At 67.8% G+C, this 57,671-nt stretch carries 41 protein-coding genes and 2 tRNA genes (2 of these 43 cut by a window edge); 20 read left to right on the plus strand and 23 right to left on the minus strand.

The genetic code is table 11. The features are described 5' to 3' along the window. Positions 1–159 carry the 3' portion of a winged helix-turn-helix transcriptional regulator gene (locus tag ACWD0F_RS06150; RefSeq protein WP_449872824.1) on the plus strand. 147 nt of this gene lie to the left of the window's left edge, so the window shows 159 of its 306 coding nt (coding positions 148–306); its start codon lies off the left edge, out of view; it ends in the stop codon at positions 157–159. A 381-nt stretch (positions 160–540) separates the two neighbouring features. Continuing rightward, positions 541–6,759 carry an NUDIX domain-containing protein gene (locus ACWD0F_RS06155; protein ID WP_449872825.1) on the plus strand — a complete coding sequence of 2,073 codons (6,219 nt, stop codon included), beginning with the start codon at positions 541–543 and terminating at the stop codon, positions 6,757–6,759. 214 nt (positions 6,760–6,973) lie between these two features. Here ACWD0F_RS06155 and ACWD0F_RS06160 read toward each other — a convergent pair whose 3' ends face one another. Beyond that, positions 6,974–7,399 (minus strand): hypothetical protein, encoded by a 426-nt coding sequence (locus tag ACWD0F_RS06160; protein ID WP_449872826.1) that lies wholly within the window; start codon positions 7,397–7,399, stop codon positions 6,974–6,976. Positions 7,400–7,877: 478 nt separating this feature from the next. Between ACWD0F_RS06160 and ACWD0F_RS06165 the strand changes: the two genes are divergently transcribed. From ACWD0F_RS06165 to ACWD0F_RS06190, 6 genes are all read left to right on the plus strand, one after another. Continuing rightward, positions 7,878–10,373 (plus strand): glycoside hydrolase family 97 catalytic domain-containing protein, encoded by a 2,496-nt coding sequence (locus ACWD0F_RS06165; protein ID WP_449872827.1) that lies wholly within the window; start codon positions 7,878–7,880, stop codon positions 10,371–10,373. 44 nt (positions 10,374–10,417) lie between these two features. After that, a complete protein-coding gene (locus ACWD0F_RS06170) occupies positions 10,418–11,371 on the plus strand; it encodes a carbohydrate ABC transporter permease (protein WP_449872828.1) in 954 nt (317 codons plus the stop codon). Further along, a complete protein-coding gene (locus ACWD0F_RS06175) occupies positions 11,368–12,252 on the plus strand; it encodes a carbohydrate ABC transporter permease (protein WP_449872829.1) in 885 nt (294 codons plus the stop codon). Before ACWD0F_RS06170 ends, ACWD0F_RS06175 begins: the two co-directional genes overlap by 4 nt. A gap of 65 nt (positions 12,253–12,317) precedes the next feature. Next, positions 12,318–13,664 carry an ABC transporter substrate-binding protein gene (locus ACWD0F_RS06180; protein ID WP_449872830.1) on the plus strand — a complete coding sequence of 449 codons (1,347 nt, stop codon included), beginning with the start codon at positions 12,318–12,320 and terminating at the stop codon, positions 13,662–13,664. 105 nt (positions 13,665–13,769) lie between these two features. Beyond that, positions 13,770–15,914, plus strand: coding sequence for an alpha-galactosidase (locus ACWD0F_RS06185; RefSeq protein WP_449872831.1), 2,145 nt, complete (start codon positions 13,770–13,772; stop codon positions 15,912–15,914). Positions 15,915–16,000: 86 nt separating this feature from the next. Continuing rightward, positions 16,001–16,972, plus strand: a complete 972-nt coding sequence (locus ACWD0F_RS06190) for an aldose epimerase family protein (RefSeq protein WP_449872832.1) — start codon at positions 16,001–16,003, stop codon at positions 16,970–16,972. Here ACWD0F_RS06190 and ACWD0F_RS06195 read toward each other — a convergent pair. Further along, positions 16,945–17,811, minus strand: a complete 867-nt coding sequence (locus ACWD0F_RS06195) for a helix-turn-helix domain-containing protein (protein ID WP_449872833.1) — start codon at positions 17,809–17,811, stop codon at positions 16,945–16,947. The genes ACWD0F_RS06190 and ACWD0F_RS06195 overlap by 28 nt on opposite strands. A 90-nt stretch (positions 17,812–17,901) precedes the next feature. On the opposite strand from ACWD0F_RS06195, the gene ACWD0F_RS06200 reads away from it, so the two are divergent. Continuing rightward, positions 17,902–20,973, plus strand: coding sequence for a DUF5107 domain-containing protein (locus tag ACWD0F_RS06200; protein WP_449872834.1), 3,072 nt, complete (start codon positions 17,902–17,904; stop codon positions 20,971–20,973). Positions 20,974–21,182: 209 nt separating this feature from the next. On the opposite strand, the gene ACWD0F_RS06205 is transcribed toward ACWD0F_RS06200, so the two are convergent. The 4 genes from ACWD0F_RS06205 to ACWD0F_RS06220 all read right to left on the minus strand — a co-directional run bounded on the left by ACWD0F_RS06205 (position 21,183) and on the right by ACWD0F_RS06220 (position 23,468). Continuing rightward, positions 21,183–21,461, minus strand: a complete 279-nt coding sequence (locus tag ACWD0F_RS06205) for a hypothetical protein (RefSeq protein WP_449872835.1) — start codon at positions 21,459–21,461, stop codon at positions 21,183–21,185. Beyond that, on the minus strand, positions 21,458–22,072 hold the full coding sequence (locus tag ACWD0F_RS06210; RefSeq protein ID WP_449872836.1) for an RNA polymerase sigma factor: 615 nt from the start codon (positions 22,070–22,072) through the stop codon (positions 21,458–21,460). Before ACWD0F_RS06210 ends, ACWD0F_RS06205 begins: the two co-directional genes overlap by 4 nt. Positions 22,073–22,147: 75 nt before the next feature. Next, positions 22,148–22,723 carry a hypothetical protein gene (locus tag ACWD0F_RS06215; protein WP_449872837.1) on the minus strand — a complete coding sequence of 192 codons (576 nt, stop codon included), beginning with the start codon at positions 22,721–22,723 and terminating at the stop codon, positions 22,148–22,150. A gap of 286 nt (positions 22,724–23,009) precedes the next feature. After that, entirely contained in the window at positions 23,010–23,468 is a 459-nt protein-coding gene (locus ACWD0F_RS06220) for an Lrp/AsnC family transcriptional regulator (protein ID WP_449872838.1), read from the minus strand. Here ACWD0F_RS06220 and ACWD0F_RS06225 point away from each other — a divergent pair. From ACWD0F_RS06225 to ACWD0F_RS06235, 3 genes are all read left to right on the plus strand, one after another. Then, the gene (locus ACWD0F_RS06225; RefSeq protein WP_449872839.1) at positions 23,434–24,414 is read left to right on the plus strand and encodes an LLM class flavin-dependent oxidoreductase; all 981 of its coding nucleotides are present in this window, start codon (positions 23,434–23,436) and stop codon (positions 24,412–24,414) included. The two genes, ACWD0F_RS06220 and ACWD0F_RS06225, sit on opposite strands and share 35 nt — an antisense overlap. Next, the gene (locus ACWD0F_RS06230; RefSeq protein ID WP_449872840.1) at positions 24,411–24,836 is read left to right on the plus strand and encodes a nucleoside deaminase; all 426 of its coding nucleotides are present in this window, start codon (positions 24,411–24,413) and stop codon (positions 24,834–24,836) included. Before ACWD0F_RS06225 ends, ACWD0F_RS06230 begins: the two co-directional genes overlap by 4 nt. A 318-nt stretch (positions 24,837–25,154) precedes the next feature. Beyond that, entirely contained in the window at positions 25,155–25,466 is a 312-nt protein-coding gene (locus tag ACWD0F_RS06235) for an antibiotic biosynthesis monooxygenase (protein WP_449872841.1), read from the plus strand. A 1,264-nt stretch (positions 25,467–26,730) separates the two neighbouring features. On the opposite strand, the gene ACWD0F_RS06240 is transcribed toward ACWD0F_RS06235, so the two are convergent. The 13 genes from ACWD0F_RS06240 to ACWD0F_RS06300 form a co-directional block, all read right to left on the minus strand. After that, positions 26,731–27,162, minus strand: a complete 432-nt coding sequence (locus tag ACWD0F_RS06240; RefSeq protein WP_449872842.1) for a hypothetical protein — start codon at positions 27,160–27,162, stop codon at positions 26,731–26,733. A 337-nt stretch (positions 27,163–27,499) separates the two neighbouring features. Beyond that, positions 27,500–27,667 (minus strand): hypothetical protein, encoded by a 168-nt coding sequence (locus ACWD0F_RS06245; protein WP_449872843.1) that lies wholly within the window; start codon positions 27,665–27,667, stop codon positions 27,500–27,502. A 293-nt stretch (positions 27,668–27,960) separates the two neighbouring features. After that, positions 27,961–28,572: a DUF6461 domain-containing protein gene (locus ACWD0F_RS06250; protein ID WP_449872844.1), complete on the minus strand. Its 612-nt coding sequence runs from the start codon at positions 28,570–28,572 to the stop codon at positions 27,961–27,963. A 52-nt stretch (positions 28,573–28,624) separates the two neighbouring features. Beyond that, on the minus strand, positions 28,625–29,071 hold the full coding sequence (locus ACWD0F_RS06255; protein ID WP_449872845.1) for a hypothetical protein: 447 nt from the start codon (positions 29,069–29,071) through the stop codon (positions 28,625–28,627). Between the two features lie 92 nt (positions 29,072–29,163). Next, positions 29,164–34,029 (minus strand): LamG-like jellyroll fold domain-containing protein, encoded by a 4,866-nt coding sequence (locus ACWD0F_RS06260; RefSeq protein WP_449872846.1) that lies wholly within the window; start codon positions 34,027–34,029, stop codon positions 29,164–29,166. Next, positions 33,911–34,813 carry a hypothetical protein gene (locus ACWD0F_RS06265; protein ID WP_449872847.1) on the minus strand — a complete coding sequence of 301 codons (903 nt, stop codon included), beginning with the start codon at positions 34,811–34,813 and terminating at the stop codon, positions 33,911–33,913. The genes ACWD0F_RS06260 and ACWD0F_RS06265 overlap by 119 nt, the downstream gene beginning before the upstream one ends. Further along, positions 34,810–37,752, minus strand: coding sequence for a hypothetical protein (locus ACWD0F_RS06270; protein ID WP_449872848.1), 2,943 nt, complete (start codon positions 37,750–37,752; stop codon positions 34,810–34,812). Before ACWD0F_RS06270 ends, ACWD0F_RS06265 begins: the two co-directional genes overlap by 4 nt. Further along, positions 37,727–39,229 (minus strand): hypothetical protein, encoded by a 1,503-nt coding sequence (locus tag ACWD0F_RS06275; RefSeq protein ID WP_449872849.1) that lies wholly within the window; start codon positions 39,227–39,229, stop codon positions 37,727–37,729. Before ACWD0F_RS06275 ends, ACWD0F_RS06270 begins: the two co-directional genes overlap by 26 nt. A gap of 2 nt (positions 39,230–39,231) precedes the next feature. Further along, positions 39,232–40,023, minus strand: coding sequence for a hypothetical protein (locus ACWD0F_RS06280; protein WP_449872850.1), 792 nt, complete (start codon positions 40,021–40,023; stop codon positions 39,232–39,234). After that, a complete protein-coding gene (locus ACWD0F_RS06285) occupies positions 40,020–40,373 on the minus strand; it encodes a hypothetical protein (RefSeq protein WP_449872851.1) in 354 nt (117 codons plus the stop codon). Before ACWD0F_RS06285 ends, ACWD0F_RS06280 begins: the two co-directional genes overlap by 4 nt. Positions 40,374–40,579: 206 nt before the next feature. Next, positions 40,580–41,455 (minus strand): hypothetical protein, encoded by an 876-nt coding sequence (locus tag ACWD0F_RS06290; RefSeq protein WP_449872852.1) that lies wholly within the window; start codon positions 41,453–41,455, stop codon positions 40,580–40,582. A 27-nt stretch (positions 41,456–41,482) separates the two neighbouring features. After that, positions 41,483–44,611, minus strand: a complete 3,129-nt coding sequence (locus ACWD0F_RS06295) for an AAA family ATPase (RefSeq protein WP_449872853.1) — start codon at positions 44,609–44,611, stop codon at positions 41,483–41,485. Further along, the gene (locus tag ACWD0F_RS06300) at positions 44,608–45,873 is read right to left on the minus strand and encodes a metallophosphoesterase family protein (protein ID WP_449872854.1); all 1,266 of its coding nucleotides are present in this window, start codon (positions 45,871–45,873) and stop codon (positions 44,608–44,610) included. Before ACWD0F_RS06300 ends, ACWD0F_RS06295 begins: the two co-directional genes overlap by 4 nt. Positions 45,874–46,010: 137 nt before the next feature. On the opposite strand from ACWD0F_RS06300, the gene ACWD0F_RS06305 reads away from it, so the two are divergent. From ACWD0F_RS06305 to ACWD0F_RS06325, 5 genes are all read left to right on the plus strand, one after another. Next, positions 46,011–46,844, plus strand: coding sequence for a hypothetical protein (locus ACWD0F_RS06305; RefSeq protein WP_449872855.1), 834 nt, complete (start codon positions 46,011–46,013; stop codon positions 46,842–46,844). Between the two features lie 51 nt (positions 46,845–46,895). Then, positions 46,896–48,041 (plus strand): hypothetical protein, encoded by a 1,146-nt coding sequence (locus ACWD0F_RS06310; RefSeq protein ID WP_449872856.1) that lies wholly within the window; start codon positions 46,896–46,898, stop codon positions 48,039–48,041. Further along, entirely contained in the window at positions 48,038–49,540 is a 1,503-nt protein-coding gene (locus ACWD0F_RS06315) for a hypothetical protein (protein ID WP_449872857.1), read from the plus strand. Before ACWD0F_RS06310 ends, ACWD0F_RS06315 begins: the two co-directional genes overlap by 4 nt. Next, entirely contained in the window at positions 49,449–50,864 is a 1,416-nt protein-coding gene (locus tag ACWD0F_RS06320) for an AAA domain-containing protein (RefSeq protein ID WP_449872858.1), read from the plus strand. Before ACWD0F_RS06315 ends, ACWD0F_RS06320 begins: the two co-directional genes overlap by 92 nt. Before the next feature lie 616 nt (positions 50,865–51,480). Next, positions 51,481–52,560, plus strand: a complete 1,080-nt coding sequence (locus tag ACWD0F_RS06325) for a tyrosine-type recombinase/integrase (RefSeq protein ID WP_449872859.1) — start codon at positions 51,481–51,483, stop codon at positions 52,558–52,560. A 109-nt stretch (positions 52,561–52,669) separates the two neighbouring features. Here the strand turns inward: ACWD0F_RS06325 and ACWD0F_RS06330 are convergent. Both ACWD0F_RS06330 and ACWD0F_RS06335 read right to left on the minus strand, forming a co-directional pair. Continuing rightward, positions 52,670–52,745: transfer RNA gene (locus ACWD0F_RS06330), tRNA-Lys, on the minus strand. A gap of 49 nt (positions 52,746–52,794) precedes the next feature. Continuing rightward, on the minus strand, positions 52,795–53,949 hold the full coding sequence (locus ACWD0F_RS06335; RefSeq protein ID WP_449872860.1) for an acyl-CoA dehydrogenase family protein: 1,155 nt from the start codon (positions 53,947–53,949) through the stop codon (positions 52,795–52,797). Between the two features lie 97 nt (positions 53,950–54,046). Between ACWD0F_RS06335 and ACWD0F_RS06340 the strand changes: the two genes are divergently transcribed. Beyond that, positions 54,047–54,331 carry a PspC domain-containing protein gene (locus ACWD0F_RS06340; protein WP_449872861.1) on the plus strand — a complete coding sequence of 95 codons (285 nt, stop codon included), beginning with the start codon at positions 54,047–54,049 and terminating at the stop codon, positions 54,329–54,331. On the opposite strand, the gene ACWD0F_RS06345 is transcribed toward ACWD0F_RS06340, so the two are convergent. Both ACWD0F_RS06345 and ACWD0F_RS06350 read right to left on the minus strand, forming a co-directional pair. Next, a complete protein-coding gene (locus ACWD0F_RS06345; protein WP_449872862.1) occupies positions 54,332–55,615 on the minus strand; it encodes an MFS transporter in 1,284 nt (427 codons plus the stop codon). A gap of 109 nt (positions 55,616–55,724) precedes the next feature. Further along, positions 55,725–56,075 carry a metallopeptidase family protein gene (locus tag ACWD0F_RS06350; protein ID WP_449872863.1) on the minus strand — a complete coding sequence of 117 codons (351 nt, stop codon included), beginning with the start codon at positions 56,073–56,075 and terminating at the stop codon, positions 55,725–55,727. 180 nt (positions 56,076–56,255) lie between these two features. On the opposite strand from ACWD0F_RS06350, the gene ACWD0F_RS06355 reads away from it, so the two are divergent. Then, positions 56,256–57,668: a metallophosphoesterase family protein gene (locus ACWD0F_RS06355; RefSeq protein ID WP_449872864.1), complete on the plus strand. Its 1,413-nt coding sequence runs from the start codon at positions 56,256–56,258 to the stop codon at positions 57,666–57,668. Continuing rightward, positions 57,669–57,671 (plus strand) — tRNA-Glu (locus ACWD0F_RS06360) (it continues 70 nt past the right edge of the window).

The raw sequence follows: 57,671 nt of genomic DNA on the forward strand, positions 1-57,671 counted from the left end.
CGCCGTACCGTCCACCCCGAAGTTCCGGTCCGTGTCGAGTACACGCTCACCGAGGCGGGCCGCACCCTGCGCGAGCCGCTGCGCGCGCTGGAGGAATGGTCGATCGCGCACCTCGGCGACGTGTCAGCGGCGCAGGAAGCCTACGACCGCGCGGACTGAAGCCACTGCCCCACGGTTCGGGCCGTCTCTGGCCGCACGGGCGCCGATGGCCGACGAGCAACCACCGAGCAACCGGCCGGGCCATGGCGCAGCGGCTGGAGCTGGGTCTCCTCCCGGCCAAGCTCGGCTGCCAGCAGCTCAGGAGATCTTTGAGGCTAGTGTTGCTGATGTGGGTACGCCGATGGCATCGAGCGAGCACTGGCGGCTGCTGGAGCAGCTCGTTCGGGAGGTCGACCAGCGGACCGAGCGGCTCAGGCAGATGCAGGAGAGGGCCACGCCCCCGGAGAGAGGGCGAACTTCGCGTCCTTCCTCCCACAACCCGGGACGATGGCGGGCACGGCCGGTCGACGATGTTCGATCGAGGAAGACGACACCGCCTTGATGGGACTCGATCTCAGCCTGGTGCCCGACGTGGTCAAGCCGGTGGCGCCGGCACTGACGGGCGGGGCGCTGCCCGAGGCCGACGACGGCGGGCTCATCGCCGAAGCGCAGGTGATGGAGGAGCTGGCCGATCTCCTGGCCGAGATCAGGACGGACGACGCCGGTGCGGTCATGCGGCTGCTGCGCGACGGGGCCTGGCAGGGAGCCGCGAAGAAGACGTTCGAGGGGGTGTTCGCCGCTCTCAGCGGGCGGGAGGACGCGACCGGCTCCCCGGAGGCGCTGCTCGACCTGCTGGAGCAGGTGCTGCGCGACGAGGCGCGATCCTTACGGGATCACGGCGTCCGGATGCAGCACACCGAGTGGATGATCTACGCGTCGCTGGCGCTGCTCGGTGCGATGATCGTCCGGCTGCTGGTGTGGATCTACGTGAACGGCCCCGCCGTTCTCAGGCTGATCCACCACCACACGCTGATGACCCAGGTGAACGTCCAGACGCTCAAGAAGCTCGTCCTGCTCAACATGCTGAGATTCGGCGGCATCATGGGCGGCCTGGACTTCGGTGTGCAGCGGGCGCAACAGATCTGGGGTGATCGCGAGGCGGGGGACTTCGATGTCGCGTCGCTGGCCATGTCGGCAGGCAGCGGCGCCCTGACCGGCGTGCTGTTCGCGGGCGCGAACGCGGGACTGTCACGCCTGCTGAGCCGGCCGATGGTGTACGTCGCCTCCAAAGCCGAGCTGGCCATACGCGACAGGATCGTGGCGCTCGGGCAGAGCATGTACGGCCAGGCGCTGCTGGGCGGGGTGGCCGCCACCGCCGGCGCGACACCGGGGCTCGCGCTCAGCGGGCAACTCGATGCCTCACACCTCGCCTACACCTTCGTCTCGGGTGTCACGGGCGGCCTCGACATCCCGGCCGCGGCCCGGGTGAGCTACATCCCCATGCTGGCCGTCGCCGACCTCGGCGGCCGTCCGGCCGGGGCCGGCGCTCCCTTCGCCACGGGCGATCCCCCGCCGGGGGCGGGTCTTCCCGTGGCCCGGCAGCATCAGCCGCCCGCGAGCCCCGACAACCCTGCGGGGGGACGGCATGACGGCCCGTCCGCCGAACGGCATGACCTCGCCACCCTCGCGCAGCACGCGCCGCCCGAGCGTCACGGTGGCAGCGACACCGTGCCTGATCGGCCGCGGCCGTCCGAAGCGGACGGCGGTACGCTTCCGCCGCCCCGTGGCGAGACGATCGCAGGTGAGGTCGTCCGGCGCCGTGACACGCTGCTGCCCGCTACCGCGGACGGATCAGCCAGGCACGACGGAGCCTCTGCCCGCCAGGCGCCCCATCCTCCCGCCGAACGCCCCCCGTCCAGCCCCGCCATCCCCGCCGAACGGCCTGCGTCCAGCCCCGCCATCCCTGCCGAGCGGACCCCGCCGCACAACGTCGCCCCTGCCGAGCGGACCCCGGCGAGCGGAACCGCCACGATGCGGACCGACGCCACGGCTCCGGGCGCCCTTCCCCGTAGCTCGATGCTCCCGGCCACCGTTCCGGCCGCCAACACGATCCCGCACATCACAGAGGCCGGCGAACAGGACAGAACCGGGCGGGACCCGGCGGGGGGCGCCCCGGACGCGGCTCCCCGCCCAGCGCCACACCAGCAGGCGAACCAGGACACCCCACCCCTGACGGACCAGCAGACCTCCACGCTCACCAGAACGTCCCAGGACCGCACAGAACCGCCGGCACCCCCCGGCACGCCTGTGATCACCGCCCGCACAGGCCACGGGGATCGCTCCGCCGACGCGGTGCTCCCCGGTGCCCTGCCACGCAACGACCTGCCACGCAACGACCTGCCACGCAACGACCCAGCTCTGCCGGCCCGCCCCCCGTCCTCAACGGCTGGGGCCCATCCCCCCGCGCAGGGCGAGCACCCGCCGGCCGTTTCGCGGGCGGAGCAACAACACCTCCCGGAGAGCCCGACCACACCGGACGCCCGGTCCAGGGCCCTGCCCGCCGACCTACGCATGCTCGAGTCGCCCCCTGAGCGAGTGGCGAACCTGCTCAGCCGGGACGGCGCGTACGACCCGATCAGCGTCCACGCCTGGGATGCCTCCGACAAGGCGGCCGTGGAGCGGCTGATGGACACGATGAGCTCCGCCACGAAGGACATCCTCGGCGCAGGCGGCGAGCACCAGCTACGGGATGCGCTCGGCGACCCCGGCCACCTCCTGGTCCACGTCGAGTACCACGCGATGGACAGGACCATCCGCTCCTGGCGGGCGATCGAGCAGAGCACCCTCCCGTCCTTCAGCGAGGGCAACGAGATCACCGGCCCACGCCACGTCCTCCTCCAGATGCCGTTCGATTCGCCCGGAGCACTGCAGATGGCCAGGCGGCTGGGCGTCCAGCGCCTGTTCAGGATGTGGGGCTTCGGCGCGGGCGAGCTGCTGCCGCCGCGGCTGGCCATGAACATGGCCGCGGTCGACGAGTTCGGGCTGAAGGGCGTCGTGGACCTGGGGACCTTCGGCGGGCCCAGCCGCGGCGCCACCGCCAGGAGGGACTACGGCAGCAGCGGGGAAGTGCTCCGCGACTTCCTGCGCCAGCAGTACGCGGCGACCCAGCGCGAGCTGGCCCGCCACGGCATCGAGGAGCTGACGCTCTACCGTGGCGTGGGCTTCGAGTGGGGGCATGAGATGCCGAGCCTGGCCGCCGCCGCCACCGGCGACGTGGTGGCGGCGCCGCCGGGACTGCCGCTGCAGGCCTGGAGCGCCCTCCCCGGAGTCGCCAAGCGGTACACCGGCGTGGCGGACGGGGCGGTCATGGCAGGGGTGTTCCCCGCCTCCCGTGTCCTGGCCACCCCGTGGACGGGCATCGGCCAGCTCCCTCTCCACGAGTTCGTCCTGCTCGCCGGGCCCGGCGAGGTCACCGTGCTGCGGCCGCCGCACGTCGGCGAACCCGATCCGTCGTATGCCGACCTCCCCCGGGGCTGGCGGATCAGGACGTCCGGCGAGGACTGGACCCAGTGCGACCAAGGGCACCGGCACTGGGGAACCGAAGGAGCGGCGGGCCTGCTGCCCTTCCACCGAGGTCCCGGCGGCGAGGTCCGCGTCCTCATGCAGCTGCGTTCCCCGGACACCCACCACGGAGGGCTCTGGGGACCGGTCGCGGGCGCCCGCCACCACGGTGAGCAGCCCGTCGAGACCGCGTTCCGCGAAGCGGGCGAGGAGATGAGGCTGGACCTGAGCCAGGTGAGGGTACGCGCGACCCACCACGACGATCACGGCGGCTGGGCGTTCGACACCGTCATCGGTGAGATGCCCTCCTTCGCTGATGTGTGGCCCGCCTCTCCGGAGTCCATCGACGTCGCCTGGATACCGCTGCCGGAGGTGCGGCAGCTCGCCCTGCACCCCGACTTCGCCGCTTCCTGGCCCGAGGTCCACGAGCGACTCGACCGCGTCCTGGCCGACGACGGCACCGGCTCGACCCGTCCGGCCGGCGGCTCGGCCCTCGCGGCCGACGGACCGGGTCTCGCCGCCGCCGGACCGGCGAGGCCCGCAGGCGCGGCGCACCACGTGCCGCAGCCTCCGGTGCCACATCCCTGGAACAGCGCGCTCTCCGACGGGTTCTCCCCGATAGCGGACCCCAGGCCGCGTAACTTCGCCGAGGCCGCGGCCATCGTCCACCGCTGGACGCCCGGCGACGGCGCCGGGCGCGACCACGGCGTGCCCGGCAAGGACGACGCTCCACCGAACCGGATCAAACAGCTGCTCAACCACGACGACGGCGGTCCACCGAACCGGGGACTCGTGGAGCGAGGCCGGCGCCTGATGCAGGAGCTGCCCGTCAACGACCGGAACGACGCGACCGCGGCGGCCCTGGCCACGATCAGCATGTGCCTCGGCCCGGAGAACCCGAGAAAGGCCATCGGCGATCTGGCCATGCGGTTGTTCGGCGACCGCATGGAGGTCGGCGCCCTGGTCGAGCTCCACCAGGCAGCTGAGCGGCAGGGCAGGTCACCCGAGACCGCACGCGACCGCCACGAGCTGACCGACATCCTGGCCAGAAGCATGGGAGAGGATCGCCATCGCTGGCTGGGGCACCAGCACCGATCCCTGCTGCCCTTCTCCACCGCCGCGGAGGCGCGCGCGGCCGGGCTCTTGGTGGAGATGATGGGCTCACCGGCCAGCCAGGACAAGATCAGCGACTTCACCCGGCCGCTGCTCAGCTCCTCCGGCCCCTACAACGTCCGGCAGATGCTCCCGCTCGTGCACGCAGCGCACGCCAACGGCTACCTGCCGCCAGGGACGAGCGGAAGTGACGCCTTCCACCAGGCCATGCAGCGGTTCCGGCAGAACGACCCGGCGCTGTGGAAGGGCCTGCTGGTCGCCGATAGATATCTGCTGGCCGAGATCGGCGAGCAGGGCGCCCGGCGGCTCTCAGCCCTGAACGACATCGTCACCCACCCGGACACGGGCATGGGACGGCGGGTCTACCTCCCGCTGGAGCGCCTGGCCGGCGAGGTCGGGCAGGGGCGTTCGGTCGAGCAGCTCCTCCGCCTCGCCGAAGACGCGCAGACGCACGGTGCCGACCCGACGCGGGCGGGCAGCCACCGAGAGCTCCTCGATCTGCTGACCACCCATCGGGCGCGGGAACAGTACCTGTGGGACGGGTTGAGGCTCGCGACGGAGCACGGCGTCGCGCGGGCGAGCGACGCCGAGGCGCGCGCCTTGGCCCGCCTCACCGAAGTCACGGGTTCCGGGCCGGCGTCGGAGCTATGGGTGTTCCACCCGCTGCGCCGCCTGGCGGACGAGGCCGGGCTCGGCCATTCGGTGGAGCGGCTGGCGCAGCGGGCGGCCGAGGCCGGACAGACCGGCTTCGACCTGTTCGGCCCGGTGGACCGGCGGCAGGTGCTCGACGCGCTGAAGCTCCCCCGGCTCGTGAACGGGAGGCCGGACCCGCGCGGAAACGCCCCGGGCCTGCACGACCTGGCGCCGTCGGCCGTACGGGAGGCCCGGGAGACCGCGAGCCAGGAGCACGCGCGAGCACGGAAGGAGGACCGCCGCGCCCATCCCCACCTGCCCCCGATCACCGGTCAGGACCCTCTGCAGGTGGCTCGGCAGGAACGGCTCGCCTCGCTGGAGTCCCGCGCCGAGGCGTGGCAGCGGTGGCCGGAGCTGTCGGAGGTGTCGTTCACGCGGGACTTCGCGTCGTTCAGGAGGACCTACGATCAGGCGGTGGAACGCGGCCTCAGAGGCGAGGCGGTGCTCCCCTACCTGTACGAGAACGTCACCGGATCCCTGGCTGCCCGGGACGGCGGGCGCGGCTTCGGGCTCGAGATCGAGTACGACGTGGCGGAGGGCGCCGGGTTCGACACCCTGATGGGCATCCCGCGCGCTCTGTACGAAGCCGGTCTGACCGCCGGCCCCGACGTGCACAAGTATCACGCCACGAAGGAGGCGGGTTACCAGACGGGCGAGCACGGCGGGCGCGGCCTGTGGCGGCTCGAAGCGGACTCGAGCGTCGTGGGCGAGCTGGTCTCTCCCATTTTGTACGACGAGCCCGAGACCTGGGAGAACCTGCGCCTCGCCTGCGAGATCATCCGATCCAACGGCGGCACGGCCAGCGTCCGCACCGGCGGGCACATCCACGTGAGCACGCATGACTACGACCACATCGTGGCGAACTACATCAGCGTGCTGAACCACGTAAGCCATCACACCGACACCCTCTATCGGCTCGGGCACAACCCGGCCAGGGAGAGCCACCGGGGCCAGGAGTGGTGCCGGCCCAGCCCGCTGCCGTCCACTGGCTACGAGTCGATCGGCCAGGTCCGCGGCCTCCACGGTCGCACGGCGGCGCTGAACACGTTCGGTGTGGAGGGCAAGCCGACGGACCACGTCGAGTTCCGGATGTGGGACGGCTCACTCGACCCCGCCGTGATCCAGGCGCGCGTGAATCTGTCGCTCGCGCTGGTCGAGGCATCCTTCCGCAACGCGACACTGGACGCCCTGCCGAACGGTGGACGCCACGACACCCTCGGCACCCACATCGGCCTGCGCCCCCTCGGCTCCCAGCTCGACACCACCGAGGAGGGCAGCCTCTCCTTCCGGCTGCTGATGGACGAGATATTCTGGCGAGCCGCCGACAAGGAGCAACTCACCGCCTTGTACGCGGTCACTCGCTGGGCGGACGCCCTCCAGGAACACACGAACGAACATGACGCCGGCCCATAGCCATGATCATCCGTAATGTCGCGGCGGCGGCAGCCGGATTCCAAGCATCCGAAACTGACATGCCGACGACCTCTGAGCCTGTGGTGATGAGAACTCCATCATCCCAGGCCAGAGGCCATCGTCAGGTCACCGGACGGGGCGCCTCACCCGCCGACACGCCGATCTCCCGGTGCACCACACCGGCGAACGTGGCGTCGTGCGGCTCCCCGCCCACTCAGCCGCAGTGCACCTTGTTCAGCTGCAGCACCTTGGTCGCGACCTGCGCCCGAAGGTCGATGCACCTGCCCGGGGCATACACGTACGCCGGACCCGCGTAGGACGCGTACAGATCGTTATCGGCGCCGGCCCAGCCCGACACTCCGGTGAGGCCGATCGCGACCGCCTTGCGGTTCACCTTGTTGGCGTAGGAACCGTAGCCGTAGGTGAGGGCACAGTTCTTGCGCGCGCTGGAGCTGTAGTAGACCTGCAGGGTGCCCGTCCTGGCGCCGCTGGCGGGGATGGCGTAGCTGCCCACGTGGCTGTAGCCGCTGCCGCAGGGACTGGCCGCAGTGGCCGCACTGGCCGAAGTGGCAGTGGCCACCAGCCAGGTGGAGGCCAGCGCCACACTCGCCAGAGTTGCGATCTTGCTCCGAGCTCTCATGGGTTCGTTCCTTCTGTCGATCATTACCGCCCCACGAGACCCGTGAGCCTCGCGGATGCGAGGGGTTGCATGATCATATAGGGGGGATTTATGGCGCATTGGGGAAGCGCCGAAACGGCCTCGCCGGGTGCGGGCGGCTCGCTCGATATCACGCTTGGCCACGAGTCGCTCACGTTTCGGAATCGCTGTTTCGTCCAGGGACGTCGTTGGTTCGCCCATTCCCCGGTCGGTGAGGGCGGCCCCAATATTGACGCATGCTCAACCCGGAGTTCGGTGTGGACCTCCTTCCGATCCCCGCGACTACGACTTCTCTACAAGAACGACATCGCGAAGCCAGCACTCGTCGGCCTTCTTGGGCCGTGGAATAGCGGCGGCGTGGAGTCCAACCGGCCGCAGCACTACCGCCCAACCATCTTCATGAGGTAATGCCGCCTACACTCTGCCGACAGCGCACAACCCATGCGAAGGAACAGTGCCGATGACAACCGACCAGCAACGAGAGCGCGCCACTGCCTTCGCCGTCAGCGTCAAACACGACTCCGGTGCGACCGCCACAGTGTCCTCTGACGGGGTAGATCTTCGCCTGGAAGCCGTGATCGGAAGCACCCCGTATCTGATCGCGAAGCTCGGCATTGAGTGGGGCGGTGAATTGCTCGGCCCGGGCAGCGTCCTTGTGAGCGACAGCCGTACAGCCATCGTCGAGGACTACACCGCCTATGTCGGCAAGTCGACCGGCACCCATACCGTGCGCCACGAAGAGGCGACCCTGGCCCTTCGCACACCATCAGGCCGCCAATGGTTTTTGATCGTCCGTGCCGCCGCCGATGGATTCGCGTTCCGGTACCAACTAATGCCGGAAGGTGTCGTCGAGGTTGAGCTCGGCAACGAACTGACGACGTTCGAATTGTCACCCGCAGGCCGCGTCTGGACCCTCGATTACCACACCTGGTACGAAACCGTGCGGTTCGGCGTGGACACGGCCGACATCGCACCCGGAGAGTATGGTTTCCCGACCCTGGTCGACCAGGGAAACGGGGCATGGATCCTGTTGAGTGAGTCTGACATCGACGGGTGCTCCTCGGGAGCGCACCTCGTGCGTGACTCTCATGCTGCCGCCGGTGCCCTCCGAGTCGCCGCTGCCGACGTGCCCCTGGCCGTGGCGCCCGGGCATCGGACGCCGTGGCGCGTCATCATCGCGGGGTCGCTCGGTGAGATCGTCGCGTCGAATCTCGTCGACGATCTCGCCCCTGCCGCTAATCCGGACATTCCCGTGGTGGCCCGGCCGGGCCGTGCCGCATGGTCCTGGTGGGCGAGCCATCACTCCGGCTCCTCCTTCGAGCACCAGAAGACGCTCGTCGACTATGCCGCCGATCAGGGCTGGGAGTATGTGCTCGTCGACTGCGGCTGGGAAGCCGCGTGGATTCCTGACCTCGTCGCCTACGCGAGCCGCCGTGGGATCCAGGTGCACATCTGGAGCTTGTGGTCCGATCTGAACGGGCACGTCAACCAGCGCAAGCTCGAACACTGGCGATCGTGGGGGGTCGTCGGTGTCAAGACCGACTGCATGGAATCCGAATCGCGCGATCGGTACCGGTGGTACGACTCCATCATGGCCGAAGCCGAGCGGGTCGGCCTCATGCTCAACTTCCACGGTTCGGTCATCCCGCGAGGATGGACGAGGACCCATCCCAACGTGATCTCCTATGAAGCCATCCGCGGGGCCGAAGCCTACATTTACCACGGCGAACCTCTGACGGCAGCGCACAACGTCATCCAGCCCTTCACTCGAAATGTCGTCGGACCGATGGACTTCACCCCGGTCACCTTCTCCGCACCGGGAAGAGAGACCTCCGACGCACATGAGCTGGCCCTGTCCGTCGCATTCGAGTCGGGAATCACCCACTTCGCGGATGCCCTCGATGAGTACCGAGCGCGACCGCTGGCCGCTCGCTTCATGGCGACGCTTCCGCCGTACTGGCATGAGGAACGACTGCTCGACGGACACCCTGACCGCTATGTGGTCATCGCCCGCCGATACAACGACACCTGGTATGTCGCGGCCATCGGGACCGGCGGTCCTCGAACGATCACGCTGGATCCCAGCGTACTCCTGGACGATTACTCCGGCTGGCTGGTCAATGACGCGCCGGGGGGCGGCCTCGGCGAACAGCTCTTCGACGCTTCGGACGGTGCGATCGAGGTCCCGATGGACACGAACGGTGGTTTCGTCGCGGTGCTGGCACCGCGAGCGGAAGCCGTCACGCCGGCCCAGCCTCGCCCCCTCCAGCCTGCGGTTGTGATCGAGCCAAGTCACGCGCTGGCGACTCATGCGGACGGAGCTTTGTTGTCCACCGAGGCCGGTGCCGACCTGCTCCCCACGCCTGGATGGAGCCTCGAACGGCTTGACGAGGGGCTCTGGCGCGCACGACCGATGAAGAACGCGGCCCCCGGCGCCATGGGCATCGTCACCGCTGCTCGCACGGCTGGGCTGGAGGTGCCGGTGATCGGGCACGCCAGGCTGTTCGTCCCCCTGGGCGCGGGTCGTCATCCGTTGGCGGAACTGCCTTTCCTCAGTGCCCACAACGCGTTGGGCCCGGTCGGGCGGAATCGATCCAACGGCGGCGGCGGACCGAATGACAGCCAGGTGATGTCCGTCGCGGGAAGCCACCACACGAACGGACTCGGTGTCAGCGACGACTCGTCGATCAAGTTCTTCATCGGCGGGCAGGGCGGCACCCTGACCACCACGGTCGGAATCGACGACGAGACGGCCGGCGGATCGGCACGTGCTCTCATCGCGCTCGACGACGTCATCGTCGAGCAGTTCATCGTCCATGCCGGTGACGCGCCGCGCACGGTGGTCGTCGATCTCGGCGCCGCTGCGGTGATCGAGCTGCGGACCGAACCCGATCCCGGCTCCAGCGCGCCTGGTCATGTGGACTGGATCGACCCGCACATCGCCTTCGGCGCCTGAACCTCGCAAGTCAGCAAAGAGAAATCCATGATTGGGATACACCAATGAGCCTGCGGTCCGCACCGACGGCCGATGGGGCGGCGGCGGCCGACAGGGTCGCGTTCCCTCCCAGCCGAGTGAAGAACACACGTGGTGTCGTCAACCGCCGGACCATCGCCATCTTCATCGCCCCCTTCGGTATCTTGTTCCTCGTCTTTTTCGCAGCGCCGATCCTCTACGCGACCTGGAAATCGTTGTACGTCGTTCAGCGCACCGGAACATACGGTCCGGCCACGCAGGTATTCGGCGGGCTCAGCCAATACGTCCAGGTGTTCCAGGACGCCACTTTCTGGGAGTCGGTCGGTCGGGTCCTGCTGTTCGGCGTCGTTCAGGTTCCGATCATGATCGGGCTGGCGCTGCTGTTCGCGCTGCTGCTCGACTCGCCGTTGTTGCGCGGCAAGCGATTCTTCCGGCTCGCCTTCTTCGCTCCGTACGCCGTGCCGGGAGTCATCGCCGCGATCATGTGGGGTTATCTCTTCTCTCCCACCGTCTCGCCGTTCAGCGTGCTGACCTCCAAGGTCGACTTCCTCTCCGGCGACCTCGTACTCTGGGCCATCGTCAACGTCGTCACCTGGGTGTTCGTCGGCTACAACATGCTCATCATCTACTCGTCGCTTCTGGCCATCCCGGCCGAGATCTACGAGGCGGCAAGGTTGGACGGCGCGGGTCAGTTGCGGATCGCGTGGTCGGTGAAGATTCCGATGGTGATGCCCGCCCTGGTGCTCACCGTCGTCTTCTCGATCATCGGAACGCTCCAACTGCTCGCGGAACCGCAAGTGTTCACTCAGTTCACATCGACGGTCACCAGCACCTACACGCCCAATCTGGTGGTGTATGCGACCGCGTCGGTTCCCAACTTCAATTTCGCCGCCGCTTTCTCGGTGGTTCTCGCGCTCGCAACCTTCGTGCTGTCCTTCGGCTTCCTTAGGTTCACCCGACGGAAGGCCCTCTCCGCATGAGCAAGACCGCGATCCGGAAAACCGCCGGGGCATCCCAGGAGACAGTGACGTCGCGAGCGGTCGCCATGACCATCATGGGGGTGTTCACCCTCTATTTCTTCGTGCCGATCTGGTGGTTGGTGGCCTCCTCGACGAAGACACTCGACAACTTCAACTCCACCTCCTCGCTCTGGTTCTCCCCAACGTCGCTCAGCGACCTGGTCGCCAATCTCGGCACGCTGTTCACCTACGCCGACGCGCTCTTCCCCCGATGGATGCTCAACAGCATCGTGTACGCGACCGTCGCCGGCGGAATCGGCACGCTGCTCGCCGTGATGTGCGGCTACGCACTGGCCAAGTATCAGTTCCCCGGCCGTGAGGTCATCTTCAACATCGTGATCGGCGGCGTTCTGGTGCCCGCCACGGCGCTCGCGCTTCCGCTGTTCCTCATGTTCACCCAGGTCAACCTGACCAATACGTTCTGGGCGGTGTTCCTGCCCAGCATCGTGAGTCCATTCGGGGTGTATCTGGGCAGAATCTTCGCCGCGTCCGCCGTTCCTGACGAGATCATCGAGGCCGCGCGCATCGACGGAGCCGGAGAACTGCGAACATTCTTCTCGGTGTCCATCCGGCTGATGTCACCGGCGGTGGTGACGGTCTTTCTCTTCCAGTTCGTGGGGATCTGGAACAACTTCTTCCTGCCACTGATCATGCTTCGCAACAGTGACCTGTACCCGGTCACACTCGGGCTCTTCACGTGGAACTCCCAAGTGAGCCAGTTCCCCGAGATGCGCACGCTCGTCATCGTCGGGTCGCTTGTGTCGATCGTCCCACTGCTCATTGGTTTCCTCATTCTCCAGCGGTACTGGAGAAATGGACTCAGCGCCGGAGGAATCAAGTAGACGACCAAGTCGTCGTCGCGGCGGGGGACACTCCGCGTGGCACCCCTCACCAGAAGGAATATGAAATGCCAGTCAAACGCTCACGGTTCGCGGCGGCGGCCACTGTGTCCTTGGCCATCGCTCTGACCGGCTGCTCGTCGACGGGCGGTGGCGACACGAACGCGACGTCCCCGTCGGAGGCATCCGCGTGCCAGCCATCGAACGGCAAGGTCACCCTCAGCTTCGCAACATGGATTCCAGGCATCGCCGATGTGGTCAAACTGTGGAACGCGAAGAACCCCAACATCCAGGTGAAGGTGGAAAGCGTCCCGGGTGGTGCCAACGGCACCTACCAGAACTTCTCGAACGCGATCCAGGCCAAGAACACTCCTGACCTCGGCCAGATCGAGTACTACGCGCTTCCTTCATTCCGGGTTCAGGGTGGGCTGCGCGACATCGCCGGCTGTTCCGGCGTTTCAGCAGCCAAAGCCGACTTCTCCGGCGCGCTGTGGGAGCAGGTCGCTTTGGGGGAGAGCAAGTCGGTGTACGCGATTCCGCACGACACCGGCCCGATGGGACTGTACTACCGCAAGGATCTGTTCAAGAAGGCGGGAATTCCCGTTCCGACGACCTGGGAACAGTACGCCGACGCTGCCGCCAAGATCGCTGCACTGGGCGACAGCATCACGAACTTCTCGGTGAGCTCCGGCGAAATCCCGCCGATCGCGGGTTACGTCGCGCAAGCGGGCGGCCAATGGTTCGGCACCAGCGACGGCAAATGGACGGTCGACCTGACCGGGCCTGAGTCGACGAAGGTGATGGCGTACTGGCAGGACCTCCTTTCGAAGAAGTACGTGTCGACGATTCCCGGCTTCACGGACTCGTGGAACCAGGCCTACAACAAGGGCAAGGTCTGGACCTGGATCTCGGGGCCGTGGGGTGCGAACGGCATCATGGGCGGCGCGCCGGACACGGCCGGCGACTGGGCGGTCGCGCCGTTGCCGCAGTGGAGTGCGGGAGCGAATGTCACTGGGGCCTGGGGCGGATCCTCGACCGCCGTGTTCGAGTACAGCAAACATCCAGCCGAAGCGGCCAAGTTCGCGCAGTGGCTGAACACGAGCCCCGAGGCGCTGAGTGCGCTGGTCAAGCTGGGCAGCTTCCCCGCCGACTCCACGGCGGGCGACAAGGTCCCTGCGCTGTCCGAGGGCGTGCCATTCTTCGGCAACCAGGCGATCTACCAGACCTTCCTGGACGCGGGCCAGAAGAGCGCGCCGTTCACCTGGGGACCGACCATGACGCAGACCTTCGGCGACGTGTCCGACGGATTCGCCGGCGCCATCGCGGGCAATGGAACGCTCCTGCAAGGCTTGCAGACCGGCCAGCAGAAGACCGTGCAGGCGCTGAAGGCTGCCGGCATTCCCGTCAGCGAGTAGTACGACCGGGCGTCGGGCCGAGGGATGTGCAGGCCGGCAGACCCTCGGCCCGACGCCGATCCCGCTGGTCCTGGCGTTCGCCGGCAGCGGCCCGAAAGGATCACCGTGACCTCACCCATCGTTCAGCTGCGACGCGACGGCACCAGCGTCGTCGTCTCCCTGACCGACGACCGCCTGCCCCGCATCCTGCACTGGGGACGCGACCTCGGAGAGCTCTCACCCGAGGAGCTGGGCGCGCTGGAGCTGTCCACGCGCCCCACCATCGGCGACAGCCCGGTGACCTACCCGCAGCCTGTGCCGATCCTCCCGCAGTTGGCGGAGGGATGGCTCGGCGTCCCCGGCATCGCCGGCTCCCGAGCCGGCCGCGCCTGGGCGCCGCTGTTCGTCGTCACCGACACCGCGGTGCACGACGAGGACCCCGATGACGCCGCGTCGCTGACCGTCGAGGCGGCGGACACCGTGTCCGAGCTCGAGCTGACTCTTGAGCTGCGGCTCGAGCCGAGCGGGCTGCTGCGGCTGCGGGCCCGCCTGCGCAACCTGGGTGCGGCGTACCGGGTGGACCGGTTCGAGCTCGCGCTGCCCGTGCCCGACCGGGCCGGCGAGCTGCTCGACCTGACCGGACGCTGGGCGCACGAGCGTGTGCCGCAACGCCACCCGTTCCCGATCGGACGGTGGGAGCGGGACAGCCGCGGCGGCAAGCCGGGGCTCGACGCCCCGACCGTCCTGCTCGCCGGGGAGCACGGCTTCGGCTTCCGCGGCGGCGACGTGTGGGGCGCGCACCTGGGCTGGAGCGGCAACCAGACGCTCGCCGCCGAGCGCACCCCCGCGGGCTCCCGGATGTTGCGCGGCGGTGAGCTGCTGCTCCCCGACGAGCTCGTCCTGGAGGCCGGCGACGAGGTCACCACGCCGTGGTTGTTCGGTTCGTGGGGCGACGGGCTGGACGACCTGTCCGGCCGGTTCCACCGATTCCTCCGCGCCAGGCCCGCGCACCCCTCCACGCCGCGTCCGGTGCTGGTGAACACCTGGGAGGCGGTCTATTTCGACCACGACCTCGACCGGCTGCTCGCCCTCGCCGAGCGCAGCGCCGCACTCGGGGCAGAGCGCTTCGTCGTGGACGACGGCTGGTTCCTCGGGCGGCGCGACGACACCACCTCCCTCGGGGACTGGGTCGTCGACCCCGCCGTGTGGCCGGTCGGCCTTGAGCCGCTGGCCGAGCGGGTCCGCGAGCTCGGTATGGACTTCGGCCTGTGGTTCGAGCCGGAGATGATCAACCTCGACTCCGACCTCGCGCGCGAGCACCCCGAGTGGATCTTCGACGCGGGCCACGGCCCCGGCCTGCCCTCCCGATACCAGCACGTCCTCGACCTCGGCCACGAGGACGCCTACGTGCTCGTCCGCGACCGGATCTCCGAGCTGGTGCGCCGGCTAGGCATCGCCTACATCAAGTGGGACCACAACCGATTCCTCACCGACGCCGGTCACAGCACGGATGGGCGACCCGGGGTGCGGCGGCAGACCCGGCAGGTCTTCCGCATGATGGACGAGCTGCGCGCCGCGCACCCCGGGCTGGAGATCGAGTCCTGCGCGTCCGGCGGCGGCCGCGTCGACCTCGGCGTGATCGAGCACACCGACCGGGTCTGGGACTCGGACTGCAACGACCCGCACGAGCGCATCGACATCCAGCGATGGACGACCCTGCTCCTGCCTCCCGAGCTGCAGGGGACCCACATCGGCGCCGGGGAGTCCCACACCACGCACCGCGTCGCCCCGCTCGCGTTCCGCGCAGCGACCGTGTTGTGGGGCCACCTCGGGGTCGAGCTCGACCTCACCGCGCTCGACGACGACGCGTTCGTGGCGGTCCAGAGCTGGGTTCGCACCCATCGGGAGCTGCGCCCGCTGCTGCACACGGGCACCGTCGTCCACGCCGACACCCCGCCCGAGACCCGGCTCGACGGAGTGGTCTCGCGGGACCGCGCGACGGCCGTGTACCAGTTCGCCGTCCTGCACCGTCCCGCATCCTGGCCGCCGGCCCGCCTGCGCCTGCCCGGGCTCGACCCCGCCCGCCGCTACCGTGTCGAGGAGCTCGCCGTCACCGACGCGGTGCCGGCCGGACAGCGACCGCCGTGGCTCGACCAGGGCGGTGTCGTCCTGCCCGGCGCGGTGCTCGCCGAGCACGGCCTTGAGGCTCCGTCGCTCGACGTCGACCGCTCGGTGCTGCTGAAGGTCACCGCGACCGACGTCACCCCATGACTCCGCCCGAGGCTGAAGGTCACCGCGACCGGCGCCACCCCATGACTCCGCCCGAGGCTGAAGGTCACCGCGACCGGCGCCACCCCATGACACCGCCCGACGACGCGACGGCGTTCGTCCGGTTGTCACTGCGGATCGGAGAACACACCGTCACGGCGGCGGTCTCCCGACGCGCCGCGGCCGTGCGGATGTTGCGGGTCGATGCCATCGACCTGGTTGAGCCCACGATCACCGTGACAGACGCGCCCGGCATGGCAGGCGCGATCCTCGCGCCCTGGCCGAACCGCGTCGAGGGGGCATCCTGGTGGCTCGACGGCCACGAGCAGCGTCTGGTCGTCACCGAACCAGAGCTCGGCCACGCCAACCACGGCCTCCTCGCGGCCACGGACTTCTGTGTTCGTGAACAGCGCCAGGATGCGGTCACGCTCGGCACCACGATCTCGGCGGCGGAAGGGTACCCGTTCGAGCTTGACGTGTCGGTCTCCTACCGGCTGCGCGATGACGGCATCGCGACGACGATCACCGTGCGCAACCTCGGTGCCGCTCGCGCGCCTGTCGCTCTCGGGGCGCACCCGTACCTGCGCGTCGGCGACGTGCCCACCGCGCGGCTGCGCATGCGTCTCCACGCGGACCATGTCTGGCCGCTCGACGAGCGGCATGTGCCGGTCGGACGCGTGCCGCGTACGGTGGCGGACGTGCTCGTCTCCGAGAGCCCGCGCCACGCGACCTACGAGAGCAGCTCGCCCGGGACGACGATCTCGCATGCGCTGACCTCGCCGGACGGCCGCCGCGTGACCCTCACGGCGGACGGCGCCTACCGCTTCACGCAGGTGTGGATCGCCGGCGACCTGGCATCCGACGACGGCCCGCGTGAGGCGATCGCCATCGAGCCGATGACCGCGCCGCCCAACGCGCTGCGCAGCGGCGTCGGGCTGCACTGGGTCGAGGCCGGCACGCAGTGGACGACCGGGTGGGGCATCCGCCTGTCCCAGGCGATCCCGGAAGCCGATGCCGAGGCCCCGGCCGGCCGTCAACCGGCGGAATCGCGGGCCCGATAGTCGGTCGGGCTCGTCCCGTGGTGGCGGCGGAACTGACGCGAGAAGTAGAACGGGTCCGTGTAGCCGATCTCGCGCCCGATCTCGGTGATGGTGGCATCCGTCGTGTCGAGCAGCTGCCGTGCCCGCGCCATGCGCAGCGCGGTGTGGTGGGCGAGCACGCCCCCTCCGGTGGCCCGGCGGAACATCGCTGTCAGATGCGACGGCGACACGCCGACGAGGGCGGCCAGCTCGGGGACCTTGATCGAGCCGTCCAGGCGATCCTCCAGGTAGGCCATCGCGCGCTGCAGCGGGTCGCCCGGTCTGGGCAGCAGCTGATCCACGGCGATCTGGGTGAGCAGCTTCCATGCCGCGCCGGCCGCGGCGAGCATCTTCGCCGGCGACGGCGCCCGTTCCAACGCCGTCACGATCTCGTCGAGGAGGGCGACGACGCGCTCGACCGCACGGACGGCCACCACCGGCCTGCTCTCGGTCACCCCGATGCTCTCGATCAGTTCCGGGGCATCCGTCCCGCCCAGATGCGCCCACCAGATCGTCCAGGGTTGGCCGTCGTCCGCACCGTATTCGTGCGGGACGGCCGCCGGGATCACCAGCGCCTCGCGGGCTTCGACACGGTGCATGTCCTGCCCGAGCCGCACCCAGCCGGCACCGCCGGCACAGACGATCACGATGTACTCGGCGGTGCCGCGCTTGCGGCGCATCCTGTGGTCCGACGCGTGCGGATAGTATCCGGCGTCCGTGACGACGAGTCGCCGGGTGACCGGACGCCGCAGCGCGTGCGCGACCACCGGGCGCGGCACCACGACGAGCCGCTGCCCCCGGAACCCTTCCTCGACAGGCATCCATCCATCCTTGCGATCATCGCTGAATCGTCCAGGTAATGCGTTGACCGGGCCATGGTGCGCACCCGGCGCGGGAGGTTGGCTGGAGACATGCACGATGATGTCTCGCTCACGCTTCCCGACGCCCCTGAACTTCTCGCCGCCCGGCTGGCGAACGGGGACGCCGTGGCGTGGTCGGAACCGGTGACCATCCGCACCTACGCCGTCGGTGACCCGGACCCGTATCCGATGTTCGTGGACCGGCGGGTCTATCAGGGCTCGAGCGGGCGGGTCTACCCGATCCCGTTCATCGACCGCGTCGACCACGAGGCGTCCCCGCGCGCATGGCAGGCGATCCACTTGGAGAACCGGTGGATCCGCCTCATGGTGCTGCCCGAGCTGGGCGGCCGCATCCACATCGGATACGACAAGACCGCCGGCTACGACTTCTTCTACCGCAACAACATTATCAAGCCCGCCCTGGTCGGTCTGGCCGGGCCGTGGGTCTCCGGTGGTGTCGAGTTCAACTGGCCGCAGCACCACCGCCCCGCGACGTTCCTGCCGGTGTGCACCGAGATCGAGGAGCACGACGACGGCAGCGTAACGGTGTGGTGCTCGGACCATGATCCTTTCGCCCGGATGCGCGGCACCCACGGGGTGCGCCTGCACCCGGACCGCGCCGTCGTCACGCTCGTCGTCCGCCTGCACAACCGCACCAGCGAGGTCCAGACATTCCTGTGGTGGGCGAACGTCGCCGCCCGCGTGCACGACGACTACCAGTCGTTCTTCCCGACCGATGTCTCGTACGTCGCCGATCACGCGCGGCGTGCCATCACGGCGTTCCCCGAGGCCGACCGCCCCTACTACGGGTTCGACTACCCGCGCCGGCATGCGTCGGGCGGTGACCGGATCGACTTCTACCGCAACATCCCCGTGCCGACCTCCTACATGGTCACCGGCACCCGGGATGACTTCTTCGGCGGCTACGACCATGCCGCCGGCGCCGGATTCGTGCACGTCGCCGACCGGCACATCGCCCCGGGCAAGAAGCAGTGGACGTGGGGCGACGCGCCCTTCGGGCACGCCTGGGACCGCCTGCTCACCGACTCCGACGGCCCGTACGTCGAGCTCATGGCCGGGGTCTACACCGACAACCAGCCCGACTTCGCCTGGCTGGAACCCGGTGAGACCAAGGCCTTCCACCAGACCTGGTACCCCTACCAGGGCATCGGCGTGGTGCACCAGGCCAACGAGGAGGCGGCCGTCCACCTCGACGTGGGCGACCACCGGCTCAGCGCCGGCATCGCCGTCACGCGCGAACGACCCGCGTCGCGCATCCGGATCACCGTCCGTGACGTCGAGCTCTATGAGGAGCGCGTCGACCTCGCGCCCGGCGAGCCGTGGACCTGGTCGACCCTGCTCACCGACGACGTCGCCGCGTCCGAGGTGCGCGTCGTCCTCGAGCACGACGACACGATCATCATCGGCTGGACCCCGCGCGTCCCTGCCGACGCCGCCGAGCCGGCCGTCGCGGTCGCACCGCTCCAGCCCGGCGAGATCAGAAGCGTCGACGAGCTCTATCTCACCGGTGTCCACCTGACCCAGTACCGTCATCCGACCCGCTCACCGATCCCGTACTGGGAAGAGGGACTGCGACGCGACCCCGGTGACGCGCGCTGCAATCTCGCGCTCGGCACCGACCGGTACCGGCGTGGACTGTACGCCGATGCCGAGGAGCACCTGCGGCGGGCCCTGGACCGGCTCACGGTGCACAACGCCAACCCTCGCGACGGCGAGACCTCCTACCTGCTCGGGCTCACGCTCACGCGCACCGGCCGGCTCGAGGAGGCGTTCGATGCGTTCGCGAAGGCCGCATGGGACGTGCACCGGCTCGCTCCCGCATCCCTTGAGCTCGCGCGCATCGCCGCCCGCGCCGGCGATCGCACACAGGCCCTGGGCAGGGTCGAGGCCGCTCTCGCTGCGGCGCCGGAGGACAGCCGCGGGCACGCGTTGCAGGCCGTCCTGCTGCGCGGCCTGGGCCGGGCGGACGAGGCGGAGCACGTCCTGGACGCGGTCCTGCGCGCCGAACCGCTCGACCACACCTGCCGGTTCCTCCGCCATGGGGCCTGCGCCTTCGACGGTTTGGACGCACGGACCGTCGTCGACGTCGCGCTCGATCTCGCCCGCGCCGGGGAGGCACAGACCGCCCTGGACGTCCTGGCGATCGCCGGCGACATCGAGCGAACACCCGGTGGTGAGGTACGGCCGATGGCGCACTATCACCGTGCCCGGCTCCTGAACGAGCTCGGCCGGGTCGACGAGGCAGCGGCCGCTCGCACGCTCGCCCGGCAGGTCCCCGATGAGCTGTGCTTCCCAGCCGGCCTGGACGACCACGACGCCCTCACCGCGGCCGTCGCCGCCGACCCCGGCGACGCACGGGCCAAGGCTCTCCTCGGGATGTTGCTGTTCGACGGCGGGCGCACCACGGAGGCCCTCGAACTCTGGCGGGCGGCGATCGCCACCGGCCCGGTGAGCACGGTGACGCTGCGCAACGCCGCGATCGCGACCTACACCGTCGACGGCGACATGGACCGCGCACTCGGCCTGTACGACACGGCCCTCGAGAACCGCCCGGACGCACGCCTCGTCTACGAGAGCGACCAGCTGCGCGCCCGCGCGCGCACCAGCACCCTCGAACGGCTCGAGCGACTCGAGCACCATCGCGATCTGGTGCTGCACCGCGACGATGCCACGACCGAGTACTGCGGCCTGCTCATCGACGCCGGACGGCTCGATGAAGCGGCCGCGATCCTCCGCACCCGCGACTTCGCCCCGTGGGAAGGCGGGGAGGGCCGGGTCCTCGCCGCCTGGGAGGACCTCCACCTCGCCCTTGCCGACCGGTTCCAGGACGCCGGCGATCTCACAGGCGCCTTGGCGGCGGTTCAGGAGGCCATCGACGTCCCCGCTCACCTCGGCGAGGCGCGGCACGAACTCGCCGACACGACCCGCGTCTACGGCCGCCTCGCCGAGCTGCTCGACGACCTCGGCCGGCCGCGGGAGGCCGACGATGCCCGACGGCGCATCCAGACCAACGCCGCGGTGGCGCCTGTTCTGGCCGACGGCACGATCGACTACTTCGCCACCTCGCTTCCCGATCTGCTCCTCTTCCCGCCGAAGGACTGACGTGACCGCTCCTGCCTCTCCAGCGACCAGCACCTCGCCGGCGGCCGACTTCACTTGGCGGTCCGACCCAACAACGGCGTCGATCTTGCTGTGACCTGTGTAAGCGCCCCTGAGCGGGCATGACCCGCCCCCCGTTACACATCCTTGGCTCGAGTGCTCGCCAGTACACGCCTTGCGGCAACCCATGACCCGCCAGGCTGCGCCGACCTTCAGACGCTGCTTCGGGGGCGGTCGGCGACCTTCAGCTCGCACACGCCGTCCGAGCACGAACGTCGTAGCCGCCCCCTTGAGATCGTCTGCACCAGCCCGATCGCCCAGCAGGTCGGACATCCACGGAAAGCGAACACCCCGGCGGCGGCGAGCAGCAAACTGACCGGCCCGACCACCGGGATGAACGCGACCGAGCAGATCAGCGCCCCGAAACCGACCGCACCGCGCACCAGGTGCCGGGGCAGCGACGAACTCGCGAAGCTCTGTTCATCAGTCATCGACATCTCCAGGAGCCCGAGTCCGGCAACAACGAGATCTCCCGTGACCGGTCAAACAGGGCATCGAGATCCCCCAGAGCCGGATCGGACAACGTGCGCTGTACCGCCGCGCGAGCACGATGCAACCGCGACTTCATCGCCGCGGCGCTGAGCCCCAGATGGTCGGCGACCATCCGCCCGCTGAGTCCTTGTACGTCCCGCATGATCAGCACCTGCCGCTGGTCGGTGGGCAGCGCGGCGATCGCATCCGCCACGCGCGCGGCCTCCAGACGCTCGAACACCTCGTCCTCGGCCGACGGCACCGCGGTGGCCTCGGTGAACGGTGGCAGAGACCGCTTCATGGAATGCGCCCGCCGGATGCACTCATTGCGAATGATCCGGAACATCCACGAAACGAACGCACCCGTGGCACGCAGGGTGCCGATCTTGCGATAGAGGACGATGAGCGCTTCCTGCGCAGCGTCCTCAGCGTCCTCAGGTGTGGCGCACAACGACCGCGCGAACCGCTGCACGTGCGGGTGAGCATCCGACACCAGCGCTGCGATCGATCGCACGTCGCCGCCGCGTGCGGCGGCGACCAGGTGCGCGTCCGACCATGTCGTCTCAGCCACGTCCACGCCTCCTTCGGCGGAGCACGACGACACTACACGTGCAGATGAGCACGGCACCGACGGCGACGGCGATACCTACGACCACGACGACCTCCATGTCCGTGTCGCCGGCGGGAATGCCGGGACACGTATATGAGGCACTGACGTCGTCAAAGGATTCGCCTCACCGACGAGAAATCCGAACAGGCTGATCATCTTGGTCGGGCGGGACTTCGTCGTTCCTGATCGCTCGTGGCGCAGTGCCTCGCGGTAGGCGGCTACCGCGCCGTCGCGGTCGCCGAGCCAGGCGAGCGCGTGGCCGAGGTGGATCGGCACGAGCGGATCTTCGGGGTCGGCGTTCAGCGCCGCCCGCGCGGCCTCGGCGGCCGGGCGGCTCACGTCGTCCCCATCGTCTTCCTCCACGCCGTTGAGCGGCGGGCCTTCCAGGTCGTAGTCCCAGCCGGAGCTCAACTGGTTCTCCACGTCGGTGCAGAGGCGCAGCTCGAACGACGCGATCAGCGAGCGGCCCATCGCCACCGCCGCAGGATCGGCGTGCTCGGCGGCGTTGTAGCAGGCGCGCGCCTCGGCGAGCAGCGCACCGATCTCGTCGGTGCCATGGTCGTCCCAGAAGCGGTAGGCGCACTGGGCGAGGAGATCGAGGGCGCGTTCCACGGTCATCCGGGAAGCCTGCTACATCCGGAACATGCCTGTATTACTCCACGCCTTGACTCGCCACCTCTCCGCCTGAGCCAAGAACGAAGAAACGCCCTCTACCTGACCTGCCCGCGTTCGTCCCTCCATCGCCCGGGAGAGGAGGCAGGGCTTTCACGGCGAGGGGCTTGCACCGCACCCTGCGGCAGGTCCGGGTTGGCCCGCAGCACCGCCATATCGACATCCGCGCCATGGCTGGCGGCGCCTCTGCGGTCGTTCCCGCGCTGCGGGAGCGTTCATACATCGGTCACGAGCGCGGCGGTGTCAGGCGCGGGCCGCGGTAGGGCAGGGTGGCGCTGTAGACCACGTTGGTGGTGGTGCTGCCGAACGCGGCGAGTTCGTTGACGACCTGTTCGAGGTGCGCCATCGACGTTGCGGCCACTTTCAGTACGTAACAGTCGTCTCCGGTGGTGCGCAGGCACTCCAGGATCTCCGACCGTCGCTCCAGTAGCCGGTGCAGCGGTGCGTGCCGGCTGCCGGGGTACTTCAGCCGGACCACCGAGAGCACGGCGAAGCCCGCCTTGGGCAGGTCGACCTCGGCACGGTACCCGCTGATCACACCGCTCGCCTCCAGTCGCCGCACCCGTTCGCTGGTGGCCGAGGCGCTCAGCTTGACCCGGCGGCTGAGCTCCGTGATGGGCAGGCGGCCGTCACCCTGCAACTCGGTCAGGATGGACCAATCGACAGCGTCAAGATTTTCGGCCATAAGGGTAATCTACCGGTGTATTCACGGCGAAAGCCGGGAAAAGCCGGGAACACGGTCTTCACTGGCCAGATCCGCCGCCGTTAGCATGGAACCCGTGCAAATGGGTGTGAACGTACCGAACTTCGCCCCGGGAACCGACCCCGACGTGCTGCGACGGTGGGCGCAGACGGTCGAGGGCCTCGGCTTCGACCTGCTGATGGTCTCCGATCACATCGCGGTGACCCCGGACGTGGCCGAGAAGTATCCGGCGCCGTTTTACGAGCCGTTCACCACGCTGTCCTGGCTGGCCGGGGTGACCCACCGGGTCCGGCTGGGCACCACGGTGCTCATCGTCCCGTACCGGCACCCGCTGCTCACCGCCCGCATGGCAGCGAACCTCAACCGGCTCAGCGGCGGCCGGCTCATCCTCGGCGTCGGCGTCGGCTGGGCCCGGCAGGAGTTCGAGGCGCTTGGCGTGCCGTTCCGGCGGCGCGGCGCGCTGACCGATGAGTACCTGCACATCATGCGCGATGCCTGGCGAAACACCGATGACTACGACACGGCGGCGATCCCGATCTGGGTCGGCGGCAACAGCGACGCCGGCATGCGTCGGGCGACGCTGCTCGGTGACGCCTGGCACCCACTGCGGACTACGCCCGGATGGCTGGCGGACGCAGCCGGGCGGCTGAAGGTCATCGCCGACGAACTGGGTCGCCCGGTGCCGGCTTTTACGCCGCGCATCAAACTCTGGGAGACCCGAGAACCGGTCACCGCCCCGGACCGGCTCGCCGGTGTCGGCACCATCGACCAGATCCTCGCCGACATCGACCACATCCGTCTGCTCGGCGCGGAGACGGTGGTGCTTGACCCGTTCAACGGGGACCCTGCCGAGATCCGCCGGCCCGAACGCGCCTGGCAGACCCTTGCGGCCGTGGCCGCTTACCACAAATCCCAGGAGGACCGATGACCCCCGACGACGAGAAGTTCCTCCGCCGTGCCGTGGAACTCGCCAGCATGGCCGGGGCGTCCGGCGAACGGCCCTTCGGCTCGTTGCTGGTCGGCGCGGACGGCACTGTCCTGATCGAGGACCACAACACCGTGGTTTCCGACTCGGACATCACCGCCCACCCGGAACTGAAGCTGGCCCGCTGGGCCGCTCGGGAACTCGCCCCCGACGTGGCGGCCGCCACCACCATGTTCACCAGTTGTCAACCGTGCCCGATGTGCGCGATCGCGATCGGCCGGTCAGCCCTCGGCCGGGTGGTGTACGCCCTGTCCGCCGAACAGTTCGAGGAGGTCAAGCCGGTCACCCCGCCGCTGCCCCCGGTACGGTACGAGGGGCCGGCACTGTTCGACGAGGCACGCCAGCCGATCGACGACTATTACTAGGGCGCACCTGACGGATCTCCGACCGTCGTCGCAGTCGCCCCTGACGGATCTCCGACCGTCGTCGCAGTCGCCCCCGACAAGGACGCGGCGGGCAACGTGATGCCGCGCGCGTTCAGCTGGTCGCTCACCACGGGTGAGACAGCGCCCACTCACTCGGCCGGGCCCGCACCAGCCACCGCGCCCGCCTGACTGGAATTGGCCACCAGGGTCAGCCGCTGCTTCGGGTTGGACGTTCGATGCGCTTGGTGTCACGAGGTCACGCAGAAATTTTGCGTAGAACGCTATGCTCCGGACCGTCTTCGGCCGATTATGTGACGTGTGATCGTGCGTACGTGGCGGGGATGGACCCGCTCGTCTCAGGCAGCCGCCTACGAGGAGTACCTGCTGCGGACCGGGTTCCAGGGGTATACCGGCACTCCGGGGAATCTGGGGGCCCACTTCACGCGGAGGGAGGCCGGGGGCGACAGGACCGAGTTCTTCCTGATCTCGCTCTGGGAGTCGTGGGAGGCGATCAAGGCGTTCGCGGGGGATGACCCCTCGCAGGCCGTGTTCTATCCCTCCGACGACGAGTTCCTTGTGGACAGGCAGACCACGGTGGAGCACTTCGAGGTGTTCGCGAGCAGCCCTTAGCTTGCGATGCAAGCAGGGCGGGGTATCGGCGCAGGCGAGTGCGGATAGCGCCCGATGTTATGGCGTATCGCCATGTAATAGATTGTAACGTAATGTGACCATTGCGCTACGGCGGGTCGTGTTCGTCGGGAGCGGCCACCGCCTTCATCTTCGGTGTTGAGAAGAGTGCCTTGCCGAAAATTACATGCGCCCAGGTCATGACCGTGTGAGAACTTCGCTTGGCGGCGCGAGCTCCGGCCGCCCAGAAGACGGAACGCGTACGGCAGGACGATCAGCCGTGCTCCTTCGCCCGGTCTGCCTCACCGTCACGAACACGTTGGACGAGACCGGCTTGGCGGCGTCCTTCACGAGTGCTCACATGCCGCTTGACCTGGATGGAAGGAATTTTTCGGCAGGCGCACTGCCGCCGATTCGGCTGCACGACCCACGACACTGCGCGGCCACGCTCGCCTACGCCGTCGGCGCCGACAAGAAAAATGGTGTCCTCGATGTTGCGTCACAGTTCGCCCAATTTGATCGAGAACACGTATACGACGGTGCTTCCGGCACTGGCGCACGCGCCCGCCGCGATTGTCCCGAGGGCGGTCTCCCAGACTGGCGGTCTCCCCTCGGTCTCCCAAGAGGGTTCCGGCGGCCCTGCGGATTCCGGGGGAGGGCAAAGTGCCAGGTCAGAAGGGTTAATAGTGGTAGGGCGCCCGGGGCTCGAACCCGGAACCTACGGATTAAAAGTCGCAGTTTTCAATGTCGCCCACTATCGGATCGTGTCCTATTGTGTCACGGTGTCACGGGTTGTTCTTGCTAGAAATGCCCAGGAATGCCGCCCGGTGTTATGCCGTATCAGGTGCCGATGAGCATCCAACGAGCATGTGAATGCGGATCCATGACCGTCCGTCATAGCCCGTGGGGAGCCCTTGACTGTTCGATCCGTTCCGCTCTGACCGTATTTAGTCTTCGCCTGCGGTAGGTGCCATACGGTTCTCGTTCCGGCGTAGAGAGATGGATGGTGAACGCGGCGCCGCGAGATCCTGCGCCGACTGCAACTCCTCATCCGCCCCGGCCACCATCTTGCGCTGGCATCAGGGCGGCGATCCGGCTGCGCGCCGTCGTCGCGGGCATCGCCTGCGTGGTCGTCACCCCGCGTGTGCGGGGAGCACTTCATAACCGCGACACCGAAGGTGTCAACACCAAAACGAAAATGATCAGGAGGCAAATGTACGGCCGAGCCAGCTTTGCGCTCCTCCACAACCGAATCTCGCTCGGATAACTACAATCCGTCACCACCGAAAGTGAGCCAGGGTCTGCTGAAGCCCTGACCCGCACCCCGGCGCAGGTTGCAGGTAGAGACGATGTGCCTGTAACAGATGTTCAATACCTTGAGATTCAGGTAATCGTCGTTGTCCCGGCGGAGCCCGAGGCTCCGGGTGAGACTGGCCACGCGGGGGAAGGCATCCAGGGGGTCGGGACCCAGCGCGATAGTGGCGGCCGATAGCGCGTTGCGCTTGCGGTGCAGGTCATCCACCTGTGCCTGCGTACCAGCTGTGCCAATCTGGCGGCCGTACTCGTCGGACAGGGTTCGCAGCCTGTGAACAAGGAGCTCCATTTCCGCTTCTGGTGGCCTGGCGTCGATGGCGGCCAAGGCGGCCTCGGTGAGGGGGGCGCGCACGTCGGCGGTGGACAGGCCGATGGTGATGAACATCCGCAGCATCCTGGGCACCTGCTCTGGTCCTGAGTGGTCGACGATGTCGCGGATCTGCGGTGCCCGGTCAGGAGTTCCCGCATGTCCGCGTACGGCAGCCGGACGGCGCCCTGACGCGCAGGTCGGGACGGGCGTATCCGGATGGGCGTCCACACCAGGTTCATCCAGGTGTCGTCGGTCTCGATGCCGGTGACCGCCTCGGCGAGGGTGGAGGACGCGGTCTTCCATGAAGCGCGCCAGTGCCCGTCATCGATCCCCAGGGACCTGCTCCATCGGCGGGCGTCGTCGAGGCCCTCGTGGTCGTCACGCATGCCGGCGGGGTCGAAGGTCACGGCGATCACCGAAGCAGCGGCGTAGGAGGGCTCACGTTCGTGCCGGCGCACCAGGTCAGGTTGAGCCCCTCGCTGGAGCCGCAGGCGTCGAGCAGGACGTCATCGCGCGCGCCGATGGTGCTGTCCGGTTCCAGCACGATGATCCATTCGCCTTGCCTGCGCAGCAGGACCACCGGTTCCGGCTCCCCGGCCAACCGGAGCGCCAGTTGGCCTTTCGAACAAAGGTGCCAAAACCCAGTCTGATGAGCAACCACGGGGTGGATGGCATCCCTTGACCGTTCGTACCTTGCGTTCGACTGGCTAACTGACGATGCCTTCATCCGTTCCGCGGCTTCGTGCCGAGCCCGGGGCGGCTCGCCCACGGTGTGGCAGCCCTGTGTGACCGTGGAGGTCATCGCGAATCGTCAGCCTGGTGGCGCGTGGATGGGCAGCCTGGCGACGTGCCGCACGGGCCGGGCGTGAGCCGTCAGGAGGTGGGCCGGATGCAGGAGTGCTGCGCCTCGAACCAGTCGGTGGCGATGTCGGTTCCCGTGAAGCGTCCGATCAGTGTCAAGGCCGAGCTTACGCTCTCCTCCCGGTCGACGCGATCGTCGAAGACGTCGTCCGCGCTGATCTGGAAGGGCAGCCCGTCCATCAGGTGATCGAGCGCGTGCGGGTCGTCGCCGAAACGCGACTCCGGCCAGGTGGGACTGAAGGAGGTCACCAGACGCCCTCCGCGGGCATAGTGGAAATAGGTTTTGTTGCTGATGTCCATGCTGAGGCCGAATGCCTCGCGGCCGCCCGCGGTGATGGACATCAGGCGCTCGCGGTCGGCGGATGCGGGCACGATGCCGACCCAGTCCCCGACTTCGGCGACTAAGCGGGATCCATCGTCGATGTTCCGGTCGAGGATGTCACTCAAATGGCACGGGGTGCGGGTGGAGAGGTCCAGTTGGTAAATCGGGGCGAGGGTGTCGAGGTCCGCGCCCTTGATCCAGACGGCGCCGAATCCCAGCGCCCACAGGTCCATGTCGCCGTCGAGCCCTTCGGTGAAGAGGGTCGAGGCCAGAAGGTCGTACAAGTAGGTCGGTGACTGCATGGCCGTCCCTCGAAGGCGGGGGCATCCCGCGAGGGCCCCCTCGCAGAGAATCTTACGCCGTCGTGGGCCAGAACCGCAGCTTCAGCAGGGTGAAGCTAACGATGTCCGGCGTGAACTCGTCGTGCCCGAGGGATTTCCGGTGGACTGCGACATTCCAAATTGTGCCCCTACGGCCAAGGTCGAATGCTGCGCCGTATGACGTTCCACCGGAATAGCCACTAACGGTAACGACCCTTCCTGAGGTCAGGAGCACACTTCCGGTCCAGGTCCTGTCCCAGGAGGTGAGCGGGGGAGGCGACCCATCCCAGAGCTCGTATTTGAGGAGGCATCGCTCACTGTCGTCCTCGTTGATGGATATCCCGTTATCGACGGTGGCGATCCACTCTTCTGCGTCGGCATGGATGTCCGCGAGCACCCATTCCATGTCGGGGTCCACGACCCCTTCTAGATACTTCTGGATCTCGCGTTGATCAAGCATTTCGCTGATAATTCGCGCCATGGAACGTCCTGACATTCGGCTCTGTATCGCGTGCGTGTGGAGCCGGGCTGTCCGTCTGGTATGGCGGTGCAGCCCGGCTCGGGGATTACGAGCTAATCAAGCAGGTCTACCCAGAACTTGTCGTAGTTTATCATCCGATTGTTGTCGTACCATGCGTTGATCACCGTTCCGTGTGATCGATTCGCCGACTGGTCCACCCATTGAACGGAGAAGTTGAAGAAAGGAGTGGCACGCTGGGCGCCTTCCAGGGTTGAGGCGAACGGGAACTCGTCGCAATCCATCCCCTTCTTCTTGTCGTCTGCGAGTTCGAGGTCGCAGACGGTCTTTGCGGTACTTCGACTGCCGTTTTGGATGGGTTCGTACCCATGACGGCGCAGCGGTCTGAGTTCGCTGCCGCCCTTAATGTCCTTGATTCCCTGCAGGTCCGGAAAAGACGCGCCACCCGGCTCGGGGGTGGTCTCCTGGGGTCGCGTGAGGGCCTTTTTGATGTGATCGTACATTTCCTTGTACGGCACACCGGTACTGCTGACGTCGTCCCTGCCCATCGTGAATGCCGGAACGACGTTTGATACGACGCAGCCTCCGCCCTTGTGCCAGCGCTGCATGGGTGATGCATCGCAGCGGAACGTACTCAGCGATGAGTACGAGGTGGCGGTCTCGGTGAAGTCGATCGGGTGCTTCGTGATCACGGCGTAATTCATGGTGCACTCGCTGGTCAGGTGATAACCCATGCCAGGACCCGAGGTGAAGAGTTGCGTCTCATGCCACTCGGTTCCGGACTCCCGCTTCCACTGGTCAATGGTCTTGAAGGTGGATGTCCCGTTGCCACCGGAAACTCGAGGGCAGTTTCCTGTCTTTGCGCGCGGCGTCATGGAGAACGCGACATAGGTGCTGCCGATGTCGCCCTCGACCCTGGTGATGTAGTGGTGTTGGCGCACGTAGAATTCGCGCCGGTTGAGCTTACCCTCCAGATAGGTCATTACGTTGCCTGTGAGCGTCCCGATCTTACGGCCGACCTTCCATACGCCGAGGTCGAGATATTCCTCCCAGAACACCACCTTATAGCTGGAGTATCGACAGTGGTTAAACCGGTTCAGGCTCCACGCGTAAGGCGCGTCGCCGGAAGCTGTTTCCCGCTGGCATTGGGCCAGGGTCGGAGTGGGTACCACGCCCTGTGGTGCGGCACGGAGGATTCGCTTGATTTCATCCGCCGACATCCGACGGCCCTGTGCTTGCGCGGCGGTGGTCTGAAGCGACGCCCGGGAAGTGTCGATGCCGAGTGAGCGCCATTCGGTCCAGCCGCCGGTGCTGCCTGCACCAGTAAGACGCGCGCGCCATCTCAACTCCAGCCCAGCGCGTAGCTTACCTTTAGGGACCTGCAACGTCACTCGGGAGTCGTCGGGCTTGGCGGTGGCATGGCCAGCCCAGATCAGCCGCTTGTCCGTGGTCACCTTGTCCGCCTTGACGGACTTGGTGGGTATGCCTGCGATCTCCACTTCCACCTTCGCCTCGCCGTCGCGCCCAGCGGGGAGCCAGGTGGTCAGGCGGGGGGTGAGGCTGGAGGCGACGGTGACACCGTGCACAGTGCGGCTGTCGTCCACCGTTAGCTTCGCGATCCCGGTGTTGGGGCTGGCGGCGATACCGGTGCCCAGCCTCTGTGCTGCGCTGCTCGCCGGCGCGGCGGCGCCGACAGGGGTGTTCATGTCGGTCTGGATTTCGGTGGCGGTTTGGACGCGGTTGTAGATGCGTACGTCGTCGATCAGGCCGCTGTAGTACTCGTCGTCCAGGAGGTTGTTGCCGCCGAGGCGGAGGACACCGCCGGTGTCGGCGAGGTTGCCGGTCATTGGTGTCTGGTCGATCTGGGTGCCGTTGAGGTACAGGGTGATGATGGTGCCGTTGTAGGTGACGGCCAGGTGGCTCCATTGGTTGAGCGATAGCGGATCGTCGCCCACCACCGTCTTGAGAGTGGTGGCGTTTTCCAGCCAGCCCAGGGGATCGCCACCATAGGACGCGTACAGCCCGTAGGAGAGGCCGCTGGCGTTTTCTTTCGCCAGTACGGTGCGCCAGCCGTCCACGGCCGCCGGTTGGACCCACGCGGAGAACGTGAGTGTGTTGGTCAGGCGCAGCGACTGGGCGTGCGCGACGGTGACCCAGCTGGAGGTGCCGTTGAAGGACAGGGCCTTGCCGTGTTTGCCGTTGGCCCAGGCGGTGTCGGTGGCGGCGCCGGTGTTGTGCTGTCCGGAGGAGTCACCCACGGTGGTGCCCGTGCCTTCGTCCATGCCATAGGCGGCTACCAGTCCCGGGTTCGCAGGCGGGGTCGTGACGGTAGCGGAGATCTCGTTGGAGGATGGGCTGAGGTTGCCGGCCGCGTCGGCGGCGCGCACCCGGTAGTAGTACGTCCCCGCCGCCAGGCCCGCGTCGGTGAATGTGGTGGTCGGCGATGTGCCGATCTGGTTGGCGGCCGATGGGGTGAATGCCGGGGTCGTGGAGCGGTAGATGGTGTAGGCGGTCACGCCCGCGTTGTCGGTCGAGGCCGTCCAGGTGAGCTGCGCGTTGCCGGGGCCGCCGGTCGCGGCGAGCGAGCCGGGTGCGGTCGGTGCCTGGGTGTCCGGCGGTGCCACCTGACCGATCGGGGTGGTCATGTCGGTCTGGATCTCGGCGGTGCTCTGGGCGCGGTTGTAGATGCGCACCTCGTCGATCAGGCCGTTGAAGTACTCCTTCCAGACGGTGTTGCCGCCGATCCGCAGCGGGTTGCCGTCGTCGTACAGGCTGCCGCTGAGCGCGGTCTGGCCGGCCTGCTGGCCGTTGACGAACAACCGCAGGGTGGCGCCGTCGTAGGTGAGCGCAAGGTGGCTCCAGGTGTTCACCGTCAACGGTGCGGTTCCCGCGGCCATCGCGGGGGTCTCAGGATCGGTTTGCACCCAGCCGGACGGAAGAGCATCCCCGTTGGCGGCGTACAGGGCATAGGAGGCCCCTTCACCGGTCAGCTCCTTGGTCACCACGCTCTTCCACGGGGTGCCGGTCACCGTGACCGGATTGACCCACGCCGACAGCGTCATCCCGGTCGTCAGGCGCAACGACGCCGCATGCGCGACCGTGACCATGCTGGGGGAACCGTTGAACGACAGCGCCTTGCCATACTTGCCGTTAGCCCAGGCGATGCTACTGCCCGTGCCGGGATTCTGCCCGGAGGAGTCGGCCACACTCGTGCCCGAGCCCTCATTCATACCGTAGGCAGCCACCAGCCCCGGAACCGGTGGCGGCGTATCCGCGCCCGTGGTGAACGACCAGGTGTAGGGAGCCATGACATTGCCCGACGTATCCTTGGCACCGCTCACCTCGACTTGATATGCGGTCTGTGCCGAGAGCTTAGATGTCGGGGTAAAGGTCCATTCGGCATTGCCGCCACCGCCCTGTAGCGCTCCCTGCACCGGCGTGCCCGCCGGGTTCTTCAGGGTGAGCGCGACCTCCGACACTGCTTCGTTGAACGTCACCTTCACCGCTGCGCTCACCGGCACGTCCGTGGCGTTCCCACCCGGTTCGGTGCCGGTCACAGTCGGTGGTGCGGCGTCGGGCTCTCCAGTCGTGAACGACCACGAATAGGACGCCATTTGGTTGCCGGCCAGGTCCTTGGCCGCGCTGATTTCCGCGGTGTAGGTCGTACTGGTGGCCAAGGGTGCGTCCGGCGTGAAGATCAGCGTGTCGCCTATGTCGTCCATGGCCGCGTTGCCGACAACCGCGGCGCCCTGCGCGTTCTTGACAACGATCTGAGCGTCCGTCACCTCTTCGCTGAAGAACGCTGTGACCGGGTTGTTGACCGAGGCTCCCGACTGCCCATTCGTGGGCTCGGTGCTCAGGACACTTGGCGGTTTGTTGTCCTCAGGCATGGGATTCGGTTCGGGCAGCCCTGGCTCCTCAGTGGGAAGCAAATCAGGGTCGTGGGCGTCCTCCAACTCCTGGTCGGTGAGATCGTCCGGGTAGAACGCGTCCACCAGACGTGTTCTGGCCGAGTCGCCTTTCGCCTGCGCCTCGGCGATCGCCTCTTCGTGGGATCTGGCCTGCGCGGGAGGAAGCTCGTCGAAGTAGACGTTGCCCGATTCCAGCCATGCCTTGTCCTCTGCATAGGAGGTCTCAGGCGGCGTGGTGCCCTCATAAGCGCGGGGCACCACGATGATCCGCTTGACCGCGGGCGTGTATTTGATGACGAGGGCGGGTGGGTGGCGGTAGCCCGGATAGGGGTCGCCGCCGCCGAATTCGCTGGAGTAGTACTGGCGCCAGTTGATGGTGGCGGTTTCGCTGGCGGCTTTCAGGACCATCCCGTGGTTGGCCTCGCCTTCTTCGATCCACTCGCGGGTCATGGCGGTGACCTCGTAGAAGAGTTCCTCGTCCTTGGCGCACCAGCTAGCGGGGTCGGCGTCGTAGTTGTAGCCTGCCCGGTTCACCTCCTCGGGGGCGGTGTCCGAGGGCTGGTTGTTCCAGTCCAGGCTGTCGAGGTCCCAGTCGGTGGTGACGCGCGCGGCCCGGATGCCGGTGCCGCCCATCGGGTCCCCGCACAGTTGTCCGTTGGGGCCGCCGGACTTGTAGTTCCACATCCGCAGGTCCGCGTCCTGGACGGTGGCGCCCTGCAGCACCGGGTCGGTGGTGTCGAACTTCAAGTACACACGGGCGACGTCCGCGCTGGTGGAGGTGGTGCCCGCGCGCAGGTACCCGGCCGCGGCGTTGTTGTTGTAGGCGTCGTTCCTGCTGACCCAGGCATCATCGGGTTCCCCGCCGCCGAACCATGTGGAGTCGGCGGCGACGGTCACCGGGTAGGTCACCGCGGGGTCGGCCAGAAACGTCTCATCGGGAGTGAACACCAGCTCCGAGGCCTTGCCGGTGGTCTCCACGCGCGCCTTGACGGAGGAGGTCCTGCCCTGTTCGGGGGCGGCTTCGACCTTGGCGTCCGTCGCGGTCAGCACGGTCGCCGTAATAGGCGATGTCGGTCACGCCAGCCAGCCTGCTGATCCGGGCGACGGATGCCTCGAAGGCGTGCCCGCCGCCGAACGCCACATATCCGACCTGCCCGCAGCGGTGCTCCAGCAGCGTGCTGAGAGTGGTGAAAGTGTCGCTGTTCTCGATCACCAGGACGACGCCGCCCGCACTGACACGTTCGTACGCCAAAGGCGGAGGGATGCGCTCGGTGGCCAGAGTATCCAGGGTGAGGCGGCCGGGTGCGAACAAGGTGGTGGCCGTGAGCGCGTCGAGCCGCTTCTCGTCACCGAAGATCTCCAGGGAGCGCTCGCGCATCGGGACGACGATCCGCCGTTCGTCGTCCCCGTCGGTGTCGCGCAACCACCGGTTGACCGTCTTGAGGACATCGAGTTGCGCCGAGGACAGGGAGTCCGCGTCGGCCCACGCGAGCTCATGACGCCAGACTGCCGGCGACGGCGTGCGAGAGTGCCGGATGTCCTGCTTCGGCTGCGGCGGCAGACGGAGCCAGCGCGGGAGCGGTGGGAGCGCGTCATCCCACCCGTTGCGGCCTCGCGGCAATTCTGCAAGGTGATGGTCAGCGAGCTCATCCAAGAGTGCGGACAGGACGGGGCGGCCTTGGGTGGTCCCCGCCGTTCCAGGGCAGGCGGTCACGAAAGCCGCGAGGATCCCTGCCTGCTCGACACGGCGCTCCGCCATCGCGTTCAGGGTGGCCGACAGAATAGCCGCCGATTGCGAGAGTGGCCGCGCGTCGGCCTCCTCGCCGTCGATCACTGGTCGTCGCCTTCCTGCTGGGTTTCGTCGTCGGTTTCGTGCTCGCGCGGTTTCACCAGCAGCCGCGCGGCGGAGATCCGGCCGGTGACGTGCAAGTGCCCTATTCCCGTACGCTGGTCCGCCTCGTTTCGCAGTCGAATACACAGCGGGAAGGTAGCCAGGACTCGGTCTTCCATGTTCCCTGTCGTATAGAGCAACTGGACGCCGAGCGCCCTGGCCATGTTCATCTGCAGGCTCAGCAGGTAGTCGGCGCTGGCCTTGCCGATCGGGTTGTCCAGGATCAGCATCCCGCCCAACCGGCTGCCGGTGCGGGCTCCCGTCCGTGTGCTGCTGCGCAGGGCGGCCAGCGTGCAGTACAGCATGATCGCGCCGGTGAGCTCCTGCCCGCCGGAGAAGATCTTGCCCATCTCGCTGATTGACGCGTACTCGGCACGGCCCGCGGCGTCGGGCTTGAGGATCTCCACTTTGAAGTCACGCGGCACCGCGGCCCCGACGCAGCGCAGCACGAGGTCTCGGCCTGCCTGGTTCGGCTGACTGCGAGCGTTCTCGTCCAGGGCTTCGGCGATCCGCACGACTAGAGTCTGCGGTTCCGGCTTGGCGAAGCCGATTTTCAGAATTCGGCGACCGGCCCATACTCCGGCGCTCTCGGGCAGCCGCGATAGCCGCTCAGCCTTCTCCAGCAGAGCCAGCGCCTCGCTGGTGTGATGCTTCAGCTGGTCGATGAGCAGTTTCCGATGGCGGTCCGAGTCTTCCAGATCGGTGGTCAGGCTTGCCGCCCGCCCGGTGAGCTCGGCTGCCCATTCGCCGGCGCGTACGGTCAGCGATGCCTTATCGATCTCGGTGACTTGCTTGTAGATCGGTGCCTTGAGCTTGCCGAACCGGTTTTGGTTGGCGGTTTCACGGAAGTCGATGACGGCGTCGTCCACGGCTCGGTCCACATCCCGAAGGCAATCGGACGCTTTGCTGTACGCCTCGGTTGCCCTATCCGCGGCCTGCTGCGCCTCGTCGGCGGTTCCCGCGAACGATCCTGAGACGGGCGGGAGATCCAGCTTGCGGACGGCGGAAGCGAGGCCGCGCTGGACGACGGCCATCTCGCGGGCCGCGGCCTCAGCGCGATGGAGCTTGCGCTCAGCTGTCAGCTTCAGCTCGGACGCCGCCTTGAGCAGCTCGTCGGCCTCGGCGAGTACGCCGGTGGCACGTTCAGTGAGAGACACGCCTTCGTCGGAGCCCGATGGCGCCCAGTCGTCGTCGAGACTGGTCCACGGCGCTCCGTTGCGCTGGCCTGCCGAGGAGGTCTCAGCCTGCAGGTGGATAACCTGCTCGTTCAGCTTGCCGTACTCGGCCTGCAGAGCTGTCACCGCGCGATCGAGTCTCCTCTTCGCGGCCTCGAGAGACGCGGAGCTTCCCGCGTCCGGGGACACGGCCAGCGCTTCGGCTCGAGCCCGGATGGCAGTTGGTTCATCGAGCAGCTCCGCCTCGAGAGAGGAGGTTTCCCGCTGCGCGTCATCGACGCGCTGCCGCAGATCCTGACCCACCTCCACAGCGATGAAGGCGGCTGCAGCCTGCTCGTAGGAGATCTCCAGCGCGGCGAGATCGGCTTCGTCCGGGACCTGGCCGAACGGCTCGTTGCCGTATACGACCTTCTTGAGCCGGTCGGAGTACGCGGCGGCGTCGCGGCGGAACGACTCGGCTTGCACCGCGTATTCGGTGGCTCGGTCACGCGACCGCTCGGCTTCCTCACGGAACTCCTGGGCCGCCTCACGATGTCCTGCGGCCTCTGCTTCGAGCTTGGCGATCTCCAGACGATTCTTGCCGGCTGCGGTGTCCTCTGCCGCGAGCCGCTCGAAGGAGTCTGCGGTACGGACGTCATCCGTAGCGGCCTTTTCGGCCTCCGCCACCACCTGGGCGTGCTGGTCGAGAGCGTCAGCGGCTCGTGCGTGCCTGTCGCGGGCAGCGTCGAGCAGGGACTTGGCCTCGGCTGCGGCGACCGACGCCGCTTGTGCCGCCGAGCGCAAGCGCTCCGCGTCACCTGCCGGATGTTCGCGAAGCCACTCACCGAGCCGGTGGTTGAGCCCAAATGCCGCTTTCCGGAGCTCAGCGAGTTGGTGGAGCGTGGAGGCGCGGCCCTGGATACGGGCCTGTGCCTGCTCACGCAGCGCGGCGGCGGCCTCTGGATCGTGCAATGCGGGTGTCGGCTCTACGACGAACCCGATGCCCTCCTCTGTACTCCCCTCGAACAACGCGTTGGTGGCGACAAGCACCGCTGCCGGCGGCAGCGGGCGCGCCTCGGTGAGCACCGCCCGCGCCTTGTCCAGGGTCAGCTGGTCAGCCACGACAATGCCGTCGACCAGAGCGGGGTGGGCTTGGATGATTTCGGCATGCAGGCGAGGATTGACCAGTTGCTCCAGCGCTCGCCAGCCCGCTGTCGCGGCGATCTCATGGTCGGCCAGTACCCGCAACAGGTCCTCGACCGCCTGGCGCGGCGGCATGAGCGCTTCGTCCTCGGCGATCAGCGCTTCGATCAGCCGCTGGTCCGCCTTGTTGTCCGCGGTCAGCGTGTCCAGCCGGTCCTCGGTCGATTTGTGCGTCGCGGTGGCCAGGTTACCGAGCGCGGTGGCGTTCGTCTCCAGCCACAGGGTGGGGTCGCCGCCAGGAACCTCCTCGTCGTTACCGAGTTCGGCGAGTTCACGCAACAACGTCGCCGCGGTGAGCTCTCCTGCCACACCTTCCATGCCCTCGACCGCCCGGACCGCGGCCTCGACTGCCTGGCGCGCCTCCATCTCGGGCTCGATCAGCCGGCGCGCGGTCTCCTCGAGGGCGCGGATCTCCAGCTTGAGCTGCTTGTCGGCTTCACTATGCCGCGCTGCCCTGGCCGTGCTCTCCTTTGCTTTGGCGCGTAGTCGGGCATCGGCTTCACGGACGCTCTCGCCTTCCTCCAAGATGCCCTGCTCCCGCGGCCTCCACGCGGCGATCCACCTCCTCGACCTGCCTGGCCAGCAGTTCGGCGCGGACGGTGTTCGAGGTGGCCTGCCGTTCATCGTCGCCCGCGCGGCGGTCTGCTATTGCCGCGTCCGCCTTGTCCTTCGCACTCTTGCCTGCCAGGTCGTCCCCCTGCGCGGTGCAACGCTGTGCGGCACGGTGAAGGGCGCTTCCGAATGTGGCTCCGGCTCGGTCGCGGCGGAGTCGTGCGGCTCCCGCGGCCTGCTCGGCGGCATCCAGCAGTTCGCTTGCGACCTTGTACTTCTCGCGTGCGGTGGCAGCCTTCAGCAGCTTGGGGACCAGCGTCCAAGCGGCCAGTTCGGTGCGGTCGTCAGCAAGCTGCCGTTCGACCTCCTGAGCCTTGACGTGCGCTTCGTCACGGCGTAGGGCCAGGGTCCTGCGCCGCACTTCCTTGTGGATCAGGACGGCCTGGTCGCGAGCCTGCTGCCGTATCTCGGCGTTCTGCTTCGCGGTCTTCACATCTGCCTGGTGGGCGGACAGCGCGTCCTCGGCGCGCTGGACGGTCTCCTTTAGCTCAGCCGCGAGCCGTGCCAGGGCCGCTGCGGAGGTTTGGGCCTCCTTGGCCGCCGCGACCTGCTCGGCACACCGGGCGGCGAGGCAATGCGCAACTGCCGCTGTAGCGGTGGAGAAGTCGCGGTCCAGCAGCAGCTGCTCGCGTCGTCCGATGTTGCCGGAGTATTTGGCGAAGGCGTTGCCCAGCTCGGTGTAGTTCTCCGCGTCCAGCGCCTTGCTCAGCAGCCACTCGACGAACTGGCGGCCGGTGGTGGTCTTGAACGCCTCGGCCGCGTCGCCCTCGTCGACGTTCATCGCCTGCTGCACCGCGAACAGGTCTGGTTCCAGGCCGAGCCGACGCAGATGGTTTTCCCATTCGCCCTGCCGCTTCTCGATCTCTACATGCAGCGACTTGTCGGCAGCGTCCAGTCGCTTGAGCGCGTCGTGGAAGGCGTTCATCGGGTTCCGCCGCCGGCCTTCGGCAAATGGCAGGCTGGCTAGGGTCGTGTCGTCGCCGGGGTTAAAGGAGTAGAACAGCCGGTCGAGCTTGTCGTCCGCGAGAGGGGACAGCGCCTGGCCGGTCACCAGCGTCTCACCGGTGCGGACATTCACCCATTCCAGCACCACGTGGGAGGGCGCTGCCGCCGACACCACGTAGGCGCGCAACGCCTCACGACCCTTACGGGACTGGCGTTCGGGAAGCACTGTGGACAGCAGCATCCTGATGAACACGGACTTGCCGCCGCCGTTCTCCAGCACCAGCAAGGTTGCCGGAGCCGGGCGCCGGAACAGCTGTCCGGGCGACGGGATCAGGGTACGGGCCGCGATCGGCGGACCGCCGTCGGACAGGTCCAGCACAACATCGTCGTAGCGGGCGCTGCTCGGGCCGATGTTGTAGAGACGGACACGGTTCAGCTCATACATCGCTAGCCTCCTGACTCGGTCGAAGCGGGGGCCCCGTCGCCCGGGCTGTTGAATGTTGGCTTGCCGTCCAGACCGACGGCGATCCCAAGAGCAGCCAGTTCGCCGAGCATCTGCTGCCCGGCCAGTTCTCGTACCTGGATCTGGTACCGGGCCGTGGTGGTGTAGGTGCCGCCGTTCTCGTTGCCAGCGCGCCGTAGCATGCCGTTGTCGGCCAGGTACTCGGCGACGCGCTTGGTGATCGCGTGCCTGCTCTTGGAATGGGCTCGAGCGTCTCCGGTGGGAGCCACCGGGTTGCGCCGCTGGTGGTAGCGCCACAGCTGTACGAGATCCGGCTGACCGGCTGGGACCCCGTCATCCTCGCCGGTCGCGGCCGTCCGGTGTTCCAGCTCTTTGGCCGCCTGCTCGACCATCTCATCGACGTGACGGATCGTGACCCGGCCGACATGGGCCTCGTCATCGAGATCTTCTGGCCGGTAGTAGGCGAGCGCGGCGATGGCCAGGTGCGCCAGCGCCGCGATCGGGCGATCGGCGACCTGCTTGATGTGGTCGGCGACGCTGGCGGCGAACTGCGTCTCAGGCGTAGTCCCGAACACGAGCCCGGCCCGTGGGTCGACCGCGATGACAGTCAGGTCGAAGCCGCGCGCAGCAGCGTGCACCAGTCGGGCGAACGCGGCGTCCACACGGTAGCGGCCCACCAGCGTGGCGTACTCGGCATTGCGCCGGGGCGTCAGCCCGGACTGAAATCCGAAGGCGAGCAGCCTGCAGGCCGCAGCCAGGTCCTCGAAGTCGCTCATGCTTCTCCCTCCAGACCGTTCACGATCGGGCCACGTACAACCAGCAGGTCATTTCCGGCGAAGACCTCGTCGTCCGCCAGCGCGGTCAGCGTCGTACGACGCTCGGCGTCGTGGCGTGGCGCCCCGAACAGACCCAGCACCTGCAAAGCCAGCAACTGGTCGATATTGCAGGAACCGGGACGGCGCGTCTCCTTCAGCAGTGCGGACAGCCGGATGCCGTCGGCACGTGCCAGCAGCGATTCGACGGCCGCGTACTGGTCGTCGGAGAACATCGGGACGTCCTCGGCTCCGCCGAACTCTGGCTCGATGATTAGGCCGTCTTCGCTGTCCTGCTCGTCGGGTAACGTCATCAGACCCGTGATCAAGTCCGGGAGGTAGACAACCGCGGGCCTACGCGGTGGCGTTGCCGCGCTGGCAAATCCCTCCAGCAGCGGAAAGGCCTGCCGTACTGACAGCTCTAGGACCGGGTCCAGCAGTTGGTGTGCGAGATCGACGTAAGACCGGCTCGGCGGCGGTACGAAGATCTGCCGCTCCTGTTCCGCGCGAAACCTCTCACCTACCTCCTGGAGGTCGCCTGCAACGTCGCATGCCTGCGCAGGCACTTCTCGAGGATCGCGATCAGCTCGGCGGCCTGAGTCGGTGTGGCATCCTCCGTGCTGTTGTCCATCATCCGGACCAGATTGTCCTTGATGACGCTCTCGGCGTTGATGCGGTCCTCGATGTGCTCCAGCGCCTCCGTCTGGATCCGCCGGACGTCACGGACCCAGTCCACCGAACGCACGTCCCTGCGCATCCCCTCCAGCCGAGTACGGATGTATTCGGCATACTGCACCGTGCGGCGCAACGCCATCTCCGCTGCGCGGTGGGCGTCGGCCAGCCGTCCGCGCCTCACGAGCGCCTCCAGCTTGGCGTCCGCCGCGACCTGCTCGGAAGCGATGTCGATGTCCACCGCGCCGACCAGCATCGCGATCGCTTCGTTGGAAGCACGAAGTCGTGGCCGTCCGTCGGGGCCGACGACTTCGCGCAATAGCTTGAAGGAGAACTCGTGTGAGACGTACGTGCCGTCCAATACGAGGCCATACATGTGGCTGAAGTCGCGATCAACCGTGCCGACGTTCACTAGGTTGTCCAAGATCCAGCGCGCCACATCGGTGTGTTCGTCGAGGCCGCGGGCGGGCATCTGGAGCTCCGCTACCCGTATCACCGCCGTCACGACGTCTTCGTGGCGGGCGCCGTCTTCGAAGTCCATCTTCAGCGTGACGGTGTCGATGGCTGTGAGCGCCAGCTCCTCCATCTGGTACCCGCCCCAGTCCCGCGACGTGAGCAGAGGTTTGCGGCGTTCCAGGTCGAGGACCGGATCGGCGACGGCCAGCGCCTTCACCCGCGTGGCCAGACCTAGCGTGTCCCGGCTGGGCCTGTGCGCTTCTGGCATGAGGTTCCCTCTTTCCTCTCCGGTCGGCTATGCCAGCATCTGCAGGCCGCTGGACAGGTCGGCCTGCACCAGCTCGTCGCGTTCTGCCTGGGTCATCCAGCGCGCCGTGGAGCCGGCAGGCCCGTTCTCCACCCACAGGACGTCATCGATGGCTTCGGCAACGGCGTGCAGGTGGCTGATCACCATGACGAGCCGGTCGCCGCCCGCCTGGGAGCGCAGCACGTCCAGCGCCGACTCCAGCGCCGTGGTGTCGAGGGTCGCGAAACCTTCGTCGAGGAAGAGCGATCCCAGTCTCGGGCCGCTGCGTGAGTGCAGTTCGGCGAGCGCCAGCGCGAGAGCGAGCGAGGCCAGGAACTTCTCCCCGCCGGATAGCCGGTTGGGGTGGTGGACGACGCCGGAGCCCCTGCTGATGATGTCGAACCCATCAGCGAAGCCGAACCGCTGGTCGGTCAGCTGTCCGAGCAGGTCACTCGCCACGCCTAGCAGGGCACGTGTGCGCAGCATGGTGAGGTGGCCGAGAAACTTGGCGTCGACGAGTTCTTTGCGCAGCACTTCCAGCGAGTCGAAGCGGGCTTCGCCTGCGGCGATGGCAGCGTCCAGGTCGGCTGCGGGAGCGATCAGGCCTTCCGCGCCGTGTTGCTCTCTACGCCATCCTTCTGCCTCCGCGCCAGCTTTCGCCGCTGCGGCTACGAGAGGGTGCAGCAGGTGGGGGGCCATCAGGTCGCCGGGCTGGAAGCCGTCGACGTCGGCGACCTCGGCGGCGTTCTCCCGCAGGCCGACCAGCGCGACGTCGGCTCGGGCCGTACCGATGGCGGACGCCTGGTCGAGCTCGGCACCGAGTGCTTCAGTGATCTTCGACAGTTCGGTGGCGAAGAGACGAATTGCGGCTATCCCGGAGTCGACGGGAGCCTGCGGTGCGTGGTGTCGGCCTTGGACGCCGAGGTGGTTGATCGCCTGCTTGACGGCCTGCGCCCAGTCGCTCAGGGCTGCACACAGCTTGTCCAGCGGCTGTTCCACAGCGGTGCGCGCCTCCTGGTCCAGTGCGCGCTGCTGGGTGAGGACCTCGGTCTTCTCTGCTCGCGCGGCTTCAAGCTGCTCGACAAGGCGCTGGATCTCGGCCAGGTGGGTCGCAACAGCGGCAGCCGCTGCTGCCGCGGCGTCTGCCCGGACTTCGATCGCTTCCTCAGGCAGCATCGCTTGGACGTGTACCGGCAGTGTCTGCGCGTCGGCGGCAAGACGGCCCACAGCGCCCAAGTGCCGGTCGGAGGCGGTGTTGGCGTCGTCGATCGCCTGCTCGTGCCCGCTCTTTCGGCTTTCGAGCGCTTTTCCGTCGGCTTCGAGCCTTGCGGTATATCCGAGGACTTCGGCCCGCTTCCGGTCGGTGGCGGCGATGGCCTCCAGTTCGCACACTGTGATCATTTCGATGATCGTCGTGGTGTGCTGTTGCTCATCGGCGGCTGTCAGCCTTTCAGTGGCGGACTCGGCGTCGAAGTCTCCCTCGGCCTCCATAACGAGAACCGCGAAGCCCTTCAGGGCGTCCGTCGCCTTCGCCTGAGCCTCCTGGGCGTCATGCAAAGCACGCTGGTGATCCCCTTCACGGTCGAGTTCGGCCTGGTCGGCCATGATCACGGCTGCACGGGCTTGGGCCAACCGTCCGGAGATCTCGTCCTGCGCGACTTCGGCCTCGCGCAGTCGCTCCTTGGCGTCGTGCAACTCCGTGGTGTAGCTCTCGGATGCGGACGTGAAGTCGGCAGGGATGGTCTGGTTGCACACAGGACAGCCGTCGCCGGGGTGCAGTTCGGCAGCGATCCCGGCTGCCTTGTCGCGGAGAAGGAGCGCATCGAGCTGCGCCGCAGCGATTGTGACGCGTTCCTTGACGGCGAGGGTCTCTCCTTCCAGGACTCCGACGTTGTGGCGGGCGGTCTGGCAGGTGCCTGCGGCGGTGGCGTACTCGAGCGCGGTATCGGCGGTGGCGCGGTCCGCCGTGGCAGCGGCGGCCACCAGGGGCCGGGCCGTGGCCGCGCTCTTCCGGACCCTCTTGCTCGCTTCCGCGGCATCCTCGGCGGTGCGTATCAGGGGTTCCGCGTTGGCTGCTCGTATGGCCAGGTCCGCATCCGCCGCGGCGATGGCAGCGCCGTCCGCGGCGAGCCGCCTGTTTAGCTCGGTGAGCCGGTCACGCTCACGCCGATGCTCCTCGGCGCGCACCGCGAGGTCTTCCAGAATGACGGCGGACCTGCGGAGCTCTTTGTCGCTGGCGTCGGCGATCGCCTTGGTCACTTGCTCCTCTGCCCGTGCCGCATCGTCGCCGCGCCGGTTCAGAAGATCGCGACGTGCTGCGATGCGGGCGGCGATGGGCTCGATGTCGCGCAGCACGGCATCGGCGTCGGCCACGGCACGTGCCGACAGGTCCTCGGCTACGGTGGTGGCCGTCTCCGCCGCGGTGCGAGCTTGGACGGCTTCGGTCTGCAGAGCCGAGATGCGATCGACGGCGGTGATGAGAAACGCGGCGCGAGCCTCGGCGGCGTCAGCGGCCCCAGCCGCAGCCGTCGCGGCCTGCTGCGGGTCCTCCGGCATGGTGGCGCGCTTGACTTTCGCAGCGCTGATCAGCGATTTGAGCGAGGTGGACCGGCTACCGGCCAGCTTCTGGACGGATTCCAGAGACTCGACGCCGAACAGCTCCCGCAGCCGCTCACTCCGCTCCGTCTGGCCTGCGGTGAGGAGCTGGTCGAACTTGCCCTGCGCGAGCAGGCCGACGCGCATGAAGGTCTTGAATCCCATCTGCAGGATGGCCTTGATGCGGTCGTCGACCTTGACGGCGTTGTCTAGTTCCTCGCCAGAGTCGAGGTTCCTCAGGTGGTGCCGGGCCGCGTTCGGGTTGGTGGCGTGCAGGGTGCGCTGCACGTGCCAGCGCTGTGCGCCCTGCAGGAATGTGAGCTCCACGCTCATGGCCTGGGCACCGTCGGCGATGAGCTGCCGTGCTTCTCTGGTCTCCCAGGAGCTCTTGCGGAACAGCGCATAAGTGACGGCGTCGAGGAGGCTGGTCTTCCCCGCGCCGGTGTCGCCGAGCGCCGCAACCAGGCTCTTGCCGGTGAAGTCGATGGTGACAGGGGCGGGGTAGCTGCGGAATCCGGTCAGAGACAGCTTCTGCAGCCTCATCGGCCAGCCTCCTGCTCGCCCGCGAGCGCGGCAGTCAGCAGCGTCTCCTCGCAACACGGTGCAGGGTCCTCGAGGTCCGGTTCGGCCCGCAACTGGGCGAAGGTCTCCATGGCACGGTCCAGAACCGGGCCGGTAATGCCGCGGCTGGGCAGGTAATCGCGAAGGAGGTCATCGACGCCAGGCAGTTCCTGGACGGTGACCTCGCGGTCCAGGAGACGGCCTACGGACTCGGGACGGCGTTCCTCGATGGCGACGACCGTCGCCGCCGGCAGCATCTTCGCGATGGTATCCGCCAGTGACGAGGTGGGGGCGTCGACGTTCACCACCGCCTTCACCCAGGCGTCGCCGACGCGGCCCGCGCGCTGCTCGATCTCCTCGAGCGTGCCCTCCAGGCGGACCAGGCGGCGGCCGGAGTCGAGCGGCGCGAGTTCGATGCGCGGCGCGTGCCCCGGAGCGATCTCCGCCAGGACGACGCTTTTGATGTCACGGGTTTCGCCGAAGTCCAGCTGCAGAGGGCTGCCCGCGTAGTGGGCGGGGAACCCGGCGCGGGCGACGGGCTGCGGCTTGTGGATGTGGCCGAGGGCACCGTAGTCAACCGCGGGAAGGTCGGCGGTGGCGACCGCGTAGTCGGCGTCGACGGAGAAGCGCCGCTCGGAGTACGAAGGCATGGCGCCTTCGACGAACAGGTGGGCGGCGAAGATCAGGATGTCGCGTGCGGAACGCCCCGCCGCCAGACGGCGGTAGACGTCGGCCTGGACGGCACGCATCCGCCGGGCGTACGCGGCCGTCGCCATGGCGGGGTCGGCGAAGTCGTAGACGAACCTGTTGGGGTGCAGGTACGGAAGCGCGCCCACCCGCAGGGTCAGTTCACCGGCTCCGGCAGGGTACTCGGCCATCAGCAGCCCGTCGGGGCGGGCATCGGTGGCGAATCGCACCTGGACCTGGTCCGCCTCCCGGTGGCCCATGTCGTTGAGGATGAAGTGCAGGAACGCCAGCACGTTGGCGGTGTCGTGGTTGCCCGCCACCACCACCGTCGGTGCGATCGCCTCGAGGCGGCGCAGCGCTTGGGCGGCGCGGCGCATGTCGTCCAGGCTCGGTCGCGGGCTGTCGAACAGGTCGCCGCTGTGCACGATCACGTCGGGGGAGAAGTCGGCGGCGATCTCGATGATCTCGTCCAGGACGGCGTCGAACTCGTTGTCGCGCCGGTGACGGCCGATCTGGCGGCCGAGATGCCAGTCGGAGGTGTGGAACACACGTCCCATCACGGGAGCCTCCAGGGGGAAGAGTCCGTGGGGCAGCGCGAGCAGCGCAGCCACGGTCGGAGGAGCTGATGTAGCAGACCGTACCTGAGTCTCTGGAGAAAATCTGGAACTCTCGGGAACTCTGGTAGAGTCGAGCCATGAGTGATCCGCTGGACGCCTTGGAGACGAGCATCAGCGTCCTGCGCCGCGCGATCCGCGATGCCTCTGCAGTCGGCGACACTGAGCGCGCCGGCGAGCTGCGCGCTCAGCTCCGCCGTGCCGAGCGGGCCTGGGATGTGCTCATCGCCGACGGCCCCCCCACCCCGCTGGCGGCGGGCTCCGACCCGGTGCTGGGAGGCACGCAGGGCTCGATGCTGCCGGCACGCGAGCACGTGCACCGTTCGTTGGTGCTGCTGGGAATCCCGGCCGCGCCGAAACTGATCGTGAGCGTGCACGAGGCCTTCTTCCCTGGCGAGCTGTCCGCTGCCAAGCTGTCCAGCCTGCGCCGTGACGAGGAGCGGTCCTACCGGTCGGCGCCCGGTGCCCGGCCGTACTACCTGTGCCCCGCGCTGACCCACGACCTGCTGTCCCCGGTGCGGGCCCTGATCACGATCAGCACGTGGACGCTGGAGCAGCGCGTCATGGGCCCGCTGTCCCCGCGCGTCGACTTCCTCACGGCCGCGATGCGCATCGCCGAGACGGTGCACACCGCGGCCAGGTCGTCGGGAACAGGGCCTGGCGCGGCGGCGCTGCGACTACTCTGGCAATTCGCCGCGAACATCCCTGGCGCGATGCCCGCCGGGCCAGCTGTCCACGACGCCGCGCCCGACCCGCACCTGGTGATCTCCGCGGCTCGAGCTGAGCTGGATATGCACGCCGACGCCGACCGCGCCACCCGAGCCGAAGCCGCGCGGCGGGCTCGCAAACGGCTCGGCGAGGACTCGCAGCTGTTCGGCACGCCTCTGCGGAACGTCAAACGCCTGCAGGCTTAGACCTGACCTTCTTCCGTCAAGATCCGTCTTCCCGATGAGGATCCCCACACCGTGAAAGCAGCAGTCGACGCACGCTTGGACGTGCTGCGCGGATCCGCCCCGCGCCTGACCTACAGCGCCAGGTCGCTGGCCGCGCTGGAGAACAACCCGCGCTGCACCCTGCGCGCTGTCCTGGATGCCTCCGGCTCCAACAAGACCGACATCGCCAAGCACGTCGGCTACGAACTGCCCTTCGGTCAATCCCCCTTCGCGATCACTCGCGGCAACTCCTTCGAGGCGATGGTGAAGGCCAACGGCTGCGCGGAGCTGCTGCGGGTTCTGCGTGACATCCTGCAGTTGCCCCTGTCGGAGGTGGGCTACCAGGACCTGAACGACGTCGGCGGCGACGGCCGATCGGAGATCCGCCACGCCCGTACCAGGAAGCTGCTGGTGCGGACCGCTCGAGGGCTGGGCGACGGCACCTTGTTCGACCACCCGATGCTGCTGCTCCGGGTAGGCGGGCATGCCGCGTTCCTGGAACCGGACCTGGTGGCCTTCCGTGTTGGCGATCGCTTCCACGTAGTGGAGATCAAGAGCTTTCCGATCATCGACGGGCGGGCTGACCCGGCGCAGGTACGGGCGGCCACGACGCAGGCGTGCGCGTACATCATCGCGCTGCGCGCCATGCTCGCCGAGGCCGGCATCGGCCCGGAGGCGGTGTCCGAGACGATCGTCCTGGTCGCGCCCAAAGACTTCACCAACCGTCCGGCCGCGGCGTTCGTCGACGCCCGCAAGCAGGTGGCCACCCTGACCAGGCAGCTGGCGCGCATCGAGCGCATCGGCGACCTGCTCGACCTCCTGCCTGACGGCCTCACCTTCGCCATCACCGACGAGGCCGGGCTGCCGCGACCGGTCGGCGAGCTTGTTGAAGCTTTGGACCAGGTGCCGGCGACCTACCGGCCGGACTGCTTGAACCACTGTGAGATGGCCTTCTACTGCCGGGCCCGGGCGCGCGACGGCGGGTCGCTGGACGTGCTCGGGCCAGCGGTGCGCGAGCAGTTCGGCGGCATCGACACCGTGACCATGGCCTTGGGCCTGGCACGCGGGAAACTGCGGCCGAACGACGAGCAGGTCGAGATCGCCGCCTCTTTGCGGCACGCGGCCCGGCTGCGTGCCGAGTTGCGGTCCACTGCCGGAACCCCGGGAGCTGTGGCGTGAGCAAAGTGTCCGCGCTGGCGCGCCTGGAAGCGATGGAGACGATGGCCGCGGTACAGCTGACCGAGTTCCGCCACCGGCGCCTGTCCGACCATCCCCTGGTGATCGTGCCGCTGACGATGGCAGGAGAGGCAGGAGCACCGCTCGCGGCGATGGTCGGCTCCGCTAAGAGGTCGCCGAAGCTGCTGGTCGTGGCGCAGCCGCGCAACCGGGATCAGCGCTTCGCGTTCGCCGCCGAGCTCGGCGGGATCGTGATGGACTACATCGACCATTGCCGCCGGGACCGCCGCGCGAGTTCTTCTCGCGGCAAGGGCGCCGCCTCTTACTACACCGACGCCCCGCAGGTTCTGGTGCCCAATCCCGGCGGCGTCAAAGCTTTGGGCGATTTGGGACGGACGTGCCGATTCCGCAAGACCACAGGCTCTTACCCCGTAGCGGACATTGTGCCGCGGCTCGGCATGTGGCTGACGTTCCTGGTGGAGTCGGCCGAGCAGGCAGGCACTTCGATGCTGTTGCCGGCGACCGGCATGCTCGGCGAGCACTGGGCGACCGGCCAGAGCGTGCTGGAGGATCAGAACCTCGCCTCGCTGATGGCGTGGATCGCTCCACCCGACGGCCTGGACGTCGCACAGGCCATGGCCGACGCGGAGAACCCGGACGTGTGTCCGCCTGCCGGTCCTGCCACAGCTCCGAGTTTCGACAAGTACTACCTGGAACCGGCGATCAAGCGGTTCGCCACGGCTGATCCTCTGGCGGCGGCCGCCGCAGAGGCTGAACTGTGGGAGCTGATCGCCGACCAGCTCAAGTTCACGTGGCGGTTGATGTGGCAGGCAATCTCCCTGCTGCGCGGCGTCCCGGAGGCCCCGCGGGCTGCGGCGCGTTTCGAGCGCGACCGCGCTTCCTTCACTGCGTACTCCGACTACCAGGACGCTGACGGCCTGCCGCAGCGCAAGCAGGACGCCCCGATCGGCGCGGCCAGGCGGCTGAGCCGGCTGGAACGAGCCTTGGCCGACTTCGAAGCCGACATGGCGTTCGATGACCGGTATGTTCTGGCCGACCGGCGCAGCGTCGGAGAGGCGTTTGTCGGGATGGTAGTGGCGGCGGAGCCCGGCCGGATCGTCACCACGGACAAGAATAGGCGGGTGCCCAGGCCACTGGTCACCGTCCGCACCCAGGACCCCACTCGGCTGGCTCCCGGTACCAAGCTGATCAGCCCATCCATGCCAACGAGCCATCGGGCGCTCATCGTTTCGACGGACCCCGACGGGGACACGAGCCAGATCACCGTCGAGATCATCGGCGGAATGGGCCAGGGACTCGTTCCGAAGCCGGGATCCGTACCCGCCGAGGGCCAGCAGGTCACCTACCTCCCTGACCCCGGCTGGCGGCCCGCGCCGGTGTTCCCGGACAATGATCGGATTCCATGGACGCACGCCGCTGCGGCCGACGAAACAGACGAATTCCACGAAGCCGCCACAGAGGAATGGGGCGATGATGATTGACAACGACGCGGCTGCCAGGGCCGACGCGGCCGTCGCAGAGATTCTGGCCGACCTGTCCGGCAGCAGCCACAAGGCGGTGGTTGTCGACTCCCCGCCCGGAGCAGGCAAGAGCACCCTGGTGGTCCGCGCCGCCGGAGAGCTGGTCGACGGCGGCGAACGCCCGATCGTCGTCGCCCAGACCAACAACCAGGTCGACGACCTGGTCGTGCGGCTGGCCGCCGCACACCCGGATCTCTCCATCGGACGGCTCAGCAAGGGCGGGTACGCTCCGCCGCCGGGCGTGAGCGATCCGGCGAACACGTCCGTCGGCACTACTCTGTCCGACTTGAAGGGTTGCGAGATCATTGTCGGCACGTCGGCCAAGTGGGCCACTGTCCGCGACGGAACGTTCGGCTGGGCGATCCTGGACGAGTCTTACCAGATGCGCTCCGACACTCTGCTGCAGATCGTCGAGCGTTTCGAGCGCGGCTTGTTCGTCGGTGATCCTGGACAGTTGGACCCGTTCACCATGGTCGGCACCGAGCGGTGGATCGGGCTGCCGCACGACCCGACACTCAACGGTGTCTCAGTGATGCTGGCCCATAATCAGGGCATCCCCGAGCATCGGCTTCCGGTGTCCTGGCGCCTGCCGCCCTCCGCCGCCCCCACCATCTCGGAGGCGTTCTACCCGTTCACGGGCTTCACCGCGGGCACCAGCCCCGGAAGGCGCGCCCTGGAGTTCTGTACTGCCGCCTTCGGCAACACGGACCTGGACGAGACCTTGGCGATGGCGTTTACCACCGGGTGGGCGCTGCACGAGTTGCCGCGCCGCCACGTCCCGCGCACTGACGCCGAGACCGTCCTGGCGGCCACAAGACTGGCCGCCAGGATGCTGGAGCGCGGAACCCTCGCCACCTGCGAGCGGCATCCCGGTGGCCGGGTCCTGGAAGCCACCGACATCGCCATCGGCGTCGCCCACCGCGACCAAGCCGACCTGGTCCGGACCGCACTCGCTCGGACCGGAAACTCGGCCCTGTCACGTGTGGCGGTCGACACGGCCAACCGGCTGCAGGGCCGCGAATACGAGGTCGTCATCGTCGTACATCCGCTGTCTGGCCGCCGGGACGCGACCTCGTTCCACCTGGAAGCCGGACGGCTGTGCGTGCTCACTTCCCGGCACCGGCAGGCGTGCATCGTCGTCGCGCGCGAAGGCATCGTCGATCTTCTGGACAGCCACTCCTCGACCGACCCTGTGCATCTGTCGGTGCCGGCGAAGTTCCCCGACGGCTGGGAGGCTAACCAGGTCGTGATGAGCAAGCTCGCACAGCACCGCGTCGCGGCGTAGCTGGAGCGCTTGCGGTAGATGAGGGTCTGGATGTCGAGACTCATCTCGCAGTCGGTGCTGAAGTAGTAGTCCTGTGCTCCTTGGAAGAGCTCCTAGGGCATCTTCTGGGGCTTGACATAGGAGAGTAGCTTCCAGGCCTCGGGCCTGCCCAAAAGGATCCCTCCTGGCCGAAGACCGGCTGGAAAACTGGTGGTGTTGCGCAATGCGGCGGAGAAGGAGGCGGCCCGCTCGAAGGCGAGCTGCGCGGAGCGGCCAGGCAGGTCGGACATGATGACCGGGTCGTCCTCGGGCTACTTGGCGTACGCGTCGATCATGCGGCGCTACCAGTGGGATGCGAAACATTGCCTGAGCGACGTCATGTCTTCCTGGTTCGCCCGTCTTGTGGAAGAGAGAGGGGAGCAAGATGGGCGAGCCTGTGGTGTACAAGCGGTGTGGTTGCTCAGATCAGGACAGGATGTGCCCCGATCTGGCTGATGAAGGTCACGGTTCGTGGTACTTCGCGATCCAGGTACTGGGCCCGAGCGGACATAGGGAGCGGGTGCGGCGGGGTGGCTTCCGCACCGCAGAGCACGCCATGCAGGCTGCCCGCGATCTCGCCGCTGCCGATGGTCCCGGTGTGGTGAGCGCAGCGTGCACTGTGGCGCAGTGGTTGCGTCACTGGCTGACCGCCCTCCAGCCCGTCCGCGAGCGTACCCGGCAGGGTTACGCCGATCATGTGCGGATCCACCTGATCCCCGGTTTGGGCCGGGTCCCGCTGGCGGAGCTGTCGCCAGTGGACCTGCGTCGCTTCTTCGCCGGCCTGGCTCAGCGGCGCAATCGGTACGGCAAGGCGCTGTCTCCGTCTACGGTGCAGCGGGTCCACGCTACGTTGCGGGCGGCACTCAACGAGGCGATCCGCGAAGGGCTGATCGACACGAACCCGGCGCGCCGGTTGCGTCTGCCGCATGTCCGGCGTCCCCATGCCCAGGTCTGGACCGGGGGCCGGGTGGCGGTGTGGCGGGCCACGGGGCAGCGTCCAGCGGTGGCGGTGTGGACGACCGAACACCTGACGGCGTTTCTGGACTACGTCCGCGAGGACGTGTTGTATCCGTTGTGGTGGCTGGCCGCGCTGCGCGGCCTGCGCCGCGGCGAGCTCGCCGGGCTGCGGTGGGCGGACATCAGCCTGGAGACCCGTGAGCTTACGGTCGTCCAGCAGCTCATCCACGTCAACGGCCGGCTACGAGTCGTCCCGCCCAAGAGTGAGGCGAGCCAGCGCACGATCGCCTTGGACACCGAGACGATCCGCCTGCTGCGCCGCCATCAGCAACGCCAGCACCTCAAGGGGCTCGATACCGCCGGCTGGGTGTTCACCCGCGCGGACGGCCAGCCGATACGCCCGGACTACCTGACCTACCGGTTCCGGTACCTGGTGACCGCCAGCGGGCTGCCGCCGATACGGCTGCACGACCTGCGGCACGGCGCCGCCAGCACAGCGTTGGCCGCGCACGTGGACCTGCGTACGGTCCAGGGTCAACTCGGGCACGCCAGTATCGTGCTGACCTCCGACACCTACACCTCGGTCCTGCCCGAACTCCATCACGAGGCGGCGGAGGCCACGGCACGCCTGGTGCTCGCCACAGCGCTAAGAACAGGTCATAGGCTGCGGAAGCGGACGATCCAGCTCCGGCGTCGTCCCACGAACCGGCCGCCACGCTGACTGCTTTGCCGGAAAGGTCTGGTTGTGTCCGTTTGTCCCAGGCGTGACCCAGCTATGACCCACCTCTTGATTTTTTGATCAAGGGGTGGGGTGAAATCGCAGGTCGGAGTGGTAGGGCGCCCGGGGCTCGAACCCGGAACCTACGGATTAAAAGTCCGCAGCTCTGCCAATTGAGCTAACGCCCCTCGCAACAGCAAGGGTACAGAGATTACCGCCCCGCTCGCGACGCATTCGTCACCGGTAAGCCGCCAGCCCCGTCAGCGCCTCGCCCAGCACCAGCGTGTGGATCTCCTGGGTCCCCTCATACGTCAGCACACTCTCGAGGTTGTTCATGTGCCTGATCACAGGGTACTCCAGCGTGATCCCGTTCCCGCCCAAAATGGTGCGAGCTTGGCGGGCGATGTCCAGGGCGGATCGGACGTTCGACAGCTTGCCGAAGCTGATCTGGCGGGGGTCCAGTGTTCCGGCGTCCTTGAGCTCGCCCAGATGCAGCGCGGTAAGGCCGGACTGGGCGACTCCGACGTACATCCAGGCCAGTTTCTCCTGCGTGAGCTGGAACGCCCCGATCGGCTTGTCGAACTGCACCCGGGTCTTCGCGTAGTCCACGGCTGCCTCCAGGCAGGCGCGGGCGGCGCCGACGACGCCCCAGACGATGCCGAAGCGAGCCTCGGAGAGACAGGAGAGCGGACCTTTCAGGCCGGCGACTTCCGGCAGGACGGCGGAGCCGGGGAGGCGGAGGTCGTCGAAGTAGAGGGAGGAGGTGACGGATGCCCTAAGGGACATCTTCTTGTGGATCTCAGGGGCGGAGAAGCCGGGGGAGGAGGTCGGTACGACGAAGCCGCGGATCCCGTCGTCGGTCTGGGCCCAGACCACGGCGACGTCGGCGATGGAGCCGTTCGTGATCCACATCTTGGCGCCGTTGAGAATCCAGTCAGATCCGTCTTTCTTGGCATAAGTCCGCATGTTGGCTGGGTCGGAGCCGTGGTCCGGCTCTGTCAGGCCGAAGCAGCCGATCGCCTCACCCGCGGACATGCGGGGCAGCCACTCCTCTTTCTGCTCCTCCGAGCCATAACGCCAAATGGGGAACATGGCCAGCGATCCCTGGACGGAAACGAAGGATCGCAGCCCCGAGTCGCCCGCCTCCAGCTCGCGGCAGGCCACCCCGTACGACACCGCGTCCGTTCCCGCGCAGCCGTACCCCTCCAGATGCATGCCCAGCAGCCCGAGCGAGCCGAGCTCGGGCGCGAGCTCGCGCGCCGGGAAGACGCCCTCTTCGAACCAGTCGCCCACGTAGGGGAGGATCCGGTCGGAGACGAAGGACTTGACCGTGTCGCGGATCAACCGCTGGTCAGGGTTGAGCCGCTCGTCCAGACGGAGCAGGTCGTCCATCGCCGGTCCTCTCGTTGAAGGCGCTTAGGGGGCTACCAGGGTTGTACCAGGGGGAATCCTGATGTGCGAATACCGGGTGCCAGGGCAGTCTTGAGGCATGAGCGAATACAACGTCAAGAAGCTGCGTCGGACCCACAAAGGCAGGATCGTCGCGGGCGTCTGCTCCGGTATCGGCGAGTACGTCGGGATCGACGCCAACCTGGTGCGGATCGCGCTGGCGGTCGTGACGCTGTTCGGTGGCCTCGGCGTCGGCGTGTACGCGATCGGCTGGCTCCTCATGCCGGATGAGGACAGCGACACCTCGATCGTCCAGGACATGATCAGCAAGCAGCAGCAGAGCCGCAGTACGGACTGGACCGGCGAGCACAAGCCCCAGCAGTGATCAGGCGGCGGCCTCGGCGCGGACCCGGGCGGTCTTGTCACCCCGAGACTCGGTCCAGATCACGGTCAGGACGGCCGCGCTGATCAGCCCGGCTGTCCCGGCCAGCGCGACCACCGGCTCCGGGCCGAGTCTCTCCGCCGCGAACCCGCCCACCAGGATCCCGATCCCCTGTACGGCCATCAACCCCGACTGCACGAGGCCGAACGCCTGGGCGCGCCGTTCGGCCGGCACCCACTGCACGAAGGCGGCATTGGCCGCAAGCTGGTAGGCCCCCCCGATCCCCGACAGAACCCAGGCCGCCAGCACCACGGCCAGCGGTGGCCGCAACGCCGTCACGATCAGTGGCGCGCAGCTCAGCATGGCCATCCACCCCATGAGCCGCATCCGCCGCGGCGGTGAGACGAACCTGCTGAACAGGAACGCGCCCACCATCGTCCCGGTCGGCATCGCGGCCATCAGCAGCCCGGTGATCACGGGAGCCGGCAGCGCCTCCGTGGCGAGCTTGGCCGCGTAAGGCGCGGCGATGCCCTCGGGCAGGATGTAAAAGCCGCAGAGCCAGGCGAACAGGACAAGCGTCCGCAACTTCCGGGAGCCGAACACGAGCCGGGCTCCGCTCCTGGTCATCGTCCACATGGACGGCTTGTCGTCGCCGTGGTCGGGGGCCGGTCGCCGGCGGACGCCGGACACCAGGATCAACGCCGATCCGAGGAACGTCGCGGCGTCCAGCGCGAGCGCCCGGTAGGGCCCCATGGTGGCGATCAACGCTCCGCCGGCCGCGAAACCGAGCATCTGCACGGCCTGGTTCGTCATGTTCTGGAGCGCCGACCCGATGACGTACGTGTCACCTTCGAGCACTTCGGGCAGCAGCGCCGCGCGCGCGGCCGAGAACGGCGCGCCGAGCAGCACCACGACGAACACCAGCGAGCACAACACCCAGAACGGCATGCCCGGCAGCGCCATCACGCCCACCAGCGCGGCCCGGATCAGGTCGCAGACGAGCATGACGCCCCTGCGCGCGAACCGGTCCGCCAACCCCGCCAGCAGCGGCCCGCCGACGATCGACGGGAGGTAGGTCAGCGCGTAGACCCCGGCCGTGGCCAGGGCCGAGCCCGTGCGTTCGAAGACGAGCACAGCCAGCGCCACCTGCGCGAGCTGGTCGCCGAGGAGTGAAAGGCCCTGGCCGTACCAGAGTGCCCTGAACTCCCTGATCGCGATGACTTCCCGATATGTGGCCTGCTGTGTCTCGCCACGGCGATGCCGACCTGACGACCCTCGCGCCTCCATGGCCCCCATTGGACTCCGTGTGCCTGACTCTTGGTGTTCGCTACGTGACCCAAGGTGCCTGATCACCATGGCAAGCCGCAACCCAAAGGAGTTAACCGGAAGCAAAGGGTTACCAGCCCAGTTCGTGGAGCCTTGCGTCGCTGATCCCGAAATGGTGCCCCACCTCGTGCACCACGGTGATGCGCACTTCGTCGACGACATCCTCCTCTGTATCGCAAATTTGGCATATGGGATTGCGGTAGATCTCGATGCGGTCGGGCAGGACTGCTGAGTACCAGTCGCCGCGTTCGGTGAGGGGGACGCCGGTGTACAAGCCGAGCAGGTGGGGCTCTGGCGGATCATCGACGACAGTGACGACGACGTTGCTCATATGGCGCGTGAGCTCGGCGGGGATCGTGTCCAATGCCTCGGCCACGAGTTCCTCGAACTTCTCCCGCGTAACCTCGATCACCCTTGCCATTCTGCCCCGCCGGTCAGGTAATCAAGAAACTGTATGAAGTTCGTCCACAGGTCAAAGACGGTCCTCCGGTCCCGGGTGTCGAAGGTTCTGGCAGTGCTCTTCGTGGCCGCTGTCGGTGCTTGGCTGGGTATTTTTCTGAGTGGGACCGTACGTGCCCAGGTAGGTCCGGTAGAGACAGGTATGTCGCTCCGACCAGCCTGGCGGGGCGAGACGATCGTGGACGCCAGTCCGCTCGGCACGCTCACGTTCCGTACGCACGATGCTCCGCTCCGGCTGCGGATCACGCTGGAGAACATCGACCAGGACCGTGCCAAAGCACTCATTGAGGACCCGAAGCTGGCGGACCGGCTCCCCGGCCTCATCGAGAGCGATCTGATGGACGGCCTGCGCGCGCTGGTGATCCGCTCACTGCTCTGTGCGGGCGCTGGGGCGTTGATCGCGACTCTGATGGTCTTCAGGCGCCCGCGCGTGGCTCTGCTGGGCCTTCTGGCGGCTTCTGTGGCCCTCGCCGGCACGGGCGTGCTCGCCGCGACGACGTTCCGCCCCGGCTCGCTCGTCGAGCCGCGCTACTCGGGCCTGGTCGCCGCCGCGCCGTCGCTGGTGGGCAGCGCGGAGTCGATCGTGACGCGCTTCGAGTCGTATCGGGCGCAACTGACCAAGCTCGTGACGAACGTCTCCAAGCTGTACGACACCGTCTCGACCCTGCCCCTGTACGACGCCGACCCCAAGTCCATCCGGGTCCTTCACATCTCCGACATCCATCTCAATCCCATCGCCTGGAACGTCATCCGCTCCCTCAAGGACCAGTTCGCCGTCGACATGATCATCGACACCGGCGACATTTCCGACCACGGCACCAAGGCCGAGAACAAGTTCGTGGACGAGATCAGCCGGCTCGGGGTGCCGTACGTGTACGTACGCGGCAATCACGACTCGATGTCCACCCAGAAGGCAGTGGAGAAGCAGAAGAACAGCATCGTTCTCGACAACAAGAGCGAGAAGGTGGCGGGCCTGAACATCTACGGACTGGGCGACCCCCGTTTCACCCCGGACAAGACCGTCGACGTCGGCTCGGACCCGGCCACTCTGGGCCAGTTCGCCCGCTCCCACCTCGCGCAAGCCGGCAAGCCGGACGTGATCGCCGTACACGACCCGGTGGTCGGCAAGGGCTTCACCGGCGCTGCCCCCATGATCCTCGCCGGTCACACCCACGAGCGCAGGACGAACATGTTCCCTTCGGGCACCCGCATGCTCGTCCAGGGCTCCACGGGCGGCGCCGGCCTCAGAGCCCTCGAACACGCCCAGCCGACCCCCGTCCAGGCCTCGGTCCTGTACTTCGACAGGGAGACCAGGCGGCTGCAGGCATGGGACGACATCACGCTGGGCGGGCTCGGGGAGCAGTCGGTGTACATCCAGCGTCACGTGGAGCCCGACCCGCAACGTATGATTTCCCCGGAGCCAACGAACGCCCCGTCGCCAACGGGATCGATCTCCGGCTCCGGGTCGCCGGCCGCCGGTCCGCCGCTTTGGCATCAAGGGCAATCGTCCCCTATGCTTCAGAGGTCTCCGACGGAAGGCGACGGGAATTCCTAAGCC

The organism is Nonomuraea sp. NPDC002799 (assembly GCF_053592075.1).

Excerpts from the sequence above, each read along its gene's own strand:
- ACWD0F_RS06230 (WP_449872840.1), top strand. The coding sequence starts at position 24,411 with ATGACCCCCGACGACGAGAAGTTCCTCCGCCGTGCCGTGGAACTCGCC.
- ACWD0F_RS06320 (WP_449872858.1), top strand. The coding sequence starts at position 49,449 with ATGATCGGATTCCATGGACGCACGCCGCTGCGGCCGACGAAACAGACG.
- ACWD0F_RS06205 (WP_449872835.1), bottom strand. The coding sequence starts at position 21,461 with ATGACTGATGAACAGAGCTTCGCGAGTTCGTCGCTGCCCCGGCACCTG.
- ACWD0F_RS06180 (WP_449872830.1), top strand. The coding sequence starts at position 12,318 with ATGCCAGTCAAACGCTCACGGTTCGCGGCGGCGGCCACTGTGTCCTTG.
- ACWD0F_RS06255 (WP_449872845.1), bottom strand. The coding sequence starts at position 29,071 with ATGGCGCGAATTATCAGCGAAATGCTTGATCAACGCGAGATCCAGAAG.
- ACWD0F_RS06200 (WP_449872834.1), top strand. The coding sequence starts at position 17,902 with ATGCACGATGATGTCTCGCTCACGCTTCCCGACGCCCCTGAACTTCTC.
- ACWD0F_RS06300 (WP_449872854.1), bottom strand. The coding sequence starts at position 45,873 with ATGGGACGTGTGTTCCACACCTCCGACTGGCATCTCGGCCGCCAGATC.
- ACWD0F_RS06175 (WP_449872829.1), top strand. The coding sequence starts at position 11,368 with ATGAGCAAGACCGCGATCCGGAAAACCGCCGGGGCATCCCAGGAGACA.
- ACWD0F_RS06190 (WP_449872832.1), top strand. The coding sequence starts at position 16,001 with ATGACACCGCCCGACGACGCGACGGCGTTCGTCCGGTTGTCACTGCGG.
- ACWD0F_RS06275 (WP_449872849.1), bottom strand. The coding sequence starts at position 39,229 with ATGTATGAGCTGAACCGTGTCCGTCTCTACAACATCGGCCCGAGCAGC.
- ACWD0F_RS06240 (WP_449872842.1), bottom strand. The coding sequence starts at position 27,162 with ATGTTCATCACCATCGGCCTGTCCACCGCCGACGTGCGCGCCCCCCTC.
- ACWD0F_RS06165 (WP_449872827.1), top strand. The coding sequence starts at position 7,878 with ATGACAACCGACCAGCAACGAGAGCGCGCCACTGCCTTCGCCGTCAGC.
- ACWD0F_RS06345 (WP_449872862.1), bottom strand. The coding sequence starts at position 55,615 with ATGGAGGCGCGAGGGTCGTCAGGTCGGCATCGCCGTGGCGAGACACAG.
- ACWD0F_RS06285 (WP_449872851.1), bottom strand. The coding sequence starts at position 40,373 with ATGACGTTACCCGACGAGCAGGACAGCGAAGACGGCCTAATCATCGAG.
- ACWD0F_RS06290 (WP_449872852.1), bottom strand. The coding sequence starts at position 41,455 with ATGCCAGAAGCGCACAGGCCCAGCCGGGACACGCTAGGTCTGGCCACG.
- ACWD0F_RS06250 (WP_449872844.1), bottom strand. The coding sequence starts at position 28,572 with ATGCAGTCACCGACCTACTTGTACGACCTTCTGGCCTCGACCCTCTTC.
- ACWD0F_RS06195 (WP_449872833.1), bottom strand. The coding sequence starts at position 17,811 with ATGCCTGTCGAGGAAGGGTTCCGGGGGCAGCGGCTCGTCGTGGTGCCG.
- ACWD0F_RS06295 (WP_449872853.1), bottom strand. The coding sequence starts at position 44,611 with ATGAGGCTGCAGAAGCTGTCTCTGACCGGATTCCGCAGCTACCCCGCC.
- ACWD0F_RS06305 (WP_449872855.1), top strand. The coding sequence starts at position 46,011 with ATGAGTGATCCGCTGGACGCCTTGGAGACGAGCATCAGCGTCCTGCGC.
- ACWD0F_RS06170 (WP_449872828.1), top strand. The coding sequence starts at position 10,418 with ATGAGCCTGCGGTCCGCACCGACGGCCGATGGGGCGGCGGCGGCCGAC.
- ACWD0F_RS06355 (WP_449872864.1), top strand. The coding sequence starts at position 56,256 with ATGTCGCTCCGACCAGCCTGGCGGGGCGAGACGATCGTGGACGCCAGT.
- ACWD0F_RS06350 (WP_449872863.1), bottom strand. The coding sequence starts at position 56,075 with ATGGCAAGGGTGATCGAGGTTACGCGGGAGAAGTTCGAGGAACTCGTG.
- ACWD0F_RS06220 (WP_449872838.1), bottom strand. The coding sequence starts at position 23,468 with ATGGCCGAAAATCTTGACGCTGTCGATTGGTCCATCCTGACCGAGTTG.
- ACWD0F_RS06335 (WP_449872860.1), bottom strand. The coding sequence starts at position 53,949 with ATGGACGACCTGCTCCGTCTGGACGAGCGGCTCAACCCTGACCAGCGG.
- ACWD0F_RS06280 (WP_449872850.1), bottom strand. The coding sequence starts at position 40,023 with ATGAGCGACTTCGAGGACCTGGCTGCGGCCTGCAGGCTGCTCGCCTTC.
- ACWD0F_RS06155 (WP_449872825.1), top strand. The coding sequence starts at position 541 with ATGGGACTCGATCTCAGCCTGGTGCCCGACGTGGTCAAGCCGGTGGCG.
- ACWD0F_RS06225 (WP_449872839.1), top strand. The coding sequence starts at position 23,434 with ATGGACCAATCGACAGCGTCAAGATTTTCGGCCATAAGGGTAATCTAC.
- ACWD0F_RS06340 (WP_449872861.1), top strand. The coding sequence starts at position 54,047 with ATGAGCGAATACAACGTCAAGAAGCTGCGTCGGACCCACAAAGGCAGG.
- ACWD0F_RS06160 (WP_449872826.1), bottom strand. The coding sequence starts at position 7,399 with ATGAGAGCTCGGAGCAAGATCGCAACTCTGGCGAGTGTGGCGCTGGCC.